At 40.3% G+C, this 57671-nt stretch carries 43 protein-coding genes (1 of these 43 running past the window's edge); 18 read left to right on the top strand and 25 right to left on the bottom strand.

The annotated features are described in order from the left end of the window. On the bottom strand, positions 1-779 hold the 5' portion of the coding sequence (locus tag FRX97_RS11225; protein WP_317129542.1) for an HlyD family secretion protein. It extends 364 nt beyond the left edge of the window; the window shows 779 of its 1143 coding nt (coding positions 1-779); its start codon is at positions 777-779; its stop codon lies off the left edge, out of view. Between the two features lie 208 nt (positions 780-987). After that, positions 988-2685, bottom strand: coding sequence for a peptidase domain-containing ABC transporter (locus FRX97_RS11220; protein WP_147015312.1), 1698 nt, complete (start codon positions 2683-2685; stop codon positions 988-990). 199 nt (positions 2686-2884) lie between these two features. Between FRX97_RS11220 and FRX97_RS11215 the strand changes: the two genes are divergently transcribed. The 5 genes from FRX97_RS11215 to FRX97_RS11195 all read left to right on the top strand — a co-directional run bounded on the left by FRX97_RS11215 (position 2885) and on the right by FRX97_RS11195 (position 8042). Beyond that, positions 2885-5284 carry a TonB-dependent receptor gene (locus FRX97_RS11215; protein WP_147015311.1) on the top strand — a complete coding sequence of 800 codons (2400 nt, stop codon included), beginning with the start codon at positions 2885-2887 and terminating at the stop codon, positions 5282-5284. A 39-nt stretch (positions 5285-5323) separates the two neighbouring features. Then, a complete protein-coding gene (locus tag FRX97_RS11210; protein WP_147015310.1) occupies positions 5324-5923 on the top strand; it encodes a YdeI/OmpD-associated family protein in 600 nt (199 codons plus the stop codon). A gap of 81 nt (positions 5924-6004) precedes the next feature. Further along, positions 6005-6709: a pirin family protein gene (locus tag FRX97_RS11205; RefSeq protein ID WP_147015309.1), complete on the top strand. Its 705-nt coding sequence runs from the start codon at positions 6005-6007 to the stop codon at positions 6707-6709. 6 nt (positions 6710-6715) lie between these two features. Beyond that, positions 6716-7345: an NAD(P)H-dependent oxidoreductase gene (locus FRX97_RS11200; protein ID WP_147015308.1), complete on the top strand. Its 630-nt coding sequence runs from the start codon at positions 6716-6718 to the stop codon at positions 7343-7345. Between the two features lie 70 nt (positions 7346-7415). Further along, on the top strand, positions 7416-8042 hold the full coding sequence (locus FRX97_RS11195; RefSeq protein ID WP_147015307.1) for a carbonic anhydrase: 627 nt from the start codon (positions 7416-7418) through the stop codon (positions 8040-8042). A 66-nt stretch (positions 8043-8108) separates the two neighbouring features. Here the strand turns inward: FRX97_RS11195 and moeB are convergent, their stop codons facing one another. The 11 genes from moeB to FRX97_RS11140 form a co-directional block, all read right to left on the bottom strand. Then, a complete protein-coding gene (gene moeB, locus FRX97_RS11190; protein ID WP_147015306.1) occupies positions 8109-9239 on the bottom strand; it encodes a molybdopterin-synthase adenylyltransferase MoeB in 1131 nt (376 codons plus the stop codon). A 41-nt stretch (positions 9240-9280) separates the two neighbouring features. Further along, complete coding sequence (locus FRX97_RS11185) at positions 9281-11548, bottom strand: TonB-dependent receptor plug domain-containing protein (RefSeq protein WP_147015305.1); 2268 nt, start codon at positions 11546-11548, stop codon at positions 9281-9283. 3 nt (positions 11549-11551) lie between these two features. Further along, positions 11552-11905 carry a heavy-metal-associated domain-containing protein gene (locus FRX97_RS11180; RefSeq protein WP_147015304.1) on the bottom strand — a complete coding sequence of 118 codons (354 nt, stop codon included), beginning with the start codon at positions 11903-11905 and terminating at the stop codon, positions 11552-11554. A 54-nt stretch (positions 11906-11959) separates the two neighbouring features. Beyond that, positions 11960-12349, bottom strand: a complete 390-nt coding sequence (locus tag FRX97_RS11175; protein WP_147015303.1) for an HYC_CC_PP family protein — start codon at positions 12347-12349, stop codon at positions 11960-11962. Between the two features lie 245 nt (positions 12350-12594). Continuing rightward, entirely contained in the window at positions 12595-13236 is a 642-nt protein-coding gene (locus FRX97_RS11170) for a LytR/AlgR family response regulator transcription factor (RefSeq protein WP_147015302.1), read from the bottom strand. Beyond that, positions 13233-14921 carry a sensor histidine kinase gene (locus FRX97_RS11165; RefSeq protein ID WP_170227121.1) on the bottom strand — a complete coding sequence of 563 codons (1689 nt, stop codon included), beginning with the start codon at positions 14919-14921 and terminating at the stop codon, positions 13233-13235. The genes FRX97_RS11170 and FRX97_RS11165 overlap by 4 nt, the downstream gene beginning before the upstream one ends. A 120-nt stretch (positions 14922-15041) precedes the next feature. Continuing rightward, the gene (locus tag FRX97_RS11160; protein WP_147015300.1) at positions 15042-15602 is read right to left on the bottom strand and encodes a TlpA family protein disulfide reductase; all 561 of its coding nucleotides are present in this window, start codon (positions 15600-15602) and stop codon (positions 15042-15044) included. Beyond that, on the bottom strand, positions 15602-16348 hold the full coding sequence (locus FRX97_RS12275) for an ABC transporter permease subunit (RefSeq protein ID WP_170227120.1): 747 nt from the start codon (positions 16346-16348) through the stop codon (positions 15602-15604). Before FRX97_RS12275 ends, FRX97_RS11160 begins: the two co-directional genes overlap by 1 nt. Further along, positions 16345-17040 carry an ABC transporter ATP-binding protein gene (locus FRX97_RS11150; RefSeq protein ID WP_147015299.1) on the bottom strand — a complete coding sequence of 232 codons (696 nt, stop codon included), beginning with the start codon at positions 17038-17040 and terminating at the stop codon, positions 16345-16347. The genes FRX97_RS12275 and FRX97_RS11150 overlap by 4 nt, the downstream gene beginning before the upstream one ends. Before the next feature lie 85 nt (positions 17041-17125). Then, positions 17126-19711 carry a DNA gyrase/topoisomerase IV subunit A gene (locus FRX97_RS11145; protein ID WP_147015298.1) on the bottom strand — a complete coding sequence of 862 codons (2586 nt, stop codon included), beginning with the start codon at positions 19709-19711 and terminating at the stop codon, positions 17126-17128. Between the two features lie 36 nt (positions 19712-19747). Further along, positions 19748-21619: a DNA topoisomerase IV subunit B gene (locus tag FRX97_RS11140; protein WP_147015297.1), complete on the bottom strand. Its 1872-nt coding sequence runs from the start codon at positions 21617-21619 to the stop codon at positions 19748-19750. 299 nt (positions 21620-21918) lie between these two features. On the opposite strand from FRX97_RS11140, the gene FRX97_RS11135 reads away from it, so the two are divergent. Then, entirely contained in the window at positions 21919-24213 is a 2295-nt protein-coding gene (locus FRX97_RS11135) for a T9SS type A sorting domain-containing protein (protein ID WP_147015296.1), read from the top strand. Between the two features lie 69 nt (positions 24214-24282). Further along, on the top strand, positions 24283-25161 hold the full coding sequence (locus FRX97_RS11130; protein ID WP_147015295.1) for a hypothetical protein: 879 nt from the start codon (positions 24283-24285) through the stop codon (positions 25159-25161). Positions 25162-25228: 67 nt separating this feature from the next. Here FRX97_RS11130 and ychF read toward each other — a convergent pair whose 3' ends face one another. The 3 genes from ychF to FRX97_RS11115 form a co-directional block, all read right to left on the bottom strand. Beyond that, positions 25229-26326, bottom strand: coding sequence for a redox-regulated ATPase YchF (gene ychF, locus FRX97_RS11125; protein ID WP_147015294.1), 1098 nt, complete (start codon positions 26324-26326; stop codon positions 25229-25231). 240 nt (positions 26327-26566) lie between these two features. Then, complete coding sequence (locus FRX97_RS11120; RefSeq protein ID WP_147015293.1) at positions 26567-27022, bottom strand: hypothetical protein; 456 nt, start codon at positions 27020-27022, stop codon at positions 26567-26569. Positions 27023-27244: 222 nt separating this feature from the next. Continuing rightward, the gene (locus tag FRX97_RS11115; protein WP_170227119.1) at positions 27245-27967 is read right to left on the bottom strand and encodes a GIN domain-containing protein; all 723 of its coding nucleotides are present in this window, start codon (positions 27965-27967) and stop codon (positions 27245-27247) included. A 66-nt stretch (positions 27968-28033) separates the two neighbouring features. On the opposite strand from FRX97_RS11115, the gene FRX97_RS11110 reads away from it, so the two are divergent. The 3 genes from FRX97_RS11110 to FRX97_RS11100 all read left to right on the top strand — a co-directional run bounded on the left by FRX97_RS11110 (position 28034) and on the right by FRX97_RS11100 (position 34962). Further along, positions 28034-28879, top strand: coding sequence for a transketolase (locus FRX97_RS11110; protein WP_191284426.1), 846 nt, complete (start codon positions 28034-28036; stop codon positions 28877-28879). Between the two features lie 21 nt (positions 28880-28900). Next, complete coding sequence (locus tag FRX97_RS11105; protein WP_147015290.1) at positions 28901-29851, top strand: transketolase family protein; 951 nt, start codon at positions 28901-28903, stop codon at positions 29849-29851. Between the two features lie 191 nt (positions 29852-30042). Further along, complete coding sequence (locus tag FRX97_RS11100) at positions 30043-34962, top strand: choice-of-anchor tandem repeat GloVer-containing protein (RefSeq protein ID WP_147015289.1); 4920 nt, start codon at positions 30043-30045, stop codon at positions 34960-34962. 75 nt (positions 34963-35037) lie between these two features. Here FRX97_RS11100 and FRX97_RS11095 read toward each other — a convergent pair whose 3' ends face one another. Continuing rightward, positions 35038-35274 carry a pinensin family lanthipeptide gene (locus tag FRX97_RS11095; RefSeq protein WP_147015288.1) on the bottom strand — a complete coding sequence of 79 codons (237 nt, stop codon included), beginning with the start codon at positions 35272-35274 and terminating at the stop codon, positions 35038-35040. A gap of 424 nt (positions 35275-35698) precedes the next feature. Between FRX97_RS11095 and FRX97_RS11090 the strand changes: the two genes are divergently transcribed. Then, positions 35699-37837, top strand: coding sequence for a SprB repeat-containing protein (locus tag FRX97_RS11090; protein ID WP_170227118.1), 2139 nt, complete (start codon positions 35699-35701; stop codon positions 37835-37837). A 4-nt stretch (positions 37838-37841) separates the two neighbouring features. Here FRX97_RS11090 and FRX97_RS11085 read toward each other — a convergent pair whose 3' ends face one another. Both FRX97_RS11085 and FRX97_RS11080 read right to left on the bottom strand, forming a co-directional pair. After that, a complete protein-coding gene (locus tag FRX97_RS11085; protein WP_147015286.1) occupies positions 37842-39158 on the bottom strand; it encodes a type II toxin-antitoxin system HipA family toxin in 1317 nt (438 codons plus the stop codon). Beyond that, positions 39152-39484 carry a helix-turn-helix transcriptional regulator gene (locus FRX97_RS11080; RefSeq protein WP_147015285.1) on the bottom strand — a complete coding sequence of 111 codons (333 nt, stop codon included), beginning with the start codon at positions 39482-39484 and terminating at the stop codon, positions 39152-39154. Before FRX97_RS11080 ends, FRX97_RS11085 begins: the two co-directional genes overlap by 7 nt. Before the next feature lie 242 nt (positions 39485-39726). Here FRX97_RS11080 and FRX97_RS11075 point away from each other — a divergent pair, with 242 nt between their 5' ends. After that, complete coding sequence (locus FRX97_RS11075; RefSeq protein ID WP_147015284.1) at positions 39727-40899, top strand: aspartate aminotransferase family protein; 1173 nt, start codon at positions 39727-39729, stop codon at positions 40897-40899. Here the strand turns inward: FRX97_RS11075 and FRX97_RS11070 are convergent. The 4 genes from FRX97_RS11070 to FRX97_RS11055 form a co-directional block, all read right to left on the bottom strand. Further along, positions 40896-41552 (bottom strand): sterol desaturase family protein, encoded by a 657-nt coding sequence (locus tag FRX97_RS11070; protein WP_147015283.1) that lies wholly within the window; start codon positions 41550-41552, stop codon positions 40896-40898. The genes FRX97_RS11075 and FRX97_RS11070 overlap by 4 nt on opposite strands. A 116-nt stretch (positions 41553-41668) precedes the next feature. Next, positions 41669-42028 (bottom strand): CoA-binding protein, encoded by a 360-nt coding sequence (locus FRX97_RS11065; RefSeq protein ID WP_147015282.1) that lies wholly within the window; start codon positions 42026-42028, stop codon positions 41669-41671. Next, entirely contained in the window at positions 42021-43397 is a 1377-nt protein-coding gene (locus FRX97_RS11060; protein WP_147015281.1) for a pyridoxal phosphate-dependent decarboxylase family protein, read from the bottom strand. Before FRX97_RS11060 ends, FRX97_RS11065 begins: the two co-directional genes overlap by 8 nt. 51 nt (positions 43398-43448) lie before the next feature. Beyond that, positions 43449-45782 carry a fibronectin type III domain-containing protein gene (locus tag FRX97_RS11055; RefSeq protein WP_147015280.1) on the bottom strand — a complete coding sequence of 778 codons (2334 nt, stop codon included), beginning with the start codon at positions 45780-45782 and terminating at the stop codon, positions 43449-43451. Positions 45783-46290: 508 nt separating this feature from the next. On the opposite strand from FRX97_RS11055, the gene FRX97_RS11050 reads away from it, so the two are divergent. The 4 genes from FRX97_RS11050 to aroA are packed head-to-tail and all read left to right on the top strand — an operon-like array spanning position 46291 to position 50489. Continuing rightward, positions 46291-47160, top strand: coding sequence for a prephenate dehydratase (locus tag FRX97_RS11050; protein ID WP_147015279.1), 870 nt, complete (start codon positions 46291-46293; stop codon positions 47158-47160). Then, on the top strand, positions 47157-48239 hold the full coding sequence (locus FRX97_RS11045) for a chorismate mutase (RefSeq protein WP_147015278.1): 1083 nt from the start codon (positions 47157-47159) through the stop codon (positions 48237-48239). Before FRX97_RS11050 ends, FRX97_RS11045 begins: the two co-directional genes overlap by 4 nt. Next, a complete protein-coding gene (aroB, locus tag FRX97_RS11040; RefSeq protein WP_170227117.1) occupies positions 48232-49230 on the top strand; it encodes a 3-dehydroquinate synthase in 999 nt (332 codons plus the stop codon). Before FRX97_RS11045 ends, aroB begins: the two co-directional genes overlap by 8 nt. Beyond that, on the top strand, positions 49215-50489 hold the full coding sequence (gene aroA / locus FRX97_RS11035; protein WP_147015276.1) for a 3-phosphoshikimate 1-carboxyvinyltransferase: 1275 nt from the start codon (positions 49215-49217) through the stop codon (positions 50487-50489). The genes aroB and aroA overlap by 16 nt, the downstream gene beginning before the upstream one ends. A 61-nt stretch (positions 50490-50550) precedes the next feature. On the opposite strand, the gene FRX97_RS11030 is transcribed toward aroA, so the two are convergent. Continuing rightward, a complete protein-coding gene (locus FRX97_RS11030; protein ID WP_147015275.1) occupies positions 50551-52134 on the bottom strand; it encodes a T9SS type A sorting domain-containing protein in 1584 nt (527 codons plus the stop codon). A gap of 169 nt (positions 52135-52303) precedes the next feature. On the opposite strand from FRX97_RS11030, the gene FRX97_RS11025 reads away from it, so the two are divergent. Continuing rightward, complete coding sequence (locus FRX97_RS11025) at positions 52304-54628, top strand: DNA topoisomerase 3 (RefSeq protein WP_147015374.1); 2325 nt, start codon at positions 52304-52306, stop codon at positions 54626-54628. A gap of 71 nt (positions 54629-54699) precedes the next feature. Here the strand turns inward: FRX97_RS11025 and FRX97_RS11020 are convergent, their stop codons facing one another. Next, entirely contained in the window at positions 54700-56754 is a 2055-nt protein-coding gene (locus FRX97_RS11020) for a M43 family zinc metalloprotease (protein WP_147015274.1), read from the bottom strand. Positions 56755-57409: 655 nt separating this feature from the next. On the opposite strand from FRX97_RS11020, the gene FRX97_RS11015 reads away from it, so the two are divergent. Then, the coding region (locus FRX97_RS11015; RefSeq protein WP_147015273.1) for an ISAon1 family transposase N-terminal region protein at positions 57410-57671 on the top strand (262 nt) is incomplete at its 3' end.

Raw genomic sequence — 57671 nt, 5'->3', positions numbered from 1 at the left:
ATCATCTCAACTGCCAATTCGTAGTTAGAAGGCATAATTCCTACTACTTCATCGCCTTCTTTAATAGTTTCTCCTATCCCCCCTTTTAATGCCCGAGTTATGTAACCAGATTGAGGGGCTGTGATGTAGTAAAACCCCTGTCTACGCTCGTAATTTTTCAGCTTGTTTTCAAGTTTTGCTATATCAACTTCCACCGCATATTGGGAGGATAATGCAGAAAATCGTTCGGACTTAGCCTTAGCTATGTACTCCTCATACTGCACCAATACACTCTGTAACTCAACCTGTGCGTTAATTAGTTCGTTTTGAGATGCTAACCACTTATTTTCAACCTCAATTAACTTGGACTTATCCTTTTGCAAGCCCATTTTTCGGCTTTCAAAATCAGTAAGCGACTTCAAACCCTGATCGTACAGTCCACGCATACGCTCAAATCTGTCAATGGCTACCTGATAATTTACACGGGCCGCCTCCAGGTCTAACGAGTCGCTCTCTAATTTTAACTGTGCTTGTCTTACCTTGTTCTTAAGCTGCTTTTCCTTTAATATAACGGTGTTTTCTAGAGCAGAAATACGGTTATCCAAAGCAATTACCTTGGATTGGTAGGATTTATAGCTTTCTTTTTTAGCGTCAATTTGCTTCTGGGTACGTTTTAATAATTCAGGATCGAAATACTCGTCTTTAATCTCCGATAAAAATATTATCGTATCACCTTTTTCAACATATTGTCCCTCCTGTATGTACCACTGCTCTATCCTACCGGCAATTACAGACTGCACCGATTGTGGTCTTTGGTTAGGCCTCAAAGTGGTAACCACCCCCTTTGAGCGAATTGTTTGGGTCCAAGGCAAAAGCAAAATGATGAATAGAAAAACAAAGGAAATTCCAAAGAACCATATGGGTCTTCTCCCTCGGTGACGATGGGCGATCCTCTTAAATGAGTTAAACTCCGAATGGTTTACCTCACAACGTTGGGATGGAGAAATATTAAGCATTTCCACCTCCTTTCTCTATCATAGAATCCACCTTACCGTGCTCCAAGGTAAGCACCTTGTTACATCTTTTGTATAAGTCCGGATCAGCCGAAACAGCAACTAAAGTCCATGGCATCTTTGGATCGCAAATACGGTCCATTACGCGAATTTTATCTTCGTAGTCTATTGCGTTAAAGGCATTCTCGAGAATAAGAAGCGTTGGCTTTGTTACTATTGCTCTTGCCAACATTAATTTTTGGGTTTGTCCACGAGACAGACTTCTACCCTCTGGACTCAGCACAGTATTATAACCTTCCTTTGTTTGACGGACAAATTTCTTCAAGCCACAAATTTCAACGGCGTTGATTACATCGTCGAGTGTGATACCGGGTCTACCTAGGCTAATATTTTCTTCTATAGTCCCCTGAAATATTTTTTCCTGTTCAAGACAATTTCCAATTTTATCTCGAAGGCTCTCAGGGTTCAAGTTCCCCATTGGAATGTCATCGTAGGCAATAAAACCACCAGTGGGTTGATACAAGCCACCCATTAAATAAAGTAGCGTACTCTTTCCGCTATCGCTTGCTCCCGTTATAAATACCCTATCCCCTTTATTAATTTTAAATGAGATTTGATCCAATACGTTCTTTGGCTGGTTGGGATAGGTGAAAGTAAGCTTATCGGTGGTTACTGCAATAGGAGTACTAAAGTCTTCAATACCTACATGGGTTCCAGTACTATCCTCCAGTTCCAAGTCGGTTACCTGGCCAATCTTTTCAAGGGAGGTTAGGATATCATAAATTACTTCTAGGTTGACAATAAGTTTTTCTACCGCGCTCATTATCAAAAGAATAACAATCTCCGCAGCTACAAACTGCCCAATATTCATTTCCTGTTCAATAACCAGGGCTCCACCTATGGCCAACAATCCGGTTGCAACAATCACCTTAAAAAGTACCATAAATGCATACTGTTGTACCAGTACTTTAAAGTGATTTTCACGCTCATCCAAATACTTTTCAGTACTGTGATCTATCCTGTGTAAAGCCAAATTACTTTTACCAGCTAGCTTAAAGGTGATGTTCGCCCTTGCCAATTCCTCTAGCCAATGGGCCACCTCGTATTTCCTCTTTGACTCCGATAGACTAGTATCAAGACCTTTTTTAGCAGTAAACCTAAAAATGGCATAAACCAATAATATTAGCGCGACACTAAAGAGGATAAAGAACGGATGGTATAGCGAAAGCAGTAATAGTCCAAAAAATACCTGTAGGGCAGCTGCAGAAAAATCAATAAGCATTTTAGACAAGCCCTTTTGAACCGACATAACATCGAAAAAACGGTTCATTAGTTCTGGGGCATACTTATCGTAAAGGGCCTCCATTTTAATATGAGGCAAGCGATAACCAAAATCGAATGCCGCGCGAGTAAAGATCTTTTGCTGCAAATTTTCCGTTATCCGCATCTGTGCAATTTGCAAAGCCCCTACTATGGCAATTCCTAAAACAACCAATACCACCAATACAATCCACGCAGTACTTACAGCACCCCCTTGGATAAAGTTGATGATGGCCTGTATACCCAAAGGCAGCGAAAGGTTTACCAACCCCGTAATCATGGCGATTAGATATACGTTTCTAATCTCCTTACGGTCAGGCTTTAACAAGCGCCAAAACCTTTGTACTGGTGTTAGTTGCTCTTTGTTTTCCATTAATTATTGGTGGAACTACTTATTTTCTGTCAGCCAAAATACTTTGCAGACGGAAAATGGCGAAATATTTAATTCTTTTTATCAGCAATTTAATTCAACCCAAATTATACTTTAGGACATAATTTCCACTTTTAGCTGACTTAAGCAAAGCTTTGTCGGAGTTATAGAACAATAATTTGTGTCGATGGTTTACTGCAATATGAAAAATACAATTCCATTTATTTTCCTACTATTTACTGCATTCTTCTCATACTCGCAAAATGGAACTATCAAAGGCACAGTAGTTAATGATCTAAACAACGAGCCCATTCCCTTTGCAAATATCCTTATTCAGGGGCTGGAAACCGGAACCACATCGGATGTTGACGGATCCTTTAGTTTTACAAAACTAAATCCAGGTACATACAACATAATCTGCTCCTATGTCGGTTTTGAGAAGTATTCGGGAAAAGAAATAATTGTACGCAACAATAAACCTACTACCCTAAGTATAAGATTAATACCTCGAGCTGAAACGCTACAGGAGGTGGAAATTTCTAGTTCCCCAATACAAAACTCAAGCGAAACCCCAGTGAGTTTACAAAGATTGGGTGCCGCAGAAATCTACCGAAACCCGGGTGGAAATAGAGATATATCAAAGGTTATCCAAATTTTACCAGGTGTCGCAACAACGGTCTCATTTAGAAATGATCTACTCGTAAGAGGAGGTGCACCCAACGAAAATCGATTTTTTATAGATGGGATAGAGGTGCCAAATATCAATCACTTTGCTACTCAAGGTTCTTCGGGAGGTCCGGTGGGCTTGTTAAACGTCAACTTCATTCGAAATGTTGATTTATATACCTCTGCTTTTCCGACTAATCGCGGAAATGCATTAAGCTCGGTTTTGGATATACGACAAATTCAGGGTAATCCAGATCGACTGGCAGGTACTTTTATGCTGGGATCTAGCGATGTGGGTATCACCCTTGATGGACCTAGTGGCAAAAATTCAAATTTTATATTGTCCGTACGCAGATCTTATTTGCAATTCTTGTTTAAAGCCCTTGCTCTCCCCTTCCTTCCCACCTATAACGATCTACAATACAAACACGATTTCAGTTTTGGAAAAAACGACAGACTTACTGTGGTAGCACTTGCAGCCGTTGATCAGTTTGCATTAAACGAATCGGTAAACGATGGATTAAATGATAGCGCCCTTGTTCAACGCAATGAATACATTCTGGGAAATTTACCGGTAAATAACCAATGGAATTACACTTTGGGAGCTAAATGGACGCGCTTTCGAGAAAATGGAAATCAATTGATTGTTGTGAGTAGGTCGCACCTAAACAATAGTGCCGAAAAATTTAGAAAAAACATATCCGTCCCGGCAAATCTAATTCTGGACTACAATAGTCAGGAAATTGAAAATAAGTTCCGCTACGAAAACAACGCTCTGTTTGGTAATTGGAAAGTTAATACCGGAGCTGGATTAGAGTTCATCCAATACCGAAATGAAACGGAGAATTTTGTAATTCGCAACCAAGATGCCTTATTAAATAGCTATCAATCTAGCCTTGGCTTTTTTAAATATGCCGGCTTTATGCAAGCTACTAGATCCTTATTAAACAATAGGCTAGATCTCTCGGTGGGATTGCGTTTAGATGCTAACAGCTACTCGAGTAAAATGTCAAATCCGTTTAACCAATTCTCGCCACGCATAGCACTGTCTTATGCCTTAAATGAGAAGATGCGCCTAAGTAGTAGCCTAGGTAGATATTTCCAGTTACCCCCTTTAACGGCTATGGGATACAAGGAAAATGGGGAAGACTTTGTGAATAAAACTAGGCTAGAATACATTAGAAATGATCAATGGGTGGTAGGCTGGTCATACACCCCTACCGATTTTTCTAAGATATCCGTAGAGGGATTTGCAAAATGGTACAAGCAATATCCTTTTTCCCTAAACGACAGTATATCGCTAGCCAATTTGGGAGCAGACTTTGGGGTAATTGGAACAGAACCGGTTGCGAGTATAAGCGAGGGAAGAAGTTATGGGCTTGAATTCTTCGCGCAACAAAGCTTAAGTTCAAGTATTTACGGTTTAATTTCCTACACCTTTGTACGAAGCGAGTTTAGAGATCCAGGGAAAGAATTCGTGGCTTCTTCTTGGGATAATAGACATATTCTAAACATTACCGCTGGGAAGAAATTCAAAAGAAATTGGGAATTGGGGATTAAATTTAGATTCCTCGGTGGGGCGCCCTATACCCCCTTTAATATTCCATTATCTATGACCAAATCGGTCTGGGATGTAACGCAGCAAGGAGTTCCAGATTGGAACAGAATTAATAGCGCACGCTTATCCAATGCCCATGGTTTAGATATTCGATTGGATAAAAAATGGTTTTTCGAGAAATGGAGCCTCAATTGCTACATCGACATAGAAAATCTATACAACAATCAGGTATTTGGACCTCCTTTTGTGGATGTAGAGCGAGATAATGCAGGGAATCCAATAGAAAACCCAAACAACACGAACCAATATCTACCAAGATTTATTGAAAACAGCTCTGGGACGGTTCTTCCCAGTATTGGAGTGATGGTGGAATGGTAATACGCAAGTGATTTGACAGCTCTTTAATATCTTGCTGGTATGGATAAAGAGACCCTAAACAAAAAAGCCTGCTTGTATTTTTCAAAAGGTGAAGAATTAAGAAAATGGTTTGAACTAAACCACGATCGGAAAGAGGGTTTCTTTTTAATCATCTACCACAAGGGTTCCAATGAAAAGTCGGTTTACTACGATGAAGCAAGAGATATAGCTCTTTGCTTTGGTTGGGTGGATGCGGTACCCAAAAAACGAGATCATCAAAGCTATTACCTATATATGGCCCCACGGAATCCAAAAAGTAATTGGAGCATGGTAAATAAGAAACGGGTGGATGAATTGTATCGTAAAAATCTGATTCACCCTTCTGGCTACAAATTAATTGAACTAGCAAAAAAAACGGGAACCTGGATAGCTTTGGACGATGTGTACAATCTGGTGATACACAAGGATCTTAAAATTGCCTTGGATAATACCCCTTCTGCAAAACAACATTTCCAAAATTTCTCGTCCTCCAAAAAAAGGCAAATTTTAGAGTGGATATACACCGCCAAACGGTCAGAGACAAGAGCAAAACGCATAGAAAGTGCAGTATCACAAGCAGAAAAAGGGCTTATCGCCAACGACTGGAAGCGTCGTAAATAAAGGTTTTCACAATTTTTAAATGTACCTACACGTAAATCATTGTTCTTTTAAACTAATTTTGCTGTACCTACATTTAATGTTATGGAATATATTTTACATCCAGCTTCCTCAAGGGGATATGCCAACCACGGTTGGTTGAAGAGTTATCACAGCTTTAGTTTTGCAAATTTCTACGATCCCAACCTAATGGGATTCGGGGCTTTGCGTGTACTAAATGATGATTGGGTGGCTCCGGCAATGGGCTTCCCTACCCACCCCCACCAAAACATGGAAATTATTACGATTCCATTAGAGGGAGAAATTAAGCATGCCGATAGCATGGGGCAATCTGAAACGCTAAAGCCTGGACAAATCCAAGTGATGTCGGCTGGAACCGGAGTTAGTCATTCGGAGTTTAATGCCAGTAGCGAACAAGCGTTATCGTTTTTACAAATCTGGATCATTCCCCAATCTACCGGAACAGAACCAAGCTATACCACCTTGAATTTGACCCCACAGCATAAGTCATGGCAAGTAATTGCATCTCCAACCGAAGAGGAAGAAGGCGCTACGATAAACCAAAATGCGTGGATTTTGAATGGAAAATTCGATGCCAACTCACAAGAAACATACAGCCTGAAAAAACCTAGCAACGGGGTATATGTTTTTGTCATTGATGGAGCAATACAAGTTGGTGATGAACATTTAGGAAAAAGAGATGCAATTGGAATAGTAAACACAGAGGAAATCAATATAAAAACAACCGCGGACAGCAGAGTATTACTATTTGAAGTCCCATTAAAATAAAACAACATGGAATTACTTAAAGATTGGAAATGGCGCTACGCCACAAAAAAATTCGACACGGAGAAGAAAATCAGCAATGAGGATCTACAAAACTTAAAAGAAGCCATACAGTTGGCACCAAGTTCTTACGGATTACAACCGTTTAAGGTATTAATCGTAGACGACCCTGAAGTCCGTGAAAAACTGAGCCCTGTTAGCTGGAACCAACCTCAAATTACAGAGGCTTCTCACCTATTTGTATTTGCTGCCAAAACCGGTATGGATAAGGATTACATTGAAAAGTTTATAGAACTCAGAGCAGATAAGCAGGGAAAAAGCAAGGAGGAATTGCAGGCGTACGGAGACTTTATTTTTAACTCTATTAAAGACAAAAGCAACGAGGAGTTAACCCATTGGAATAGCCGCCAGGTGTACATTGCACTTTCAAATCTTCTGACTGCTTGTGCCAACCAAAGAATAGATGCTTGCCCCATGGAAGGATTTGATAACAATGCGTACAACAAAATACTGGGATTAGAAGAACACGGATTACATGCTGTTGCTGTGGTAGCGGTAGGATACAGATCTTCGGAAGACAGTTACGCCGACTTAGAAAAAGTCCGCTTTCCGGAGGAAGTTTTGTTCGAAACCGTTTAATCCAACATTTAACCGCTGTTTTTAGTAAAATTCGCTGGACTTTCTATTTTTGCTTGAAACAGATACGATTATGGATTTTAATAAAATATTCGAAAAGAACGCAAACTGGGTAAAGGACAAGCTAAACCTAGACAATAGCTACTTTGAAACTATGTCTAAAGGACAAAGTCCTGAGGTGTTATACATAGGCTGTTCTGACAGTAGAGTTACTGCAGAGGAAATGATGGGAGCTGGACCTGGTGAGGTATTCGTACACAGAAACATTGCCAACATGGTGGTGAATACGGATCTTTCATCAATATCAGTAATCAACTATGCGGTTAACCACCTTAAAGTGAAGCACGTTGTTGTTTGTGGTCATTATTTCTGTGGAGGTGTTAAAGCCGCCATGTCTGATGCCGACTTAGGTCCTTTAAATCCTTGGTTGAGAAACATTAGAGATGTATACAGACTTCACAAATCTACCCTAGATGCCATAGCCGATGAAGACGCGCGCTACAACAAACTGATAGAACTTAACGTGCATGAGCAATGCATGAACCTTATGAAAAACGAAGACGTTCTTCGCGCCGTTGAAAAGGGAGCAGTAGAAGTTCACGGTTGGGTTTTCGATATTAAAAGCGGGAAGATTGTAGACCTTAAAATTGATGTTAAAGGCGCATTTAGCGACCTAAAAAACATCTACAAACTAGCCTAAGTACAAGTCTTTAAAAACAAAAAAGCCGAGCAAATGCTCGGCTTTTTTTATTGCTATGCTCTATAGTTAGAGTCCAATTTCTTTTTGGTAAGCCAATATTCCACCCTTAAGATTATACAAGTTGGTATAACCATGGTTTTGTTCTAGATAAAGAATAACATTGGCACTTCTTGCTCCACTTCTGCAGTGAATTACAACGTCTTTATCCTTGGAAATTTTATCCTTATTCATTTCCACGTCACCTACAGGAATTAATTCCGCTCCAAGGTTTGCTTCATCATATTCAAAGGGTTCACGTACGTCAATAAACTGAAAATCCTTTTTCTCGTCCTGCCACGCTTTTAATTCTTGAACAGAAATCTCTTTCATTTTAACTTCGGTTTTGGTTCCACAAAAAACTTCGTAATCATCTAATAACACTAAATCTTTACTCGGCGCAGGGAAAGGGTTATTGGGGTCCCTTTCAAAGTCGAGGTGTTCTAAAATGGTTGTTAGCGAATCGTAAATTAACAAGGTTCCTACTAATGGTTTACCCGTTTTCGTAATTATTTTTATCACCTCATTTGCTTGCATGGTGCCCAATAAGCCAGGAAGTACACCAATAACCCCCGCCTCTGCACAGGAAGGTACACTTCCCGCTAAGGGTGGCTCAGGAAATAAATCCCTGTAATTAGGTCCAAAGCTTCCGTCCTCGTATTTAAAATTAAATACAGAAACCTGCCCCTTAAATTGGGTTATGGAGGCAAAGACATTGGTTTTTCCCTCTATAACACAAGCATCATTTATCAAATACCTAGTTGCAAAATTATCAGTTCCGTCTGCCACTATATCGTATTCTCGGATAATGCTACAGGCGTTTTCTCGGGTTATGAATTCTTGGATGGCATTGATTTTAACATGAGGATTAAGTCTTTTCAATTTTTCCTCCGCCACTTTTGCCTTGCTCATTCCTTCGTCCTGAACCGAATAGAGTACCTGCCTATGTAGGTTAGTGATATCCACTGAATCGGCGTCTACAATTCCAATTTCACCTACTCCAGCCGCCACTAAATATTGAAGTAAGGGAACACCAAGTCCTCCAGCACCTACAACCAATACTTTAGCACGCTTTAAAGCCTCCTGCCCTGCCACTCCAATTTCAGGCAAAATTACCTGCCTTTGGTAGTGCTTCAATTCGGACTGAGACAGACTTTCCATAAGTTGTGGATAAAAAATGGCAGGGTGCTACCCTGCCTTTATTACTTGTTTATTCTATAACGGAAACCAAGGTAAATATTTCTACCAAAAATTGGTCCCCAAACCGATGCCGCATCCATGTTGGGCTGATTTGAAGTTCCTGATCTCGGATCTATTGCCACTGTTCCTATTGGGTTCTCCTGCTGGAAATTAAGCAGGTTTTCAGCTCCCAAATAGATGTCGATATTGTTTTTCCACACCTTTCTAATCTGCGCATTAAGGGTAAAGAAGCTAGGTGAGTAGTCTTCACCACGATCTGCGAAAGGTGCTAGGCGTTTTTCTCCCTGCCAGTTAACCGTAGCATCGAAAAACCATCTGTTTTCGGTTTCATAGGCAAGGTTTATAAACGCTCTGTGCGGTGCTAAAAACGGCTGACGAAGCAGTTCATCCCCATAGGTGGTCTGTACGTCGTACCAGCGATATGCTACACGGGCATCCAGCCTTTCAACCAATTCGTAATCGACCTGAAATTGTAGGCTATTCGCAAATGATTTACCATCTAAATTATAGATGGATACCATTCTATCATCCGTATCTCGGTCTACCACCACCTGGTTCTCAAAGTCAGTTCTGTAAAAATCTAAGGCCAATTGTAATTCCTTGCCTCTGATTTCTACATATTTGGTGTAATTAAAACCGTAATTCCAGGCTATTTCCGGATTGAGCCCATAAGGATTATTAGCTTCGGTTGCAGAAATCACAAAACTTCTTGTTGCCACCCATTGCCCTATGTTTTCCATAAACACATTGGCGGTTCTCAAACCCCTACCTCCAGAAAAACGTAGCACATTTTTTTCGTTTGGAGACCACCATCCATGAAATCTGGGGGTGATAAATGCACCATAATTATTGTGGTGATCTATGCGCAAGCCTGAAACGGTTTTAAATTTCTCACTCCAGGTTTTGTTAAGCTCAAAATAAGCTCCAGGAACTATCTCCCGTCTCAAGTACTCATTAACATTCACTGTCTCAACAATATCGTCTACTTGAATGCTTGCTCCCGTTTTTATTTGGTTGTTGGTATTCCCAATGATAGACTGATAAATGAAGTTACCATACAGGGAGTTTTGTACTCCACGATAATCTTTCACCATTGAATTTATCCGATACTTCGGTTCTATAACAGCAGTGCGGATTAGCTCTGGATATCCTGCATAAATATCCTGGGTGTGTAGCACACCAGAAAGCTGAATTCCAAGGGATTTCCATGGTAAATCGTAGGTTTTACCCGCTTTTGCAAATGCTTCGAATCGGCGGGTTTCATCGGTAAAGCTAAAGTTAGCATTGCGCTCAGGGTCAACAATTTGACCACCTTGCGTACTAATGCTTGTGTATTTACCCCCCAATTGGTATCGCCAACCGTTTGTTCCCATCAGAAAGTAGCGGTTTAAAACGATTAGGTTGTCCCCTTTTGGCATATCCAAAAAGCTATCCCCATTTCTATCATTCTCGCGCTGGTTGCTTTTTCCGTGCACCAAAATGGCAGTGGCCAATTTATCTGAAAGCGCGGTAGTCCCGTGCAGGTTTATCTCTTTTCGCCCCCCTTGGTTAAAATACATATTCACAAAAAGTGGATCGGTATCCAGTGGTTTTTGTAGCTCGTAATTGATTTGTCCAGTTACGCTTTCAAACCCGTTAACCACGGAGCCCGCCCCCTTATTAAGCTGAATGGATTCTAGCCAGGGTCCAGGAATGTATGTTAAACCCGTTACGGCATTTAAACCTCTTACAGAAGGCATGTTTTCTCTGGTAATTTGGCTATAGGGTCCGGCCAATCCAAGCATTTGAATTTGTCGAGTACCGGTTACAGCATCCGTAAAGCTAACATCCACACTGGGGCTTGTTTCAAAAGACTCAGAAAGATTACAGCAAGCAGCTTTCAGAAGTTCCTTTACTCCAATTTGTTCCACTTTAAGCGCGTCCATGCGTTTAATGCGAGTGGTTTTTTGCCTTTTAACAATTTCAACTTCTTCTAATGCCTTTCCAGCCTTTAGCCTAACGCTTAGATTATATGAAGCTTCAATGGTATCAGTTTGGAATCCTGTGTAGCTAAAAACCAGCTTGGATCCGTTTTGAGGTCTTTCAATTTCAAAGTTTCCATCGGCATCTGTTATGGTTCCCACTTGCGTGTCTAGCCATAAAACAGAAGCACCCGGTAAGGGCTGTTTTTGTTCGTCGGTTACCTTTCCCTTTATAACGTTTTGCGCCAACATTAGGGCAGGCGAAACCAGGCCGAACAAAAGCATCAGCCTTGATAAAAGTAAAACCATGACTTAGTGTTTTTGAACTTTTCCACCTCGGTAGGCGCAACATCCAGGAAGAGAACCGTAGCTTGCAGAATCTGCTTTAATTTCCTTTGTGTCGTGACCTGCTTTAGCTACTGCTTCTTGCACATCTTTTAAATCGATGTCTCTATCGTTATAAATAAGGCTCAAAACTCCAGTTTCTTTATTCCACTCGGCAAATTTAACGCCTGGAATTAGAGCTGCTTTTTCAATGCGTTTTTTACACATTCCGCATACTCCAGAAACCTCGAAGCTCGCTTTTTGATTTTTACTTGCTTTCTCTTGTGCATTTACCGTAAACGCACCTAAAAATAATATGGTGATGATTAAACTAATTCTCATTGTACTTAATATTTGGATTGAAAAATAAAACTTTATAGAAATAAAGGCTCCAAATTATCCGTACAATATTAGTTTTCTATGCAGAATGACTTTGTCCTCTGGCGGGAATTCTTTTTGTTGATAGTACTTTAGATTGGGTACTATGGAGGGGATAGAAAAAACGGGGAAAACCGACTTTACTGGTGCTACACCTTGTATTTTCCAAGAAAAGGTGTTGATAGGATTTACTGGCGTTTGTTCCAGGTCTTGATGAAAGGAAAGCGTTTTATTTTCACAACAATTCGCTCTGTATTCCAACGCCATTTTCGAGCAACAACAAGTATTGCCCTGCTCATATAGTGAAACCTCTACCAAGTTACCATGACAAAAGTGAAGGTTTACCAAAATTCCGACGGATATGGTAAACAAAACACCCATTAATGCTATGGCTAATGCCTTTTTCACAAAGCAAAATTACAAGATTTAATAGCTGGAAAAGGTTAAAAAACAAAAAAACCCGAGATATAAAACCTCGGGCCCCTTTACCTATTGAACATGGGATAAAACCACCTTACCAAAGTGATAACCTAAAAGGTTCCACAGTCCAAGTCCAACATTCCTTGACACAAAGGAAGATTTACAGCGTCCCGAAGACAAATAAATGTTGTGAAACCGCAATTTTTGTATGAGTTTAAAAATCGTACAACATCTTATATCGCATCCAAAGTTTTCGGGAGAATGAATTCGGCTATTTGAACCGTTTTATTGTCCACCTTTACCACGTGCTGTTTATTTACCGCATAACTACGGTGGACTCGGACTATATCCTTAAAATCTAATAGCTCTATCAAATTCTTGAGCGAGACTCTCAATACATATCTTTTTTCACTCGTAATGATCTCGCAATAATTGTTGTCTGACTTGATATACAATATGCTTCCTGAATGGAACCTAAATTTTTCTTTTCCTATGTGCAGTTCTCTAACTCTTTCCTTAATCTGCCCGTATATGGTAGTTAGACTTACCCTTATTTGATTGCTTATAAAGGGCTTAACAATATACCCCAAAGGCTTCAACCGAGTAACCCGATCGACTGTTTCAGCATCCGAGTGAGCCGTAATAAAAACAAAAGGAACTCCTAGTCGATTTAACTTTTCAGCCGTATTAATACCGTCCGTTCTGTGAGACATATTGATGTCTAACAGAACTAAATCCGGTATTTCAAATTCAATAGCAGATAAAACATCCTCACCACATTGGACCATTCTTATAACCGAAAAACCAATTTTTTCTACAATTCTTTTAAGATGCTCTGCAACGGCGATTTCATCTTCTGCAATTATAATTTTCATGATTTATGAGGGAATTCGAATTTTTGTTGAAATGGAAAGGGAGTGCTTAAATCTGTTGCTTTCAATCCTACCTTAAATATTTTAATTATCGTCAGTCCAAAAGACTGTTCTTGAATTTCGTCCTCTATATTTTCAATAATATCGATTGAGGTGTTTTCCGAAACATCATAATAGTTGAATAACAACTTATCCTCGTTAATTGATTTTAATTCAAAGTGAATTTTCAAAAAAGAAGTCGATCCACTATACTTAAAGGAGTTCGTAAATAGCTCACTTAGAATCATTCCCAGGGAGACTGCTTTATCGTAATTAATATTTAATTGGTCTATATCGCTAACTAATTCGACCTGTTGATTGAAATTTCTGTAGTTGGATTGAATAAGCTCCACCAATTTTTTGAAGAACAATCTCATCTCCACCTTTTCAACATTATCTTGACCATATAATAGGTGATGCGTTAAGCTTATAGTATCTATTCTCCTTATTACCTCCTTCAGCAATTCCTCATTTTTCCCTTGGAGTTTATCCAATTGAATATTGAGTAAACTACTGAGATTTTGTAGGTTGTTTTTAACTCTATGATGTACCTCCTTAATTAGAAAATCTTTATCATGTAATAACTGACTTTGTTTCCTGTATAGTTTTCGAATTCTGATAAACATTACGGAGATTACCACAATTAGAATTGCACTAAGAGAAAATCCAATAATAAGAGCTCTGGTAAAATTTTTTTCTGCCTTTAATTTCTCCGAAATAATTAGCTTTTCCCTCTGCTCTGCCTGGATTTTTGCATTCTTTATTTTTAGCTCATTCTCAGAAATTAGTCGATTTACATTTTTATTAAACTTAAGTTCATCCAGTCGTTCAGCAATCTGATTTACTCTATGCGTGGCTTCTAAAGCCTCTTTATATTTTTTTTGTACTGTGAGGATATGAATTAAAAACAATGTATATGCATGTTGTTCCTCCAGATAATCGGGGAAAACTGAAATTCTGTCCAATGTTAAAAGAGTGCGCTTTAACGCTAAATCGGTACTATCGGTGGCTACCAAGGATCGAACTATATTAATCCCCACTTGCAGGGCATCCTTTTCACGTCCGTTTTTTCGAAAAATGTCCATGGCCTGCCGCCAATTTTTTCTTTTTTCCCGCTCCGTTCCGTTCCAAAAAAAAGTATACTGATTTAGTGTTTGAGCATATTCACTGGAATTTTTATCTCCGGAGTATAATTCTAAGGCTCTTGATGCAATATCTAGTAAGCTGTCTATAGAAACACCTGTTTGATGAGAAATAGCTGCAAGTCGATCTAGGTAGTACGCTTTGTTTTCTGTCGATATTTCAGGGTCATTTAAAAGGTTTTCCAGCTCCTTAAGCTTATCCTTACCTGCATCCATTTTGTAATTCCACCTATGATATTCGGCCACACTCACTGTTGCCCAAAAAATCAAGTTTTTATGTCGGGAATTTAAAGCAAGCCGCTCCCCTGCATAATAATGTTCAATTGCCGAACTGTAATCATTCGCATACTGACTTAATTTACCAGCTTTTATATGCAAATAACCAAGAATGGAGTCATTGCAACTTATGCAACTGTGGATTGCGGAGTCCAGAAAATTTAGTGCAAAAGTGTATTCACCCCTAGCATATATACTATCACTTTTTGCTTCATACTTTCTCCAACCCATCGGGGTTTGTGATACTAACCCGTCGAATAAGAAGAAACAAATTAAAAGAGATACGAACCTAAATAGAACTAGAGGGTGTAATGACATTTATGTAACAAATCTAAATTATAAATCTAAATGTCAGTCCCCAGTAAGCAACTCGAGTAGGGCTCTCATCTTTTGGATATTATCCTCACTATATCCCACTTCATAAAAAGCTATTCTCCCCTTCTCATTTACAATGATGTTGGTAGGATATCCTGCCCTTTCATGCTTTAATAAAAATTGGTTCCAGGCGTTTACCTCACGAGGTGACAAATGGAATAATTCGTAATCGAAAAACAACCCTACCTTTTCTAGGGCCAGCAGATCACTTTTCTCATCCATAGGTGAAAAAGCTAAAAATCTGATATTTTGACTAGAAAATTCGTTTGCTAGTTCATTCAACTCAGGAATCTCTCTCAAGCAAGGTTTACACCACCCAGCCCATAGGTTAACGACCAATATTTCACCCTTCAACTCCTCGTTTAAAACGGGGTGCTCCTCCCCAACAAATTCTAGTACCCTTTCAAGGGCATTGGTAGTTTCTCGTTGCTTCAGTGCCTCAGATATTTCGGCATTAGACTTGAGTACAACTGCAAAACTGATTCCGGCAAAAATGGCCGTAAGTGCGATTATGAGGCCCGTTAATTGAATACGCATTATTTCAAATCTTTCTTGGTAAATGACAAAAACGACACCACTATAAATAGAACAAAATAAGCTATGGTTACCAGTAGAAATAGTGGTTCTTCCATGGGTATTTGATCTAAACTGGATGCTGACCCAGAGGGAAGAAAAGGCAGAAAATTAAACTCCGTACCAAACATTCTTTGGAGTGCAAAATTGATAATACTTTCCAATACAGATAAAAAGATATAAACCACAAAACCAAGGCTTACATTCCTTGTTATTATTGCGATACCGAAAATCATTGCGGTGTAAAAAAAGTATACGGCAAAGTCCCTTGCTATGTCAATAATCGGATAGTTTTCATAGGCTTTATCAATGCCTTCTACCAAACTTCCCGTTACGAAATACAAAATCACGCCAAAGAGAAAAACAGCAATGTAAATTACAAAGGAGGCCAGAAGCTTTCCCGTATACCATTGGGTGCGCGTTAGCCCATCTATTAGATTCTTTTTTACTGTACCCCTAGCAAATTCCTTCCCGATATTAACAATGATAACCACCGCAAGTAAAAGGCGTAGAAAACTCATTTGTAGCGATAGCACCCCAGTAGAATCGGGGTTTGAGGTCCCTCCTTGCACCTGAATTCCACCAAAAGTTTCGCTTACGGTTAAGGCAGAGAACAACACCATCAAACCAACATAAATGGCAAAGGTGATATAGTTTACCGGCACCTTAAATTTCACCAATTCAATGGCTAAATGTCTTCCTAATTTCATGATGTGGCAGTTAAAAAGTATTGCTCTAAATTTTCGTGTTCAGTCAATAGGTCCGACAAGGCACCTTTGTGTAAGAATTTACCTTTCTGCATGATGGCAACATGGGTACAAACCTTTTCCATTTCATTTAACAAATGACTGGCCACCAAAATGGTTTTCCCTTCCTGGGCAAGAGATATGATGAGATCGCGAATGAAAATAATCCCCTGAGGATCCATGCCATTCGTAGGCTCATCAAATATGATCAACTCAGGATTTCCGATTAATGCGCTGGCCACCATCATGCGTTGTTTCATTCCTAGCGAAAAGGTCTTTACCCTACTTCTAGCTTCATCCGCTAAACCAACGCGCTCCAATAATTCTGGAATTACACCCTGATCCACCCCTTTAATTTGACAGACTAATTTTAAGTTATCAGAAGCTGACAACTCCGGATAGTAGTTGGTGCTTTCTATTAGCGCCCCAATTTTTAATCGGGCGGCATCTATATCTTGGCTACCAAATAAAGAAATGCTTCCAGCTGTGGGTTTTAGTAATCCTAAAATCATCCCCAAAGTGGTGGTTTTACCACTTCCATTTGGTCCAAGAAGCCCAAAAATCTCCCCCTTTTCTATAGAGAAAGAAATGTCGCTTACTGCCGTTTTACGACCAAAATTCTTGGTTAAACCATTTACTTTTAAAATCTCGCTCATTGTGTAACTAAATCAAAAAAGGACAAGAATAAAATGCATGGGCATAATTTCCTTGTCCTTTATTAAATGATACTAATTCATTTTTTTAGAAAAGACTGGGCTGATCCTCGCCCTCCTTTACTTCCGTATCCCCTTCATCTTCGGGTTCCGGTGCTACATAGGTCTCTTCCGAAATCAACTCTTTAATCTTATATCCAGTCAATTTATTCCCGAGGGCCTTCATTCCTTTAACGGCGATAAATTCATGAGCTAAAACCTCTTCTTCATCCACCTTCGCTCCACTTCGCTTATCAAACTTCATGGTGAGCTTAGGTTCTTTGTCGAAAGTAAACAATGTCATTTCGCTTCCTTCCTCCTCGGAGATCACATAATTCTCCTTGTCGTTTTCCTCTAACTCAAAACGCTTGAGGTAGTAGTTCTCCCTTTTTCCGTCGTAGTAAACTACTGTGGCTACCTTGCTCGGATCAAATTTCTCAATTATGAATATTCCTTCATCAAAATGGGTAGTTAAAGTAGGTTCGTATAGTTTGTAATACCCCTTTTGGTAGACAACCAAAATCTTATCATTTCCTCTAAACTTACCTAAGCTTCTACCTCGTTCATCGTCATTCAAACGTTTTACGGTATCGTCGTACCAAATTTCTCTGGCATCCAATGTAGATCCAAGCGATTCCTTTTGTGAGATTTTAGAAATAAGGTGCTTGGTAAGGATATTACCTTTTGCCCCTCTTCCCTTGATAGCTAAATCTGCAAAATTGATTTCCAATCTTAGTTTCTTTAAATGTGGACGCGGTCTCAACAGGACATTTAAAATTTCGGCCTCACCATTTGGGTTTGCAGTAAAGTACAACACTTTCGATCCGGGAGATCCGGCGGTGAGGTCGTACTCCTTATCCCTGGTGATTGAAGTTACCGCAAAGCGTTTCATCATGCTTGGCCCTGCTTTCCCATCTTGATAAACCATGTTGTAAATGGTTCTGTCGTCGCCCTTTTTCCAAATTCCTACATGGATAATATCCTTTCCGAAAAAGGCTTTATCCTGAACCTTTGAAACCAACATGCTACCGTTTCTTCTAAAGACAATTACATCATCTATATCAGAACAGTCATCAACAAATTCAGCCTTTTTAAGCCCATAGCCCACAAAGCCTTCTTCGCGGTCTACATATAGTTTGCGGTTGGATACAACTACTCTTGTAGCTTCAATGGTATCGAATTGTCTTAACTCGGTTTTGCGCTCTCTGCCCTTTCCGTATTTCTTCTTAATATTTTGGTAGTAATCTATCGCATAATCAATAAGATGAGCGAGGTGATTTTTAACCTCCGCAATGGCATCTTCCAGTTTGTTAATAGCCTCATCGGCTTTAAAACTATCGAACTTGGAAATTCTCTTAATCTTAATCTCAGTAAGGCGTACAATATCCTCCTCGGTTACTTCCCTTAGCAGGTGCTTGGTATGTGGCTTTAGGCCTTTGTCAATTGCACTTAATACTGCTTCCCAGGTCTCGCACTCCTCAATATCGCGGTAGATTCTATTTTCAATAAAGATCTTTTCTAGACTAGAGAAATGCCATTGCTCTTGCAATTCATTTAATCGAATCTCCAACTCTAATTTCAGCAGAGCCACGGTTCCATCGGTAGCTCTTTTAAGCATTTCGCTTACCGACATAAAGTTGGGCTTCTCGTTATTCTCGATTACCGCCGCATTGGGAGCCAAGGACATTTCGCAATCGGTAAATGCGTAAAGTGCATCTATCATTTGATCTGGAGAAACGTCGTTGTGCAGGTGCACTAAAATCTCAACGTGCTCCGCCGTATTATCCTCTATTTTCTTAATCTTAATTTTCCCTTTGTCATTGGCTTTAATAATACTCTCAATTAAGCTAGAGGTATTGGTACCAAAAGGAATCTCAACTATAGATAAGGTGCGTTTGTCTTCTTTTTTAATTTTCGCTCTTACCCTAACTCGACCACCTCGTAAACCGTCGTTGTAGTTGCTTACATCGGCCATTCCTCCTGTTGGAAAGTCGGGCACTAGTGTAAAAGATTTACCCTTTAAGTACGACACCGAAGCGTCGATGAGTTCATTGAAGTTGTGAGGAAGAATTTTACAGGCCATACCCACTGCAATACCCTCTGCACCCTGAGCCAGAAGCAATGGGAATTTTACGGGTAAATTAATAGGCTCCCTATTCCTTCCATCGTATGAAAGTTGCCAATCTGTAGTTTTGGGATTAAAAACTACTTCCTTGGCAAATGGTGAAAGTCTCGCCTCAATGTACCTGGGTGCAGCGGCAGAATCTCCCGTAAGAATATTACCCCAGTTTCCCTGGCAATCGATCAGCAATTCCTTTTGCCCCAATTGAACCAAGGCATCACCAATAGAAGCGTCACCATGAGGGTGGTACTTCATGGTATGCCCAATGATGTTTGCCACCTTGTTATAACGACCATCATCTAGGTCGTCCATGGAGTGCAATATTCTGCGTTGCACGGGTTTTAATCCATCTTGCAGGGCAGGAACGGCGCGCTCCAGTATTACATACGAGGCGTAATCTAAAAACCAATCTTTATATAGTCCAGAAACCGGAATAACTTGTCCTAATGCCCCACCCTCTTTGGGTACATTATTCGACTCGTGATCTTCGTTTTGGTTTATTTCTTCTGACATCTAAGCAATCTTCTTGGGCGTTGTAAAAACTAATAATTAGGCAATATCCTTTTTAAGCTCCTCTTCGGTATCGAGCTCAACACGCAAATTTTCAATAATAAACTCCTGCCTCTCAGGAGTATTTTTCCCCATGTAAAAAGACAACAAGTCTTTAAGTGCATGTTCTTTACTGAGGTTTACCGGCTCTAAGCGCATGTCCTCGCCAATAAAACCTTTAAATTCATCAGGAGAGATTTCCCCGAGTCCTTTAAATCGAGTTATTTCGGGTTTGGGCTTTAATTCCTCAATAGCATTTACTCTTTCCTCGTCGGTGTAGCAGTATCGGGTTACTTTTTTGTTTCTTACCCTAAAAAGTGGCGTTTGTAGGATATACAGATGTCCTGCCTTTACTACTTCTGGGAAAAACTGAAGGAAGAAGGTCATCAGCAAAAGGCGGATATGCATACCATCCACATCGGCATCGGTTGCAATTACTATTCTATTGTAACGCAAGCCCTCTATACCATCTTCTATATTTAAAGCCGCCTGAATTAAGTTGAATTCCTCGTTTTCGTACACCACCTTTTTGGTTAAACCATAGCTGTTTAATGGCTTACCTTTTAGCGAGAAAACCGCCTGGGTTTTTACATCTCTCGATTTGGTGATGGATCCCGATGCAGAATCACCCTCCGTTATAAAGATGGTAGTGTTGTTTCTTAACTCCTCATCCGCTTTGGGATCGTTGAGATGTATCTTACAATCCCTTAATTTCTTGTTGTGCAGGTTCGCTTTTTTCGCACGATCTCGAGCTAATTTTCGAATTCCCGAAAGTTCTTTTCTCTCCTTTTCGGAAGCCTTGATCTTCTTTTCTAAAATTTCTGCAACATTGGTGTTTCGGTGCAAGAAATTATCCAGTTCACTTTTCAGGAAATCGGAAATAAAGGCACGCATGCTTTTTCCGCCCGGTTCTACCTCTTGCGAACCCAATTTGGTTTTGGTCTGAGATTCAAAAACGGGCTCCGTAACCTTTACCGCAACAGCTGCCACGATAGACGTTCTTATATCAACCGCCTCGTAATTTTTACCAAAATGTTCCTTAACCACCCTCGCAAAAGCCTCGCGGAAAGCCGCCTGGTGGGTCCCCCCCTGCGTAGTGTGCTGACCGTTTACAAAGGAATGATACTCTTCTCCGTAGTGGTTTCCATGGGTAATTGCTACCTCGATATCGTCTCCCTCTAGGTGAATGATGGGATATAAAGGCTCTCCGGTAAGCTTTTCCTCGAGCAGGTCTCTTAAACCATTTTCAGAATGTAAACGCTCCCCGTTAAACCAAATGCTCAGCCCGCGGTTTAGGTAACAGTAATTCATGAGCATTTCTCTCACATACTGCTCGCGGTAGTTGAAATTTTTAAATAGGCTTCCGTCTGGAATAAAGCGCACAAAAGTTCCGCTGCGCTGATTTTCAGCGGCTACAACGGGTTCGTCTTGCAGCAATTCTCCTTTTTCGAAAACTGCCTTTTTAACTTTATCCTCTCGGTAACAGGTAATTTCAAAATGATCGGATAAGGCGTTTACCGCTTTGGTACCCACCCCGTTTAATCCAACCGACTTTTTAAATGCCTTACTATCGTATTTAGCACCTGTGTTTATTTTGGAAACACAGTCAATTACTTTATTTAGCGGAATCCCCCTACCGTAATCCCTAACGGTAACCTCGTGATCTTTAACGTTGACCTCGATTTTCTTCCCGAAGCCCATCACGAATTCATCTATTGAGTTGTCCAGAACTTCTTTCAGGAGGATATAAATACCGTCATCGGCATCTTTACCATCTCCCATTTTCCCGATATACATCCCGGGCCTTAAGCGAATGTGTTCTTTCCAGTCTAAAGACCGTATACTGTCTTCGTTGTAGGTTACTTCTGCCATAAGAAAAACTTCTTCTACAAATTTAATCTACGGCGAGTCTGTTCGGAAACAACTATCCAGAAAGTTTTAAACAAGCTATCAACGAAAGATTATGTTAAGTTAGTGGAAGGGTGAGCAAACTTTTTAATGTATAAATTGGACAAAGTTCAGCTTTGATTCCATGAATAATCTTTCTTATTTGTGAATTTAGGATCCAAAATTATCGAAAAATCATTACTGAATTTAAGCCCTTATCAATTACACTTTAAGACTAAATCCTATATTTTTGTTTTTATTTGTCAACAAAATACACCAACAAATTGAAAAAATTATTACTACTTCTACCGCTGTTAATATGTGGTTACCTCTCTAAAGGTCAGGAAACCTTAATCTGTGAACCTCTTGAATATATTGATGGATTAGTTCCCACTGACATCATTGAATTTGACAATAACATATATATATCTGGGCAAGGTGGCGTATGGAGATACAACCCAGACCCATCAGCTGCCACGAACAACCTAGATTTAATTAATTCCGGTATTTCTGGCCTTGAAAAAAATCAGTTGGCTGCCACCAAAGACCTTTTTATTTGGAAGGGGAAACTACATATCCTGAAAAATTCTGGTATAGTAATGCGCCTAGAAAACGATACTTGGACTGAGGTATTTTCTGGTTATAAGTTCAATGAAGTTGCAGTGGTTAAGGACCAATTTTTTGGATTTATAACAATGAACCACCTGAATTTTACGGAGGCCTATACCGGAGAGCTGCACAAATACGATGAAAATACTGGTGAATTAGTTTCTTTGAATTTAAGAACCAAACGTTTTTTACCCACAGCTAAGCCTTTAGCAAACATAGGTAATGAAATCCTAGGTGTTGTAACTGGCGAGGGTATATACATATATGAGGATAACAAACTTACGGAGTTACCCTTTATTGAATCGGTTACCGGAATATTTGGAGTTGATGGATCAAATATTTGGATATGGAGAGACCTCTCCCCTTTCCAGTCGAAAACGGAGATTCTAAGACTAGAAGATGGTTTTTGGGAAGATGACTACTTTGGAAATAATCAAAAAGAACAAGTAGAGAAGGTATTCGAATACAACAATGGTGTGGGAGTAAATATTACCCCATACATTGATTATTCTAAACAAAGTAGCGAAACTTACATAATCGAAAAACCATTGCTCCGCAATGACTCATTGTTTATTAGACCAAGAGCAATTCCTGAATATATTGAAAGAGACTATTACACCCATAACTTGATAAATGGAATTGTATCTAGACCAGAAGGATTTTATTTAGCCTATAAGGACGTTATTAGAAGAAGAACAAACATCCGAGTTCGCAATGGAGAATTAGGTGTGGCGTTTGGATTTAGAGGTACAAAGCACTCTGTGGCAGGGGTTAGTAACAACAGGTTGTATACCATAAACCACTTTAAAGGAGACCCTGAAAAAGGTACCCTAGATGTATTCAAAATGGAAAGTGGTGTTCAGCGCTCTTACCCAAGTTTAGACTACGTTACCCACCTTACTTTTGATCAAAGCAATGTACTTATTGCCGGTGAAGTTGAGTTTTATGACTCGCTCTATACCATCAATGGGGAAGGAGACCTCGTTAACCTATTTAAATTACCAATTAGCGGTACCCAAAAATTTAGGGATTATTACTTTCCAATACACGCTGAATTAGGTGTTTTTCAATTCCCTGGGGAGTATCCATCGCCATCGAATAAAGGCATACTTATCAATGCCAAAACACAGGAAACTATTAATATTTCTATTCCAAATGAAGTTGGTCAAATTACAGATACGGAATATCATAACAACCCCGAGCTTCTTTTCTGTATATCAAATAGGGCTCCTTATACCCAAGGACAAACTACGGTTGCCAGTTACTACAACCTGATTACCCGGATGTGGGCTTTAATTGGCTTTGATGAACCCGTAGAAAATGGAAGAATTAGAGTTTTTGAGGGTCTTTCCGTAATAGATGGGCTTCTATATGCTGTCGTAAGGGAGAAAGATGCAAACAACCCAGAAGACCTGGGAATAAGAATGCTTTACAAAAGCTCTACGACATTGGGTGCTCAATTCACTTTTGAATCGATGTATCCAGAATATTTGCCGGCTAAATTTAGAGATTATGGTACAAGAAACTTGGGAGTAAATGGTGACAATTATTACCAAAACGATGGTGATATGTTGGATTGGTCTCCATTAAGTTTTCAAGGAATTCCAGAAGGCGCCCAAATTACAAGTGTAGAGGCCTCTAATAATGGTGGATTAATTATAGCTACCTACGGAAACGGAATCTATCAAACCCAATCTACCACAGGAGTTTCTGAGTTTAATATGAATGATAACTTCCTTGATGTATATCCTAACCCCGCAAGAGATATTGTAACCATTAACATCCACCCTTCCGAACTGAATTCGTCTAACCATGGCGTATACAACCTTAGTGGAAAAAAAGTAGGTGAATTATCTATCAAAGGCGATAAGGTTCAAATAAATGTTTCGGGATTAGAAAACGGGGTATATATTGGCAAAGTACTGAATAAGAAGAATAGCTTTCGTTATTTTAAAATCATCAAAAATTAAAGGGATCGGCCGGCCTTTGGTTGGGCACTTTATTTCAAGGCAAATTTTGGATTTTCCCATTTCAAATAGATGAACACGCCGCACACCAAGTTATTTTATCGTCATGTAGTGGTTGCCTTACTTTGCCTTTTCGGACAACACCTAAGTGCACAAGACCTTTTGGTAACCAGTGCACGGGACAGTCTCAATGGTAAGGTAGATCGAGTAGCACGAGATCCTTTTATCTTTTATCTGGAAAGCGATAAAGGACTGGACACCCTGTACTTTAATCGGGATCAAGTGCTCGGCATCAAATTCAATTATTACAAAAATTTAGAGGCTTTAAAATTAGACAGTACGGGGCAAAGCAACCTTAGTGATCCCATTCCCGATAAATGGTATTACAGATTCAAATTCAGTATCGACTTTGGATATTGTCGATGGTTACTAGATATTCCTTCCAGTAAATTTGGATTTGGCGAACATGTTGGTGCCATTAAGAACGGCAATAAAGTGGCAGGAGAAATTTGTATTCCAATAAAACGGAGCAATGCACTTGCAATAAATTTCGGACAGTTTAGGTCTTATGCAAAAACCACCACTGGCAATTATAGCTTTCGCCAAACCTACGAAGACGATGTAACCATAACAAGTGTGGGTGTAACCTATGTGGTTTTGGCGAAGCTTAACCAACAGCGAGAGTTTAACCTTGGACTGGGTTTGGATTATTGCTTTTTCAATAACTCAGATATCATTAAAGCCAAGACTCTTATTCCCAGATTGGATTTAAAATTTGAATTGGCGCATGGTGAAAATTTTGCACCATATATCCGGGTCTCCGGTTCTTATGCCGAAATCAATGAAGTAATGGTAAGCGAAGACGGCAATGACCAGAAAAAGGAAGAAACAGATAAAGCCTACTCACTAGGCACGGTGAGTATAGGATTGGGAATATCTATTTTCAACTAATCATTTAGACTAAAAAAAGCCTGTGTAGTTTCTACTAAACAGGCTTTTCTAATTTATTGGTATAATTCTAAACGTTAAACTTAAAGTGCATTACATCACCATCTTGAACGATGTATTCTTTTCCTTCCATTCTCATTTTACCAGCTTCTTTACAAGCCGCTTCTGAGCCCAATTCAGCAAAAGTATCATAAGCGATAACCTCTGCCTTAATAAATCCACGCTGGAAATCCGAGTGAATAACTCCTGCTGCTTCAGGAGCGGTCATTCCCTTGGTGATTGTCCAAGCTCTTACCTCTTTTACCCCAGCGGTAAAGTAAGTTTGCAGGTTTAAAAGCTCGTAAGCCGCACGAATTAAGCGATGTACTCCTGCCTCTTCTAAACCTATGTCGGATAAAAACTCCTGTCTTTCTTCGTATGAATCCAGTTCAGCAATATCTGCTTCAATTCCAGCACCTATAATTAGTACTTCAGCATTTTCTTCGGCTACTGCTTTTTTAACCGCCTCTACATGCTCATTTCCATTCACTACGGATCCTTCATCTACGTTACACACGTACATTACCGGTTTGGCGGTTAACAAAAACATTTCATCTACCAGAAGCTGTTGGTCTTCCGTTAACTCCAGTCCACGGGCATTTTTACCCTCTTCCAAATAAGATTTTAATTTCTCATAAATATCTAGTCTGGCTTTGGCATCCTTATCTCCAGTTTTAGCTGCACGCTGAACCTTAACCATGTTTTTCTCCACAGTTTCTAAATCCTTTAGCTGCAACTCAAAATCGATTACTTCTTTATCTCTAACTGGATTAACAGAACCATCTACGTGCACCACATTTCCATCGTCGAAACATCTAAGCACGTGAAGGATGGCATCACATTCGCGGATATTTCCCAAGAACTTATTTCCAAGCCCTTCTCCTTTACTTGCTCCTTTAACAAGACCAGCGATATCTACAATTTCTACTGTAGTGGGAACCACGTTTTCGGGTTTAACCAATTCGGTAAGCTTATTTAAGCGCGGATCGGGAACGGTAATTACACCAACATTAGGCTCAATGGTACAAAAGGGGAAATTTGCACTCTGAGCTTTTGCATTGCTTAAACAATTAAATAATGTGGATTTACCAACGTTGGGAAGACCAACTATACCGCACTTTAAAGCCATAACTCGAAATTTGGCGGCAAAGATAGATTAATTAGGTGATTAGTTGGTAGGCCAAGGATGAAAGGTTGAAGGATGAAGGGATTAATGGATGTTAGGATGAAAGGATGAGAGGATGAAGGGGTGAAGGATGAAGGATGAAGGATGAAGGATGAGGGGATGAAAGGTCAATGGTTAATGGTCAGTGGTTGTACAACCCTTAACCTTGAGAGTTGCTAGTTGGATTTTGTTACCGCTAAAAAACTAGCCTAAGAAACGAAAAAGCACCAAACCAAAAGCAAGCATACCATAAAGGGCGGGGCGCAAGGCCCAATGCTTTGCAAGAGATTTAAACTGAGGGGTTTCGGCTTTTTTAGAAAAATAGAAAAGTTGAATGCTAACCGCCAAACAGGGAATCCATGAACTCGCTAGAATTATCCATGTATAGGGCCATTTCATAATGTAAAAGAGAAAGCCCAAAATAGCAATCGCACTTACAAATCCAGCTCCAAAGGCCAACCAAAATAAGGTCTTCTCCTCCCCTGAAAACTTTTTACCAATGGCAAACAAGGGGAATTGATTAACTCCGTATAAAAACACACCCAGAATGACTATGTTTAGGCCGTAGGGCCAATGCATAATCCTGAAGGCAAACCCTAATAAAAGGACCATCCCTATTACGAAGGCCACCCTTTTTCTAAAATGTTCAGCTCTAATCATAAATACCGTGTGTTAACAAAGGAGCGACCTTTTATTTACTACTGATGAATCGGGTATAACTCTTCACTCCAATCCCTACTAACTAACGATGAGTTGATGAGAGGATGAAGGGATGAAGGATGAGTAGTCAATGGTTAGTAGTTAGTGGTTAGTGGTCAGTGGTTGCAAAACCTTAACCCTTAACTCCTTACTCTTAACTCTTAACTCCTAACTCTTCCCTCCTTACTCAGCAGTTTTCACCTCTAAAACAGGGTTAACGCTTCCTCCAAGTTTGGTGTTGGTTTGAAATTTACCCGTAACGGTTCTGTAATTGACAGAGCCACCAGTTTGCGCTTTGGCATTAAGATTTTCAACGTTTCCTATTAAAACTTCACCTCCTGTATTTGCCTTGGCATTAGCGTCGTTTACCTTTAATTGAAGGCCATCGAAAATGGCACCGGTAGTAGCTTCAACATTTAAATTATCCACTTCGCCCAGCACCTTTACTTGCGAGCCTTGGGCTACATCAAAATTTACGCTACCACCAAATAATTCGGCTTCAAATTGCGCTCCAGACAATACTTTTATCTGCGTATTTTTAACCTCGAAGGATTCGTTGCTATACACACCAGCACCAGCTGCTAGAGTTAATTTGTCCAAGCTAGTATAAGCCACCTCTATTTCTATATCGAAATTGGCCTCGGCCTTCATTAAGTTATTGATCTTGATTTTACAAGCTCCTCCCGAGAATTGAATCTTGATGTCTTTTTCTTCCACACCAGAAGCCTTTACCGAAATTTCGTTGGCACCACTGGGGACAAGCTTAACATCTGCCCGACCGAAAACATCTAACTGATTAAACTCCCCTTTCACGGACTTTGTCCAATCCTGGGCAGAAAGATTAGCTGCGTTAAAGCCTAACAAACAAACCAATACAGCGGTGTAAAATTTTATTGTGGAAATCATCATCTAAAGTTTGAGTCCTAAGTAAGACTATTACGTTACATTTGCCCCGAAAATTATCAAAAAATCATGGCCGATATCAACGAGTTAAAAAGAATTTGCTCGCAAGTTCGCAGAGATATTGTTAGAATGGTGCACGGCGCAGCCTCAGGACACCCAGGTGGATCCCTTGGATGCGTAGAGTATTTTGTTGCACTTTATTTCCACGTTTTAAAGCACAATCCAAACGCATTTAGCATGGAAGGAAAAAACGAAGATTTATTTTTCCTTTCCAACGGACATATTTCTCCGGTTTGGTACTCGGTATTGGCGCGTTCTGGATACTTTTCAGTTGATGAATTGGCAACTTTCAGAAAATTAAACTCAAGATTACAAGGACACCCCACTACGCACGAAGGTCTTCCAGGTGTTCGTGTAGCTAGTGGATCACTAGGACAAGGACTTAGCGTTGCTATTGGAGCTGCTTTAGGGAAAAAGCTCGATGGAGACAACAGCCTAGTGTATACGCTTCATGGAGACGGAGAACTACAGGAAGGTCAGATTTGGGAAGCAGCAATGTACGCTGCAGCGCACAAAGTGGATAACTTAATTAGTGCGGTAGATTACAACGGTCGTCAGATTGACGGAGATGTAGATCAGGTTCTTTCTTTAGGTGACTTAAAAGGAAAATTCGAAGCATTTGGTTGGACTACCCTAAAATGCAACGGGAATAATATTGAAGAATTACTTAAGTGCTTGGATGAGGCAAAATCGTTAACGGGTAAAGGAAAACCTGTTATGATTTTAATGGTAACCGAAATGGGCCAGGGTGTAGATTACATGATGGGTACCCACAAGTGGCACGGTGTTGCTCCTAACGACGAGCAGCTAGAAAAAGCTTTGGATCAACTCGAAGAAACCCTTGGTGATTACTAATCCTTCCAAAAAAACATTGAAATGAAAATTGAAGTACTAGGACATAAAGATACCCGCTCTGGATTTGGAGACGGTCTTACCGAATTAGGAAGAAAAAACCCAAACGTGGTTGCACTTTGTGCCGATTTAACGGGATCTCTTAAAATGAACGCTTTCCAGGATGAAAATCCCGATCGTTTTTTTCAAGTAGGTATTGCAGAAGCCAACATGATGGGTATTGCTGCTGGTTTAGCTACCAACGGTAAAATTCCTTTCACTGGTACCTTTGCAAACTTCTCTACCGGTAGAGTGTTCGACCAAATCCGTCAATCTATTGCTTACTCGGATAAAAACGTAAAAATATGTGCCTCTCACGCAGGATTAACGCTGGGTGAGGATGGAGCTACCCATCAAATCCTTGAAGATTTGGCAATGATGAAGGCGCTTCCGAACATGACGGTAATTAATCCTTGCGATTACAACCAAACTAAAGCGGCAACCCTGGCAATAGCTGAGCATAACGGACCGGTTTACCTACGATTTGGAAGACCTAAAATGCCCATTTTTATTCCGGAAGACACTCCTTTTGAAATAGGAAAAGCCCTTACCATCCAAAAGGGAACGGACATTTCTATTTTCGCTACAGGGCATTTAGTATGGAAAGCCATTGAAGCTGCCAAAGTGCTTGAGGCCGATGGAATTTCTTGCGAGATTATTAATATCCACACCATCAAACCGCTTGATGAAGACGCCATTTTAGAATCGGTTTCTAAAACAGGTTGTTGCATCTCTGCCGAAGAACACCAAATTGCAGGTGGACTAGGAGAAAGCATCGCCAGAGTATTGGTAAAAAGAAACCCAAAACCAATGGAGTTTGTTGGGGTAAAAGACCAGTTTGGAGAAAGTGGTAAACCCGATGAATTACTAGATAAATATGGATGTGGTGTTGCGGATGTAATTACCGCTGCAAAAAGAGCTATTAGCAGAAAGTAGTTTTAAATTCTAGCATAAAAATTAAGCCCCTCATCGTATTACGGTGAGGGGCTTTTTGTTTCTAAAAAACCAGATCAATTTAAAACCACAGCAATTTCACACCAAAAATCAGGCCTTTCACAACATTGATTAACATTTTTTTAAAAATTAGACTATTTTCGCCTGTTTTTAAAATCAACCGTCAATTTATCATGAAAATAAGGGAGTTACTATCCAAAAAAACAAGTAGTTTTCTTTTGCTACTTTGTTTACAATCCTTTTATCTAAGTAACCATGCTTTTGCGGACATCATCGAATCTAATAAGATTAAGAGTACAATAGATGGATGTCTAATTGACAAAAGCAAAACACTAGAAGAAGACAAAACCATTTGTAGCAATTCGGCAACTACGATACAGATAAATGGTTCGCAGAATTCTTATTTGTACCAACTTGTAAACAAGGCAACCAATCAAAACGAAGGTGACCCAGTGCTTGGTACGGGAGGAGCAATTACCCTACCGACTGGAGCTATTACCTCTTTAACTACTTTTTTGGTAAAGGTTTCATGTGATCCAACCTCCCAGGCTGAAGCACTGCATGATGAAATCACCATTTCGGTTGTTGAGGATACAGAAGCCCCAATTGCAAAAGCAAAAGATATTACGCTTGCTATCGATGGAAATGGGACTTTAACCATTACACCAGAGCAAATAGACAATGGAAGTACAGACAACTGTGAAATTGCCTCCATGTCGGTAAGTCCAAATACTTTCGAAGAAAACCAGCTGGGCGAAAACACAGTAACTTTAACTGTAACCGATAAGAGCGGAAATTCATCGCAGGCGAAGGCGTTTGTTTCAGTTGGTACTCATGCCTTCTATGGTATGACCTATTCGGGAGGAAATGGAAACCATGGGGTGCTTTTTAAATTCGACCCTATAGATGGTTCTTTGCACCCTCAACACAATTTTGACAACGTACAAACTGGTAGTCGTCCCTCCGGAACCCTAATTGAAGTAAATGGGAAACTGTACGGAATGACTCATTTTGGAGGAGCATTTAATAAGGGGGTTTTATTTGAGTTTGATCCATCTGATAATACGATTTCTAAAATATTTGATTTTGATGGGGCCAATTTCGGAGCAAACCCCTTCGGGTCACTTACGGAGCAAAACGGAAAGCTTTATGGATTAACGAAATGGGGCGGCGTTAATGATATGGGAGTACTCTTTGAATATGACCCATCCAATAATTCGATTTCTAAAAAAGTAGACTTTGAATATACCACTAAAGGGAGAAACCCATATGGCTCACTTACCATAGCCAATGGGAAGCTTTATGGTATGACATACGATGGTGGGGTATTTGGTCATGGCGTGCTATTCGAGTTCAACCCTGCAGATAACTCCTTTATCAAAAAAATAGACCTTGAGGCTACCAATAAAGGGAGAAACCCCTATGGATCGCTTACACTAGCCAATGAGAAACTTTATGGTATGACATATGGTGGGGGGACATCTAATCACGGCGTACTTTTCGAGTTCAACCCTACAGATAACTCCTTTACTAAAAAAATAGACTTTGATGGGTCTAATAAAGGACAAGCCGCCCATGGATCGCTTACACTAGCTAATGGGAAACTTTATGGTATGACATATGGTGGCGGGGCATCTACTTCCGGCGTACTTTTCCAGTTCAATCCAGCAGATAACTCCTTTACTAAAAAAATAGACTTTGATAACACCAATAAAGGGAGAAACCCATATGGCTCGCTAACCCTGGCCAATGGGAAACTTTATGGTATGACATCCAGTGGAGGGATATCTAATTACGGAGTGCTATTCGAGTTCAACCCTACAGATAACTCCTTTACTAAAAAAGTAGATTTTAATGGCTCCAATGGAAGATCACCCTTTGGAGATTTAACCTCTGTTATCATAGTTCCCTCCTGCTCTATCGCCGAGCAAACTGCAGAGGCAGACAAAAGCATTTGCCCCAACACTACAACTACCATTACAGTAAACGGCTCGGAAACAGGAGTAAATTACCAGCTATTTAACAAAGCAAACGACCAAAGTGTTGGAAATGCTGTTGCAGGTACTGGCCAAGCCATTACGCTTACAACCAACGAATTGTCTGAGACCACTACCTTCTACGTTAAGGCTACCAATGCCGAAGACGAAAGCTGTAAGCTAAATTTGGCTGATGAAATTAAAATTACCGTAGAAGACAAAGTAGCTCCTACCCTTAATGTTTCTATTTTAAAAGTTTACCTAAACGTAAATGGTGTGGTAGAAATCTCTGGAGAAAACTTTAGATCTTTTGCGCAGGACAATTGCTCCGATCAAAGTGCCCTTAACATCTCGGTTTCTAAAACTACTTTCAATTGCGATAACATTGGAGGAAATCCTGTAAGTGTTACTCTTACCGATGAACAGAATAACAGTAAATCCTATAATGTAACGGTAACCGTTTTAGATAACATTAAACCAAAGGTTAAGGTTAAAAACACCAATATCTATTTAGATGAAAACGGTAAGGCGATCCTTTCCACAGACCAAATAGATAATGGATCTTCAGACAACTGTAGTTTTACACTTAGTGTTACCAAATCTTCTTTTACCTGTGCTAATCTCGGTGAAAACACGGTGTATTTAACTGCCAGGGACCAAAGAAGAAACCAAAACACCAAAGGTGCTACCGTTACGGTATTAGATACCATTGCTCCTACCGTGAAAACAAATAGTATAACTCTTTTAATAACCCAAAACACGGGTAAGGCCTTTTTAGAACCATTCCACATCAATCATGGCTCATTCGATAATTGTGGGATAAAAAACCTTAGGGTTAGCAGATCTGAATTCACCTGTAGCGATATAGAACAAGGTTCTAGTGCCGAAGGAATAAAGGTATGGCTAATTGCAGAAGACGCAAGTAAAAATATCGACTCGGCTATAACAACTGTCTGGTTAGAAAATGAAAACACTTTCCAGTTTGAGTCGATTACCGCATGTAGAAGTTATACTTGGCCTAATAATAACCAGACCTATTACAGTTCAGGATGGTATGAACACGTCTACACCAACAGGTTTGGATGCGATTCTATCGGATGGCTGAACCTTACCATTAATGAAACTTACGAGGACACTATAAAGCATACCTCATGTACAGCTTACACTTGGGATGCCAATGATGAAATGTACTTTAGTTCTGGACTGTATAAGGCAACACTAACTACCGATCAAGGATGTGATTACGATGTTTATCTTGACTTAATCATACAACCTAGAACTGGAGAACAAACCGTATTTGCTTGCGATCCTTTCACTTGGGATAACGGAACAACTTACGATAAGTCGGGTACCTACACATGGGAAACTACTTCTAATAACGGGTGTGACTCTATTGCTACGCTTTTCCTAACTATGGTAAAGGCAGATACCACTTGGTTAAATGTTAGTGCTTGTGAAAGCTATAACTGGAAAAGAAATGATGCCACTTACACTGAGTCTGGAATCTACTCACTCAAGCTGACAAACAAGCACGGATGTGATTCTATTCTTATGTTGGATCTTGAAATTCTTGAGCCAACCGCTTCCAGTACACAACTGTCATCTTGTTCTGCAATTACTTGGAATAACCTAGAAATTGAGCAGTCTGGTATTTATAAAGTACTGCTTACCAATGCTAATGGGTGCGACTCTACAGCTACTCTTGCATTTACCCGTCTTGAGGAAAGTACCAAGGAAATCTTCGAAACCAGCTGTGGGAGCTACTTATGGGAAGTAGCCAACACTACCCTAGATAAATCGGGTGTATATACCCATATCCTTAAAGGCGCTAACAAAAATGGTTGCGATAGTATCCTTTCGCTTAACCTTACCATTAACCAAGCTACTTTTGGTGATACTACGCTAACCGCTTGTGGAGAGTACGTTTCCAAAGCAGGAAACACCTACACCAAATCGGGTACCTATAAGGAGTTCTTTACCAACGCTAAAGGGTGTGATAGTACGTATACCATCAACCTTACGGTAGTAACTTACAAAGATCAACATTGGTATGCTGAAGCTTGTGAGTCGTTTACCTCTAGAATGGGAAATACCTACACAGAATCGGGTACCTACATAGAACGTATCCAAACTTCAGAAGGATGTTTCTACAATCGTTACTTGCATATTACCATTAACAAATCGGTTAAAGACACCATAACTGTTACCAATTGTAACCAGTACTCTTGGGAAGGAGAAGTGTATACGCAAAGTGGAAGCTATACCAAATCTTTTAAAACAGATAAAGGCTGCGATTCCACAGTAACGCTTAACCTTACCATTTTTGAGCCTACAGCTAGCGAAATAACGGTTAGTGCTTGTAAAAAGTACGATTGGGTAATTGCCAAAAGAACCCTAAACGAATCGGGTACATATACCCACACCACTTCTAACGCTAAGGGTTGTGATAGTACCATAACCCTTAACCTAACCATTTTAGCAGAGATTAAAACTCAGCTAAACGTTAGCTCTTGTGAGCCTTATACTTGGAGTAACACTAACGAAACATACGCTAATACGGGAGTATATACCGATACCCTTACTTCTGTTAACGGTTGTGATAGTATTGTGGAACTAAACCTTACCATTAAACCACTAGAATACAACTTTGTGGAAATGGAAAATGGATTTATGGTAACAGGAAACGATATCACTGTAAACTGGTTTAACTGCCAAGATCTAACTAACCCGCTTCCTAAAGCTAACGACAGCACCTTTATTCCACAACAAGATGGCGAATACCTATTTGTTGTAACCAACGGTGCTTGTTCCGATACTTCGGATTGTTACAGTTACACCACAACATCCATTACCCAATTTAATAAGCTTGATACCGATATAAGCGTGTATCCAAACCCAGGTAATGGACTTTACACAGTGGAAATAACAGCCAACCAAAGCACCAACCTTAGCTTCAATGTATTTAACGCGGCAGGAAAATTGGTTTGGTCGGAAAACCCAAAAAGAACAAGTCAGGGATTTGTAATCGATATTCAGAATTTTGCGGACGGGGTCTACTTCCTACAAATTATGGATGGAGAACTACCATTAAATCACATCCAACTGATTAAACATTAATCAAGCAGCTTTAAGCTAATTAAAAAGCCCCCGCTCTTCACTGAGCGGGGGCTTTTTTAATTTTTTTGGAAACCTCTATAGAGGACAATCATATAATAGCATGCTTACATTATTGGTTAGGCAGGTAGCCCTTGATGGATAACAAATTTGAGCGGTTACGCACGCATCTACCTGAGACCCACATTGTACAATATTTGAATTACATCTTAGTGGATTTGTTCCTAAACCCTGATGCTGATGAGATTGAGCATCGTTGAGGGAAGTAACAAAACTTTTTACCTCTAAATCTTTAATTGAAAGTTTCTTTTTCATGGTATTATAGGATTATACTCCAATGGTAGTAAGTAAAAACCAACCCATAATTTTAAGCTTTTAGCAAAATGCAATTCCTGTTGAACCAAATAAACGGCAAAGGGCTTTAAACTGGACTTTTTCGGAAAAAAATAATAGTAATCCAAACTTCAATCCCTTCATCTACAGGGTGTTGTAAATCGCACTTGTAGATTGATTTGGTTCTTCTAACTAAATATTAGCTCGAGACCTATAATAAATAACTTCCTTTAAGGATAACTACCAATCAAAGTTTAATTAATTCAGCAGCTTTTTCTCCATGTCTTTTTCCTTTCTAATCAAAATCTGCCGTCAAATAAAGTTTATTGCACTTTCCTTAAGTATTCCGTTTACATCTTTTTATGTATGGGGTCAATCTGGCCCATGTGATTCACTTTTTATCAACATGGAAGTCACCGATGGTCCCGAATCACTAATTCTTTCCAATGTGCTATTTCAAAACGATTTTGAAAACCCCAAGCATACCAACTTTGTAAACTGTTCACCAGACTTTGCCCAAAATCTAGTATCATCTTTATATGGAGACATTTTCGACCAGCAATGGACGGTTGAAACCATACAAATAAACGGTCCAGAAAATCAGTATCAAGACCCTCAAGGGATAGGTGGAAACTACTGTTTAGGGATGCTGGGTAGAATACAAGACGATAAAATTGCCATAACCATAGATCGCAAAGATTTAGACCTGATAAACCTCCGATTAAATGTATCTGCTATCGATGTTCCACGTTGTGGAGGTCCTTTTGGAGTGGACATCCCAAAATTTAATTTTAAACTATACGACACGCCCTCTGGAATTTGGGATTTTAATAACAGAGGTAGCTTGCTCGATGAAGAGGAAGCTGAGGGAACGACACCCGGGATTACTCCTTTTATCTTTAACTGGGCGGAAATAGATCTACATTTCAACGCCGAGGATGCAAGTGCTAAGCATGTTACACTTTTAATAGACCAAATACATCAATCTGGATATGCCGCCCTCGATAATTTCCTAGTTTCTTCTTCAACAGACTCCAACAAGTTTACCAATCAACTTACTGTTTTAGAAGGTGACACGGCTTGGCTCATTGGTTCGAGTACCAAGGATGTAATTAAAAACGCTACCATAAGCAGCTCTATAGGTACGGCAAGCATAGATGCAGCAACAGGAGAATGGTATTGGGAATTTGTGGCCATTGACGGACCAGATGAATCCCAAATGGTATCGGTAAGCATAGAAAATGACTGTGAAATTGAGGAGTTTGAATTTATTCTAACCGTAAAAAATGTAGCTCCCACAGTCGCTTCAAATGAAAATATCATCTCCACCTGTGGATTAGCGAATGGTACAGGGACCTTTTTCGATCCGGGTAGAGATACGGTTACCCTTGCAAGTAACTTAGGTAACATTTCTTATGACATAGGCAAAGAAGGATCCTGGAGCTGGACTAGCAACAACCTCAACCCCAATGTTGATTCTTTACTGATTCTTTATGCTACAGATTCGGACGGAGCTTCTGATAGCCTGGTTATTCCCATTTTACATCAACATCCACCCATAATTATAAATGAAACGATTTCTGGCTCTTGCCCCAGGGTGGGTTTAGGTAGTATAAATCTTACCGTTTCAGGCGGATGCCCCCCCTACTCCTTCTTATGGAATTTTGGCGATACTACTGCCAATATCGACAGCGTAGAAATAGGAATGTATTGGGTTAAAGTCACCGATAAATACGGTAAAACAGAAAACAAAATTTTCAATGTACCGAATAACAACACCCTAGAGTTGACCAATAACGGAGATAAAATAGTCTATAAAGGTTATCTCCCACTCGCTTGTGACACCCTTATGGTAGAAGCTTCTGGTGGAAAACCACCATATACTTTAAATTGGAGTAATGGAAGTACCGAAAGTGAAATTGTAGTTTGCCCTGATAGTTCAAAATCATTCGTTGCAACAGTCACCGATAGTAAAGGGTGTACAGCAACTTCGATACAGGAGCTTTGCGTAGATGATATTCAAGTTTATGATAACGGAACCGCAGTCCCTAATCGGGTTTACCTTACCCATAAATATTTTATCAACAGAAACTTATATACCAAAACGGTTATTGTCCATCCAAGCGCGGTTTCCCACCATTTAGCACATGGTGATTTATTGGGAGCAAAAGGAAGTATGCGATGTCTTTTTAACAAAGTTGTAATTAATGAGGATGAGGTTTTGGATGACCCCTTTGAAAACGATGCCTTAATAGACCATTGTGTTGCTTTTCCTAACCCATTTAACCCGTCTTTTACTCTTAGAATTGATGCTTCGAAATCTGGAAATGCCAGCATAGAGGTGTACGATAAGCACTTCATTCTGCGCGAAAAGAAAAGCGTTGAACTTACAGCTGGAATAAGCGCTGAGTTCAATTTGGGAAGTGAACTTAGAGAAGGACGCAGTTACGTGGTAAAAATCGTTACCAAATCAGATGTGTTTTATCATCGTCTTTACAAATCTGGAGATGCTTGTCCTACAAATCAATCAAGCCTAGAGCATTAAGGATTTAGATGTTTTTAAGGATGTGTTTGTTCCTTTTTTCAATGGTTTTGCTTAATTCGGAATCTAGTTCCACCTCTTTGGCATAGGCACTCCATTGTTGTACTACTCCCTCCACTAGCTCAATAATCTCCTTTCCTTTTTTTATTGAGTTTTCATTGGCGATTTCAAGTAAATCTCCTTTGCTTATTCCTTGTCTTTTCCCTCTTACGCTTAAGGTTTGTTGGTTTACCCAGAAATTGGTTGGATTGTACGCAAAACACAAATCGTAAGCAGGAGCCAATCGCCATACTCCATCGGGTTTTAATATGAACCCAAAATTTTTGGTATGATCGTCACAATTGCTAGCCAAAACATTAAATACCATCCTGCGATACATTTGCTCGGCATCTCCGTATTTAAGTCTTAGCTGCCGCATAGTTTGGAATAATTGCTCGTAACTAAAAGACAACATATCGTTGTAATCGAAGTGCTGCAACGCACAAAAAGTCTGAACATGAAACTTATGCCCTTCGGGGTCCCTGTCAAATCGTTGGGTTAGAAAATGAGCTCTTCCATTTTCCTCCAGCAAACTACAGGGCATCATATCAATTCCACAGTCCTTAGCCATAAGGTGATAAGCATACTCCACCCTTCCCCAACCTTTGCTTGTTCCCAATTGCACCGCGCTTACTCCATCTAATTTTATCATCCAATGTTCAAAGCCCGGTGTTGGAGTCCCCTGGCCAGATTTTATAGCTCCAGTTTTGGGGTTAAAGGCAATTACGGCCTTCGGGCGCGCACCTCCGGCTGAGGTCCCTATTTTTAGGAGGTCCTTTATCATCTCCTCCTCTTCCTTGTTCACTGTTGTTTGGAATTGCTCTCGCTGATCAAGCACCTTTTTGGCTATTTCGACCAAACCTCCGAGCTCCAAATCATTTTGTTTTTCTTGCTTGGGGTGGATTACTGGTTTGAATTCAAGTGCCCCCATGGCTCGGGTTCCCATAAAGCAAAGCTGCTCAACAGGATTCATACTCCCGGGTTGGCGACCGTTTCTAACCAACCAAACATCCATTAATCTATTTCCATATCGATCGGGCAAGGCATCTGCCAACAAGCCCGGTAGCCCTTTAAAAGTATCCTCATCGGCAGATCTTGGTCTTCGCAATTCTGGAAAGCTGTGTACCACGGCACCTTGCTTTAAAGGCATTTTAATTGGGGATAAATCCCATCCCTTTTTAATAAAATCTGGATGATACTGAAAGCTCGCATAATTTTGATCGGCCAACCAGCGAACAGCTCCAACGGGCTCCCCCCACAAAGAAATTTCTGCTAAATCTACCATCCCAAATCTTCTTTACCCTCGTTGCCCTTTTCAGGTCTGGCTCTTTGTCTTTCTTGCTTTTTAAGCTTGGCATATTCTAATGGACTAATCTCCTCTTTCCACTCGAATTGGTTTAGTAATGAAAGTGCGTCTAAAGCCCTTAGAATTTGAATTAGCGACCGGGTGTTTAAGGCCTCCCCATTTTCTGCCTGACTGATGGTCCAACGGTTTAATCCAGCATCATCTGCCAATTGTTGTTGGGTTATATTTTTAGCCAGGCGGCGTTGCTTAATGTAATTCGCAATGGCCTCTATTATCTCCTTATCACTCTTATACGCTAAACTCATGATGGGTTATCCTAACATTAGTAAAGTAAATTTAATCTTTTGTTTGTAAAAACCAACAAACTCAGCATTTCACTTCTTATAATGATTGTTTTTACTAACATTAAAAATGTTAAAGCATTTTTATGATGGTTTTTTCCTACACTGGTTTTGAGTAAAAATAAAAATCAATAACCCATTAAATGTTACTCATGTTTTAGCAGCTAAAAGACTTAGTATTTTCGCGCTCCTCAGAAACTAAGGCAATGGAAAAACTATCTCAACATCTTGCACCTACTAGTCCTACTCCGCTTAACTTATCTATTTCTCGAGCCGAAGGATCGTATTTGTACAGTGCCTTTGATAGACCTTACCTAGATTTTATAAGTGGAATTGGCGTATCCAATATGGGCCATAAACACCCCGCCGTTGTTAAAGCCATAAAAGACCAGGCCGATAAACACCTCCACGTAATGGTGTATGGCGAAATGGAGCAAACCGTGCAAACCGAATTCGCCAAATTATTAACCCAACAAACTCCAAAGCACCTCAACGCCGTTTACTTTGTCAATTCTGGGACAGAAGCCAATGAGGCGGCGATAAAACTGGCGAGAAGAGTTACCGGAAAATCCGAAATAATCGCATGTAGAAAATCCTATCACGGTTGCACTACCGGCTCCCTTGCCATTTCGGGAAATGAAATGAAAAAGTACGCCTTCAGACCCTTGATGTCTGGGGTAAACTTTATTAGTTTCAATAAACTCGAGGATCTTAACCGAATAACGAAAGAAACCGCAGCAGTTTTTATAGAAACCATTCAGGGAGATGCAGGCATTAGAATTCCAGACAAAGAATGGATGAAAGCCCTTAGAAAGCGTTGTGACGAGACCTGTACCTTACTGGTTATGGACGAAATTCAGTGCGGTATGGGTAGAACTGGAAGTCTATTTGCATTTGAGCAATTCGGGATAAGCCCAGACCTACTAACCTTGGGAAAAGCGTTAGGCGGAGGTTTACCCATTGGAGCATTGCTGGCATCGGAAAAAATGCTTAACCAATTTGCCTCAAACCCGGTTTTGGGACATATCTCCACTTTTGCTGGTCACCCCTTAGCATGCGCAGCTGGATTAGCCAATTTAGAAGCCATGTTGGAGGAAAATGTAATTGCCGAAGTTGAAAACAAAGGGAAATTGCTACACCAACTTCTACAACATCCTAAAATTGTTGAGGTTAGATGGAAGGGCTTATTTTTTGGCGTTGAACTTGGTAATGCCGAGGAGGTTAAACAAGTAGTAGAAGCCTGCCTTCAACAAGGTGTTCTGGTTTATTGGTTTCTAAGCAGTCCGAACAGCTTTAGAATTGCTCCACCACTTAATATTTCTATAGAAGATTTAAAATTTGGTGCCAACGCTATAGTTAACGCCCTTAATCAGCTTTAAGACTTATTTGCTCCTACACGGGTAGATTTCCCTTCAACTTTTGGAGGCATGGTACCGAAAATAAAGTCCCAAAGGGGTGTGCTTACCCCAAAGGCCTTATCCTCGTATTTGTAGTGATGCAAATTATGGTGTTTCCACAGGTATCCAAACATATTGTTTGGCGCTCGGCGCGTATGTACTATATAATGCACAAAAAGGTATCCACCATAACCAAGGATAAATCCAGAGAAAAAATGGTAGGAAAAGTTCCCCATTGCTAAATACAGCATGTAAAATAGCAACCCTGCTACAAGCAATGCAACAGGCAAGGGCAAGGCCAATCTGTCTTTATCTTTAGGAAATTCGTGATGATAGCCATGTACCTTATACTGCCAGGCTTCCTCTTCTTTGTAATCGTGCGAATGATAGGTAAATCTATGGATTAGATATTCCATTAAGGTAAACAACAGCAGGCCACAGATAAACATACTAGCCTCCATCCAAAACGATAATCCTGAATTTAAATAACCATAACCATAAAAGATAACAGAGATGGCTGTGTAGGCAGATACCACAACAATAGAGTTTGTTCGTGTTAGTTTTTCCAATACTGGATTATCGAACATTTTCGACTCAGCTGCCTTGCTTGGGGGTGTAGTAGTTTGAGTGCTCATATCGTAGGGTATTGTACCACCAAGATAAAATAATCACCCGTAGATTTAGAAAATTAACGCTCTTGTTTTAGTTTTTTTAATGAACAATTACCAGTTGAAAGACACTATTATCATTACTAATACTGATTTGAAGCCAACATTACCAGTGTACATGCAGGCAACACCGCCACTCCTTTAGACTTTAAGCTATCCATTAATGGCGACTCGGTACCAGGATTAAAAATAACTCTATTGGGAGGATACTTTTCCATGTAGGCCGCCACTGCTTCTTGGTGTCTCGGTCCAACGTATAGGGTTACCGTATCTACTTTAAAATCGGGAAATTCTGTCATAAATGGAACTCCAGACACTTCTCCACTTTTTAAACTCACCGCATAAATAGGCTGTACCTTATTTTCCACCAACCTATTGATAGCTAAATAACTATATCGCTGAGGATTTTCACTTGCTCCTACTACTAATGTACTTTTATTCATTTTTCAATTTCTCTATTTGATCCAGTATTGCCGTTAAGTGCTCTAAGTTGGTCGCTACGTTCATGATGGATACTCGAAAGTAAAACTGGCCAGAAATTGTAGTTCCTACTATGTAGTGGGTTCCCTGCTTAATTAATCCATCTAGAAACGCCAGAGCACTTGATTTATCTACGTTTTTCAGTTTAAAACATACAATATTGGCCTCTGGCTCTTGGAACAACTCCCATGCAGATCGCTTTTTAATTTCTGCCGCGAATTGATGGGCCAAATCAACCAAGTATTCCATCATTCTTGCCATTTCTGGCTCGCCTAACCACTTTAAGTTGGCGTAGGCTTTTAAGCCCATCATCAGCTTGGTACATTCTAAGGTTCGCAAGCCACTTTGCGCATAAGGCTCAGAACTTTCCTCTGGCCATAAATAGGCTGCATCTTGCTTAAATGTTTTATAGGAATCTAGACCATTTTTAAACAAAACAGAGGTGGTAAGTGCCGGAGTAAAGCCCATTTTGTGAAAGTCGATCACCATAGAATTTGCCAATTCTGCCCCTTTTAACAAGGGTTTAAGCTTTTGCGATAACTGAAATAGCCCACCATGAGCGGCATCGACATGGAACCAAATTTTTTCTTGTTGGCAGATTTCTCCCATGGCCTGCAGGTCATCGAAAATCCCAGGTCCGGTGCTACATGCCGATCCAACAACGGCAATAATTTTTCGATTTTCCTTGCGTACCTCTGCAATTGCTTTTTGCAGGGCCTCTCCGGTTATTTTATGTTGGTCATTGGGTTTTATCTTGCACACCCCTTTTGCACCAAATCCCATAATACGAACGGCTCTATCCACACAATAATGAGCATCCTCTGAAACCAATACCGTATAATGGTCCTCCACACCTTTTTCCCAGACATCATCAAATGCTTGCCTTGCCGCTAACAATGCTGTTAGATTTCCTATTGAGCCCCCAGAGGTCATGATTCCTTCCGCATCATCCCACCCAAATGCTTTTCTCAACCTTTTAAGTACTATGCGCTCTATTGCGTTTGCGGCCTGGCCCATATCGTATACCGCCATTCCCTGGTTAAAGTAATTTGCCAAATATCCTGCCAATGCGGATGGAATACTGGGGGGAACTACCTGATGACCAGCGTATCCAGGATGATATAAATGGTTGGAATAATTGAAAATTTTGGAGAGATCAGACTGCCAGTTTTCTGAAGATTCGAAATCAGCGATTACTTTCTGAATATCGGTTTTTTTGAGCACAGGTACTTCAGATTGCTCTTGTAACTCAGTCCAATTGTTGATTTGACCATGAACACTATCAATAAACTGTTTCCAATAAGCTCTATCGTAAGCCAAAAAATTCCCCATACCCAAGAATAGCTAATAAGCGGACTAAAAGTAGAGAAGGCTTGTTAATAATTACAAGCCCGAAGATTTCTTTATGAATTTTTGCACTTGAGTGAGCCCCTCAAACTCCATAACTACCGAATAAACTCCTTCTTCTAAATTTTCGGTGTTAAGCTTTAATTTCTCAAAAGCTTGCACGCGATATTCGGCTATTTCTCTACCAGAGGGATCTCGCAAACTTAATACTAGAGGTTTTCCTTCCTTATTTTCTATCCAAAGATGGTCATCCACCGGGTTAGGATAAAAATACAAAGGCAGTAACTCTCGCTGTTCCTCAATATCGGTAAAGGGTTCTGTGTACTTTACCACCAATTTTGGAGCCCTCCTTAAATCTCGCTCAAAAGCCATGGCATTTCTATTTCCACTGCCTTCGATTAGAAAACCTATAGCATTAAGTCCGTTGATTTCCGTGAAATTTTCCTCCAGTATTTCACTTAAATCAGGACTTCGCTGGTCTGCATTTTGCAAGTAGGGATAATTCCATTCCGGAACATCCCAGAGAGCGAAAGCAGATGTTCTTTCGCGCGAGCTCAAATCAAATCCCAAGTCTTGAAAAGGGCCGGTATTGCTTGTAGAAATTCCATAAATAAGCACCTGAGCTGGACCAGATTCACTATCCTCGGAGGAACTAAATTGTATATATGCTTCATTTATTTTGGCTTGGGGACTAAGGTCCATCCCCTCAAAATATAGGCCTACAATTGTTGATGCGCTCCCCAACAATGCATCCCGAGACCCCAAGGCGAGATCATTTCCACCTACATCTACAATACCCGTTACTTTAGACTCCTCGGCATCGAAAGAACCATTTATTATTCCGGGGTCACTCTCTTTAAGCTCTATGTAGAATGGCAGCGCTAAACTCACTGCCTGCCCCTGATTGGAGTTCACGATAATTTGTAAGTTGTGTTTCCCTGGATTTAAATCGGAAAGCAATAGTGCATTAGTACTTCCGGGCAAATCGGCTTTTAAGGTATTGTTGAGAAAAACTCGCACACGGGTTAATTCTCCCCCTCCTTTAACCCCCGCTTCCCAAGAAATTTCAATGTTTTTATCGTTGCGGTATTCTCCAAAATTGGGATGAATAACATTTACAAAGGTTTCACCTTCTTTAATACGAGGTATTTCAATTTGAAAAGCTCCATCCATAGGGATTATTTGAGCTCCCTCTGGAGTTTCAAACTTGTTTTCACCGAATCGCTCAGCCACCGAGCTACCATTATTTACCCGTACTGCTCTAATTATGGCCCGATCACGCTCCACCAACACCCATTTTAACTGATTATCCATGGTGGCATCTAAGGTCCAGTGACGAGTATCGTTAGCGCTATCGAGACTGTTGGCTATGGTACCATCACCAAAATAAGTTACACCCTTGATCGGTTCCTTTAAAAATCCATCCTCAGAACCATTACCCTCAAATGGAATCATGGGTTGGGTTATTTTATTTAGACTTCCACCTCCTTCGTATGCCAAATCAAATTGAAACTGGTTAAACAATGGGGCCCATCTTATTTTGGCTTCCTCGTTATCTGATACTCCCTTAGTATGAACCCTAAAGGGTCTGTGATAAGCAGCCATTTTCCAAAATTTGGAAGAGGCATTTAAACTCAATGAATTTGCCATCCAAAGGCGTTGTTCCTCGCTAGATGACTCATTGGTATTTAGCAAGTACAGTGCCAGTTGGTTCTCCCCTACCGGCAAATAGTAGTAGGAATCTTCACTTTGCAAGCCAAAAATATCCACCAAATCCGTTGAAGCATCCTCATCTCCCAGCACAGGCACTATGGGGTATACCCTTCCATCCGAAGATGTTGCCAATTGCCAATCATCTAGCCAAGCTTCCCACTCAATTGGCAAACTAAAGCCAGTAAAATCTCCACCCAGCACCACCAAATCGGGTTTTAGTTTTGCTATAAGCGAAAAGGCCTCCTGCCGTAACTGGCGATTGCCTGTCATATTTGCCCCACATACCAAACTTAGTGGGACATCCATATTTTCTGGAGTAGTTTTAAAATAGAGTCTTTCCGACACGCCATTATCATCGACCACCACGAAAAAATAGTCGCTTCCGGCTTCTAGATTTGAAAGTTCAACGAATTGATTGAGCATGCCTTTGCTGTAGGTGAAACGCTGAGCTACTTGACTAAATGGGTAATTATTTGGATCTGTTCCGCCGTCTTGGGTTCCGTAATATACCCGGGCTGTTCCCCCAAAAACCTGCTGAAAGGCAATGGTCATGTTATTAGAGGGGTTCTTGGTCGCTACAAGACGAATACGCGAAATTTCGGCATTCGAAATCAAGGAAAAACCTAAGAATAAAATAACAAGTACAAATCGTTGCAAAGCGTTGGTATTGGTTCGACTAACTAAAATAGAGGTTGAATTTTAATTACCTATAAGTATTCGATGGATTACGCTATTTTATTTCGAATTACCCCTAAGACGTTGTTCTTGATATGTCTAGACACAGAATCCATCCATGAATCTTAGTCATTTTTAATATTTTATTTCTCTAAATCTCAATTGGTGAATATTTTTTCAATCAATTTTTGTTTTTACCATATTTTATTTCTTCATTTGCAACGTAAATAACACAGAACCATGTCACAAAGCGCTTCTTTCTTCTATTATTACTTTAATTATTCTGGATAAGAAGCTAGGTATATATTGATCAATTTTAAAAGCCTGCTTCTACCGAAGCAGGCTTTTTTTTTTACTCAACATTATGAAATCAAACACTTTCTATTTCTGGTATTACTTCTATAACACGCATCAAAGCGAATAGGGAGATATTATGCAATAATGATTTAAGGCCACTCCCATCGAGTGGCCTTTTTTATTCCAACCAACTATGAAATTAAAAATTGCAATTCAGGGAATTAAAGGAGCCTTCCACGAGGAAGCCGCGATCAGAGCATTTGGTGAAAATATAGAATGCCTTTGCTGTCAGAATTTTCCAGAAGTAATAAAGGCACTCGATGGTAATGAAGCGGATTACGCAGTGATGGCCATTGAAAACACCATTTCTGGAACCATATTAAATAACTACAACCTTATTAGAGAGGGCAATTGCGAAATGGTAGGAGAAGTGTTTGTACCAATTAAGCAGTACCTAGGTGCAATACCCGGTTCTACCTTAACCAACTTGCGAGAAGTAAGATCCCATTACATGGCATTAAACCAGTGCAGAGACTTTTTTGAGGCATTCCCCAAAATTGATCTTGTTGAAGCCAGAGACACCGCTTTTGCCCTAAAAGAAATAGCTACCCTAAATGACCCCGGCTTGGCGGCCATTGGAAGCATAAATGCCATAAAGGAATATGGTTTAGAAGTTTTAGCTAATAACATCCAATCCAACCAAAACAACATCACCCGATTTGCCATCCTGGGAAAGGAATCCGAACCGGTCTTTGGAAATAAAATCAGTTTATCGGTGATTTTGCAAGACACTCCTGGCGCCCTCGCTAATTTGCTTACGGTTGTTCATAAGCTAAAAATAAACCTTACAAAAATCGTCTCGGTCCCTATTCCCGATAGCGTTTTTCGATATCGATTTTACCTAGAAATAGTGCTGCCAAGCCCTCACATTTTTGAGAGCAGTATGCACGAAATCTCCTTTTATCTGGACGATTTAGAAATTCTTGGCAGGTACAATAGTTCACCCTGTCCAACCCCAAAATTTGAGCAAAACGATAACATTTTAACCCCTCAATTAATATGAAAAAGAGAATTATATCACCACTTATTCCCGAGCATCAACCGCTTGTAATAGCAGGCCCATGTAGCGCGGAAACCGAAGAACAAGTATTGGAAACCGCAAAGGCTTTAAAACAAGACCAAAGAGTTAATGTATTCAGGGCCGGAGTATGGAAACCTAGAACCAGACCTGGATCTTTCGAGGGTAATGGAAGTAAAGCCCTGCCCTGGTTACAACGTGTTAAAACCGAAGTAGGACTGCCCGTGGCCATCGAAGTTGCAAACGTAAAACACGTTTACGAGGCACTTAAGGCCGGAATAGATATTTTATGGATAGGAGCTAGAACCTCGGCAAACCCATTTGCCGTGCAAGAAATAGCAGAAGCACTTGCTGGAGTTGACATCCCCGTTTTGGTAAAAAACCCAGTAAACCCAGATGTAGCTCTTTGGCTAGGAGCGCTGGAAAGATTAGAGAAAAAAGGGATAAAAGACCTAGGAGCCATACACCGGGGAGTCAGTCAGTTCGAAAAATCCACCCTTAGAAATAAGCCGGCATGGCAAATGGCTATTAAATTTCGAGAGGAAGTTCCAACCATTCCCATTATTAACGATCCCAGCCATATTACCGGTAACAGGGAACTAATTGGCAGTATTGCGCAAACAGCTTTGGATCTAAACTTCGACGGGCTAATGATAGAAACCCATCCCAACCCAGATGAGGCCTGGAGCGACGCCAGTCAGCAGGTTACTCCCGAACAACTGAGTTGCATCCTAGATCAGCTTATTATACGCACCGATGAAACTCCTTACACGGTTCAAAAAAATATAGACGAACTAAGGAATTCTATCAATTACATAGACGACCAAATTCTGGAGCTATTGCAGTTCCGTATGAATGTTGCTTTAAATATTGCCCGTTTTAAAAAGGAGAACAACATGACAATTTTCCAGGCAGAGCGCTGGAATGAACTTCTTTTGAAAAACAAGGCCAAGGGAGAAAAACTAGGCTTAACCCCAACCTTTGTTTCTAAGGTTTACCGAACTATTCATCAAGAATCAATTGATAACCAAGGTAAAATTTTCAGTGATGTTATCAATGTATAATCTATCCGAAATAACGGTTTCTAAAGCCCCATTGGTAACAGAACTAAATGATCTTTTAAAAGACAAAAACACGGTAGCCTTGGTGGATGAAAATGTTGCCAAAATCTATGCTGGTCTTTTTAAAGACGTTTGGAATAAGATAATCCTGATAAGAGCAGGTGAAGGCGCTAAATCGCTGGTGTATACGGAAATTGTGATACAACAATTGCTCGAGTTAAACATAGACAGGTCATCCAATTTAATTGCTGTTGGCGGTGGGGTAACCTGCGATTTAACAGGGTTTATCGCAAGTACCATTTTCAGGGGGATAAACTTTTCTTTTATCCCCACTACCCTTCTTGCGCAAGTGGATGCGGCAATTGGCGGTAAAAATGGTGTGAATTTTAACGGGTACAAAAATGTTATTGGAACCCTTCAGCACCCCGATTTAATTCATATAAACATCAACTTTCTTAATACTCTCTCAGATATAGAGTTCACAAGCGGCATGGCGGAAGTTATAAAGCATGCTTGCATCCATTCTTTTGGGTACTTCGAATTTCTAAAGCGAAATGCAGCCGAAATAAAAGAGAAAAACCCAGAGATTTTACTGGAGATGGTTCGACAATCAGTTGAAATCAAAGCCCAAATTGTGGCAAAAGATCCCAAAGAAATTGGTGGAAGAAAAATTTTGAATTACGGACATACCTATGGGCACGCCATAGAAACCCATTTAAATATCCCACATGGTTTTGCGGTAAGTATGGGGATTATTGTAGCAAATGAACTGGCTGAAAAACAAACGGCTTTATCTGAAAAGGAACAACTAGAAATTAAAAACTTACTCAGACAATTTGGATTACCTACAGACCTCAGCTCATTAGAATTTAATGCATTAAAAAACAAAATTTCAAAAGACAAAAAGCGCATCCAATCTAAAATCGACTTTATACTGCTCGAAGAAATTGGTTCGCCAAAAATTAAAGCCATAGACCTATGCGACCTACCCTAAGCATTCCCCCCTTTAAGTACAGCGGAGAAATAATTGCACCCGCATCAAAAAGTGTTTTACAAAGAGCTATTGCCATTGCCAGCCTCCAACCACGGAAAACGATAATAACTGGATACACCCCAAGTAATGATGTAGAAGCAGCTTTGGAAATAGCTAGCAGAATTGGTGCCAGCTGGGAAATAAACGATCGTGAACTGCAAATTATCGGCACAAAAAATGTCGACCTGGAAACCATAGAGATAAACTGTGGAGAAGCAGGTTTAAGCACTCGAATGTTTGCTCCCATAGTTGCAACGCTATCTAGGCAATGCAGCATTTCCGGTGAGGGATCCCTTTTATACCGCCCCCTACCTGGTATTATCGACGCGCTGGAGCAGCTGGGAACACGAGTGAAATCCAATAATGAGAAACTACCCATTTTTACTGAAGGAAAAGCCCAAGCTCAAAATATCAGTATTGATGGTTCGCACAGCTCGCAACTGCTTACAGGATTGCTAATTGCGTTATCCCATCAACCCCTAAAAACAAAAATCTCAGTTAGCAACCTTAAAAGCATACCTTATGCTCAAATGACCTTGGATTTGCTTCAGGAGTTTGGAATCCACATCGAAAACAGGGAGTTCAAGGAATTTGTAATTCCTCCTTTTAACCCATCCCTTACGCAGGACATTCATATCCATGCAGAAGGTGATTGGAGTGGTGCTGCTTTTCATGTGGTGGGAGCCGCAATTTCGGGCAAAGTGAAATTACTGGGCTTGGATATAAACTCTTCTCAAGCTGATATGCAAATCATACATGCCATAGACAAGGCGGGGGCGCGTTGGTCCTGGAATCAGGAAGAAAAGTCAATTACCGTGGAGAAAAACCAACTCAATGCATTTGAGTTTGATGCAACCCATTGTCCAGATCTTTTCCCTCCGTTGGCCGTTTTGGCTGCAAATTGCAAAGGAACCTCTGTAATTCACGGAACACATCGTTTAACGCACAAAGAAAGTAACCGAGCATTAACCATTCAGGAGGAACTTTCTAGGTTGGACATTGCAGTTGAACTGGAAAACAACACGATGAAAATCCATGGGTTCCCTGTTCACAGTGGTTCCATTTCCTCCAGAAACGACCATAGAATAGCCATGATGGGGGCTACTTTTGCAGCCGTTTCGAAAGCTCCGATTATCATCGAAAAACCAAGTGCCGTTCAAAAATCTTACCCTTCATTTTTTAATGACATAGAACCTATGTTCAGCAACATTTCTAACTAAAAACAAAGGCCGTCTGAATACTCAGGCGGCCTTTAAATAAATCGCAACAATTAAGAAAACTCTACTGCTTTAAAAAGCTTTCGCGAACTCTAGTTCCAGCTTTATTTGTTAATTCGAGTATATACATTCCTCGGTCTAAACCGGATAAATCTATTTTAAAGTCCTTCTTGTTAACGCTACCCTCAAAAACCCTTTTACCATCGGTTGACCAAACAGCGGCGGTTTTAATAATCTGACCCGACGTAATGTTTAGCTCATTAGAAACTGGGTTTGGATATAAACCAACCTGAATATCACTTTCATAATCAGATATTTCTGTAGTTGTAGCGCAAGATTCGTCGTCCTGGATATTTCCACATTGCTTACTAGACGCTAAGAGTGGATGATCTCCATACTTAGATTCCAATAGCGCCAAAGCTTCCTCTACATTATCCTTCGCTACATTAATGTTCCTGAGGTAATTAGTAAAGGTGGTGTCCTTTCCTATGGCAATTGCAAGGGTAAATCCAATCTTTTCCCCTGGCATAAAAGACTTGCCATTTAACAAAACCAAGCTGCGTTTATCACCCTGTGGCACACCAGCATTTTCTGGGGTCCATCCTGTTCCTGAAATAGCATCTCCATCGAAGGCATATCTCGTAACTGGAGCATTAGGATCCCCGTTGAACCCGTTGCCTGATTTACGCATACACTCCCCATTATCTATGGCACTTAAAGCTTCGTGAATTGCAGTATCCAAAGCAAAAGCGCTAAATCCTTCTAAAGAAACATTTCCACTAATTCCACACCCAAAAGAGGCAACGGCAAGGGCAGGCGGGTTACTCCCCCAAGCATCTTCGTCGTCTGCATCTCCATTGTATGCATAAGCAATTCCTCTGGTAGAATCGCTTCCATATTGGTCATCATTTGCAAACCCAATATCAAAATCCATCCAAAAACCAGATTTCAGTAAATCAAACTCATGCATGCCTCGGTTGTATAGCTCCACATTTACAAAAACTACATTTTCCAGAACACTTTCCTCTTCCGTTTGAGGGGTAATAGTGAAAATCTGTAAATGCTTCTCCACACCCATCCTAAGATGGGCAGGCATTCCATTGTCGTTCTTTATTTGATAAATTATCTGATCCCCAACAATATCAGGGTAATCGCCATTTTCTGGATCGTAAATACCGTTTTTATTAAAATCTACAAATGGAGCCATATTTGCCATTTCACCAATGCTAGTATCTCCTTGTGCTGGCCAAAACTTAATAGAGAAAGGTACGGTGTAGTTGGGATCTGAATAGTTTGCCTTATGGGCTTCTATTTCCTGTGAACTCACCTTAACCAAAGACCTTGCTGCACGAAACCTATTGGTGTTCATTGTACCCTTTTCATAGGCAGCATCACCTGTTGGATAGAATGTTTCATAGATGGTTTTTCGGTCACCGTCCTGATTGTATCCCGAAAACCAAAAATTACTAGCATAGATCAGCGTGTTGCCATCGAAACTCAATCCTTTAGCCTCACTACCATCATCATAAAAAACTCCCTTCTCATTTAAAACTGGGATTCGCCAATGATTGGTGGTTAAAACCTCCTGCTGAGCGTGCAAACTCATGCCTACTAGGGCACTTGCAAAAAAAGTAAGAAACTTATTCATTTTGTAGGGTTTTTCTGGATGATGAATATATGTAATGTCAAAATAGTTTACAAATAAGCTCAGATAGTTTGTTATTTATTTCGGGGCATTGAAGAAAGTTTTGTTTTGTTATCAACAGGTCTGCGCTATCATTGGCTATATTTTTATTTTGCGATTGCTAGTGCCAGCCATGAAAGTCTGTATTGCCGAAAAACCAAGTGTAGCCAAGGAAATTGCCAAAGTAATTGGTGCCGATAGGCGCATGGATGGATATTTCGAAGGAAATGGATACCAGGTAACCTGGACTTTTGGCCACTTTTGCACCCTTCTCAACCCTGAGGAATATTTCCCCCAATGGAAACGCTGGGATATTTACCAACTTCCCATGCTCCCAAAACGCTTTGAAACCAGAGTAATGGACGATCGCGGGGTAAAAAAGCAATTTAAAATTATAGAAACCCTACTCCAAAAAGCACAATTGGTAATCAATTGCGGGGATGCCGGTCAGGAAGGAGAATTAATTCAGCGCTGGGTTATAAAACACGCGAATTACACTGGTGAGGTGCAACGTTTATGGATTTCCTCCCTTACAACCGAAGCTATTAAAGAGGGTTTCGAAAAGTTGAAACCCGCCACCGAGTTTGACAACCTTTTTTACGCAGGGTCTTCCCGTGCCATTGGGGACTGGCTTTTGGGTATGAATGCAACACGGCTTTACACACTTAAATACGGTGGATATAAGCAGTTGCTTTCCATTGGCCGCGTTCAAACACCAACGCTTGCCATGTTGGTGCAACGTCATCAGGAAATACAAAACTTTAAACCTGAGCCCTACTGGGAATTACAGACTAAATATCGCGAGGCGATATTTAACCATACCGAGGGTAAATTTCATCAAAAAGAAGAGGGAGAAAAACTTTTAAACCTGGTTAAAGGAAAAGACCTTGAGATTCAGGATATAGAGCGAAAAGATGGTAAAGAATATGCGCCCAAGCTTTTTGATCTTACAAGTTTACAAGTCCACTGTAATAATAAGTTTGGATTTACTGCAGAGCACACCCTAAAGTTGGTTCAAAAATTGTACGAAATGAAGGTGGTGACCTACCCTAGGGTAGATACGACTTTCCTTCCTAACGACATGTACCCCAAAATTCCAGGTATACTAAAAGGATTAAAACAATACGACCAATTAACTAGTCCACTACTCTCCAAGAAGATTCGCAAGCCAAGCAAGGTATTTAACGACAAAAAAGTAACCGACCACCATGCTATTATACCTACGGGGGAAGAAAAAAGTTTAGCTCCAGACCAATTTAAGGTGTACGACAGCATAGTACGCAGGTTTCTTTCCGTATTCTACCCAGATTGCAAAGTCGCAAAAACTACAGTTAGTGCTGAGGTTGAAAAGGTGGCTTTTGTAGCCAAGGGTAAGGAAATATTAGAACCCGGTTGGAGGGTAGTTTTTCAGAAAACCTCGGACGAACAGGACGAAGAAACCAACAAAGAAGACGACGGAATACTTCCCAATTTTGAAAAAGGGGAAAAAGGTCCACACGAACCTAGCTTTGTGGAGAAAATAACCAAGGCCCCAAACAATTATTCTGAAGCTACCCTGCTCAGAGCCATGGAAACGGCGGGCAAAAATGTGGAGGACGAAGAATTAAGGGAATTGATGAAAGCAAACGGCATTGGCCGACCATCCACACGTGCAAGCATCATTGAGACCCTGTTTAAGAGGAAATACGCCAAAAGAAATAAAAAGCAGGTGCTACCAACGGCCTTGGGAATTCAGCTAATTGAAACCATTCAAAACGAATTATTGAAATCGGCCGAGTTAACAGGCCATTGGGAGAAACAACTCAAGGAGATTGAAGATGGGTCTTACTCCGCCGTGGATTTTATCCACAACATGAAAGTTATGGTTCACGAATTGGTTCAAGAGGTTAAAAAAGAACGCGGAAAAATCCTCACTCCACCCCCTGAAGAAACCGAGGTAGAATCTACGTCCAAAAAAGCAGGCACCACTAAAAAGAAGGCAAAAAAAGAGCTAATTGGATTTACTTGTCCCAAGTGTAACTCGGGAAAAATCTTAAAGGGTAAAAACGCCTATGGTTGTAGCAATTTCCAAAGTGGTTGCAAAATGGTTTTACCCTTTAAATACGAGGGAAAAAAACTTACCGAAAATCAATGGTTACGGCTATTAGAAAAAGGAGAGACAACTAGCATTAAAGGTTTTGTGCATAACGGCGAAAAAACCGAAGGCAAGCTGAGGTTAACAGATCAATTTCAAATTGAACTTATAGCCTCCAAAGACAAAAAAACGGACGCCCCCATTGCGGCCATGCCTTCTTGCCCAAAATGCAAAAAGGGCACCATTATAAAGGGGAAGTCGGCCTATGGATGTTCGGAATGGAATTCAGGTTGCGATTTTAGATTCCCCTTTGATGAAATCAAAAAAAGAGCCGAAGGCAAAGCCCTTACAAGAGATCTGGTTCTATCTATTATTTCTAGCTAGGATCATCGCCTAAAAATCTGGAAGATACCAGACAGGTCAAAAACCTCCCTTTTCTAACCAATCTGCACCCCCTATCTCACATACATTTTAAGAGTAATCACACCAGTACTGGCATGTATTTGAACAAAATAAACGCCTGCATTCAAGTTGTTTAGTTCTAATTTCTCACTGTATGCTCCTGCTTGAAGCAGCCCCTTATATTCAGAAAAAATTACTCTTCCCTGCACATCCTGAATTACAACACTAACTTCGCTTGCACGTTTAAGTCGATAATCCAACGTAGCTTCTCCTTTATTGGGATTGGGGTAAACCTGTGCGGATTCAATTTCAGAAGCCAACTCCGTTACCCCAGTTGGATCGGAATTCTTATCCCCAACAAAAATGTCATCGATGTACAGATTATTTCCACCATCGGTAACATTTACAATTTTCAAAATAACGTGCTCCTCGTTTCGGTATTTCCATAGTAAAACGCCGGTTTCGTCCCATTGCGAGGAATCTGGTATAAAATAGTCTGTTGTAGTAGGAGCTGTAGCGAGCGACTCTTGGGTCTTATACATCACTTGCTCAAAAGAAGCTCCGCAATCTGTTGACAGTAAAACCAGCAGCTCATCCGAATAGGTTTCATCGGATTTCGCATAAGCATACTTTATTCTCAGCAAGGGCGTACTCGTTGCCGAAGCCAAGTTTAATGGTGGCAAAATAAGTTCGTCTGCCGACCCATAATTGGTATTGATTAGGTTGTTAATCCGCAGGGAATATCTACCGGAAAACGCGGCATTTGAATCAAGTTCCCAGGTGATTCCACCATCGTGATTAACCAATTCTAAACTCGCGGGCGGATAATTTCCAGACTCCATATCCTCGAAGAATGGTAAATCGGCACCAATTCCGGGTTCGCTTACTTTGATATAATCGGTTTGGATAATACTATCCTTATTGCCCAAAGCATCTTCGATTACTAATTTAACATCGTATTCACCAGCTTCAGTGTATGTTACTTGGGGGTTTTGCTCCGATGAGGTACTTGGGCTCCCCCCTTCAAAATACCAAGACCATGCCACCGGATTGTTTTGACTTTTCTCTATAAAATCCACACTATTTCCAACGCAAAGAGCCGTATTAACCACGGTAAAATCTGCTACTAATGGACAGCTTGTTGGCTCTTGATAATTTGGATCACAGCCAGTGGTTAGCAGGTTCTCGTATGACCAAATATATGTCCTCAAACTATCAAGGGTACCATGAATACGAGCCGCCTGTCCAGCTGTAAACATGTTCTGGCAGCTTCCCGGAGTGTAATTCATGTAATTCTCCTTCTGATCCATTACATCTGGATCGTCGTTAGAACAGGTGTTTAAGTCGATGCATTCGTAATTAGGTTCGGACTGAGGGGGTGTATCGCAAACATAATCCCCACCAGTACACGGATCGCCATCGCATCCATTCTGGAAAGTATGATAAAGCCCAAGCCAATGTCCAACCTCGTGTGTGGTAGTTCTACCTGTACTTCCCGCGGCCGTGCCCGAGCGTCCAAAAAAGTTGTTTTGTACTACAATTCCATCCTCGGCATCTGGTCCACCTGGAAAAGAGGCATATCCAGCCACAGATCCCGCAATACTTTTTACAACATAGATATTCAGGTATTTCTTATTGTCCCATGCACTAACATCCTTAAGTAAGCCTCTTTGATAGCTCTGGTGATTCGCCAAAGTTGAGTTAATCCTTATGATTCCATTTGTACAGTTTCCATTGGGGTCTATTTTGGCCAGCTTAAATTGAACCAGCGTATTAACTCCTTCCCCATAGCCTGCAGTTCCGTCCAATTTTTGAAAATCCTCGTTCAGCACATTAATTGCAGACGCAACTTGCGATTCACTGATATTACCTGCTCCACCAGTATGGAAAACATGAACTACAACTGGTATGGTTCTCAGGGTATCATGACTTTTTAACGTCGCATTACTCAATCTCTTTAAAGCAGCTTCTTGAATGGTATTTTCTATTTCAAAGGGAATTTGCTTTGCAACAACAGCATCGAAACCACAAGGCTCTGCTTGTTGTCCAATTAGCATACCCAAAAAGCAAAAATTGAGAAATGAAATTAGGAGGATGGATTTTTTCATAGTCCGACAAATCTAGCTTAAGACTTAATTACACACAAAGGAGGTGAGATCATAGTTTACTAGGATTTTGGATTTCAAAAATTCAGTACATGACAGTTGATACGGGGAGCTTGGACAAATCAATGCTCCAAAAACTATCATGCTTTAATCCACAACCTGATTTTGATAGAACGTACATAAAAAATTCTTACCCAGAGTTTTTCTATTCACACTTGGTTTACGGTACATACTATTTCTCGCATTGAGAAACCGTAAGCTTTTCGTTATCACAAATATACACATGGTTGATTGCAGCCTATCACCAGCATTAACATCAAAGAAAACTTAACCTGTCAACTTTTTTCAGGACGGGACAGACCGAACAGGCAATTAGCCAATTTGCTAATTAGCTAAAATGCTTCAGAAAAAGCCCGTCCGCTAGCGCGTTCGGGTGGCTTTTTTGCTTTCTCGAAAATCCTCAAGCTAGCGCTTCTTTCAAGTTGGACTTAGTGGAACGGATTGTTCCGCAGAGCGGAACATCCCTTGTGGGTGGGCTTCAGAAAAAGCCCGTCCGCTAGCGCGTTCGGGTGGCTTTTTTGCTTTCTCGAAAATGCTGGATCAAAACAAAAAGTTGTGGAGAAATTGAATAATCAGACCTTCGCAAAAATTCATTTTGATGTCTGATTTGAGCCTCCTTAAGTTGTTGTTACCAGAATACCTCGTTGATTATTTTGATGTCTTAAAGCATGAAAGTCATGGTGAGCAGCTACATCTCTATTTTGAAGAAAAGAATAAGGCTCCAATGGAGTATGCCAAAAATAAGCTCAGCTCAAAGGGTTTTCATCAGGAGATAACGATTCAAGACTTTCCTATTCGAGGACAGCATGCCTTTTTGCACATCAAACGGCGTAGATGGATGAATCACGACTCTGGGATGG

The sequence above is a fragment of the Luteibaculum oceani genome (assembly GCF_007995015.1).
In the GTDB taxonomy this organism is placed as follows: domain Bacteria; phylum Bacteroidota; class Bacteroidia; order Flavobacteriales_D; family Luteibaculaceae; genus Luteibaculum; species Luteibaculum oceani.
Note: the sequence above shows the minus strand (reverse complement) of the source record. Positions and strands in the feature narration are given on the sequence as shown.

Coding starts and splice junctions, on each gene's coding strand:
- FRX97_RS11060 (WP_147015281.1), bottom strand. CDS start 43,397: ATGGGGAATTTTTTGGCTTACGATAGAGCTTATTGGAAACAGTTTATT.
- FRX97_RS11220 (WP_147015312.1), bottom strand. CDS start 2,685: ATGGAAAACAAAGAGCAACTAACACCAGTACAAAGGTTTTGGCGCTTG.
- FRX97_RS11165 (WP_170227121.1), bottom strand. CDS start 14,921: ATGGGTTGGAGAAAGTATGAAGCAAAAAGTGATAGTATATATGCTAGG.
- ychF (WP_147015294.1), bottom strand. CDS start 26,326: ATGGCTTTAAAGTGCGGTATAGTTGGTCTTCCCAACGTTGGTAAATCC.
- FRX97_RS11100 (WP_147015289.1), top strand. CDS start 30,043: ATGAAAATAAGGGAGTTACTATCCAAAAAAACAAGTAGTTTTCTTTTG.
- FRX97_RS12275 (WP_170227120.1), bottom strand. CDS start 16,348: ATGAAATTAGGAAGACATTTAGCCATTGAATTGGTGAAATTTAAGGTG.
- FRX97_RS11105 (WP_147015290.1), top strand. CDS start 28,901: ATGAAAATTGAAGTACTAGGACATAAAGATACCCGCTCTGGATTTGGA.
- FRX97_RS11095 (WP_147015288.1), bottom strand. CDS start 35,274: ATGAAAAAGAAACTTTCAATTAAAGATTTAGAGGTAAAAAGTTTTGTT.
- aroB (WP_170227117.1), top strand. CDS start 48,232: ATGTATAATCTATCCGAAATAACGGTTTCTAAAGCCCCATTGGTAACA.
- FRX97_RS11205 (WP_147015309.1), top strand. CDS start 6,005: ATGGAATATATTTTACATCCAGCTTCCTCAAGGGGATATGCCAACCAC.
- FRX97_RS11150 (WP_147015299.1), bottom strand. CDS start 17,040: ATGAGCGAGATTTTAAAAGTAAATGGTTTAACCAAGAATTTTGGTCGT.
- FRX97_RS11195 (WP_147015307.1), top strand. CDS start 7,416: ATGGATTTTAATAAAATATTCGAAAAGAACGCAAACTGGGTAAAGGAC.
- FRX97_RS11030 (WP_147015275.1), bottom strand. CDS start 52,134: ATGAATAAGTTTCTTACTTTTTTTGCAAGTGCCCTAGTAGGCATGAGT.
- FRX97_RS11120 (WP_147015293.1), bottom strand. CDS start 27,022: ATGATTAGAGCTGAACATTTTAGAAAAAGGGTGGCCTTCGTAATAGGG.
- FRX97_RS11210 (WP_147015310.1), top strand. CDS start 5,324: ATGGATAAAGAGACCCTAAACAAAAAAGCCTGCTTGTATTTTTCAAAA.
- FRX97_RS11170 (WP_147015302.1), bottom strand. CDS start 13,236: ATGAAAATTATAATTGCAGAAGATGAAATCGCCGTTGCAGAGCATCTT.
- FRX97_RS11080 (WP_147015285.1), bottom strand. CDS start 39,484: ATGAGTTTAGCGTATAAGAGTGATAAGGAGATAATAGAGGCCATTGCG.
- FRX97_RS11075 (WP_147015284.1), top strand. CDS start 39,727: ATGGAAAAACTATCTCAACATCTTGCACCTACTAGTCCTACTCCGCTT.
- FRX97_RS11185 (WP_147015305.1), bottom strand. CDS start 11,548: ATGGTTTTACTTTTATCAAGGCTGATGCTTTTGTTCGGCCTGGTTTCG.
- aroA (WP_147015276.1), top strand. CDS start 49,215: ATGCGACCTACCCTAAGCATTCCCCCCTTTAAGTACAGCGGAGAAATA.
- FRX97_RS11180 (WP_147015304.1), bottom strand. CDS start 11,905: ATGAGAATTAGTTTAATCATCACCATATTATTTTTAGGTGCGTTTACG.
- FRX97_RS11065 (WP_147015282.1), bottom strand. CDS start 42,028: ATGAATAAAAGTACATTAGTAGTAGGAGCAAGTGAAAATCCTCAGCGA.
- FRX97_RS11145 (WP_147015298.1), bottom strand. CDS start 19,711: ATGTCAGAAGAAATAAACCAAAACGAAGATCACGAGTCGAATAATGTA.
- FRX97_RS11045 (WP_147015278.1), top strand. CDS start 47,157: ATGAAAAAGAGAATTATATCACCACTTATTCCCGAGCATCAACCGCTT.
- FRX97_RS11090 (WP_170227118.1), top strand. CDS start 35,699: ATGGAAGTCACCGATGGTCCCGAATCACTAATTCTTTCCAATGTGCTA.
- FRX97_RS11130 (WP_147015295.1), top strand. CDS start 24,283: ATGAACACGCCGCACACCAAGTTATTTTATCGTCATGTAGTGGTTGCC.
- FRX97_RS11215 (WP_147015311.1), top strand. CDS start 2,885: ATGAAAAATACAATTCCATTTATTTTCCTACTATTTACTGCATTCTTC.
- FRX97_RS11070 (WP_147015283.1), bottom strand. CDS start 41,552: ATGAGCACTCAAACTACTACACCCCCAAGCAAGGCAGCTGAGTCGAAA.
- moeB (WP_147015306.1), bottom strand. CDS start 9,239: ATGGAAAGTCTGTCTCAGTCCGAATTGAAGCACTACCAAAGGCAGGTA.
- FRX97_RS11160 (WP_147015300.1), bottom strand. CDS start 15,602: ATGCGTATTCAATTAACGGGCCTCATAATCGCACTTACGGCCATTTTT.
- FRX97_RS11050 (WP_147015279.1), top strand. CDS start 46,291: ATGAAATTAAAAATTGCAATTCAGGGAATTAAAGGAGCCTTCCACGAG.
- FRX97_RS11025 (WP_147015374.1), top strand. CDS start 52,304: ATGAAAGTCTGTATTGCCGAAAAACCAAGTGTAGCCAAGGAAATTGCC.
- FRX97_RS11140 (WP_147015297.1), bottom strand. CDS start 21,619: ATGGCAGAAGTAACCTACAACGAAGACAGTATACGGTCTTTAGACTGG.
- FRX97_RS11200 (WP_147015308.1), top strand. CDS start 6,716: ATGGAATTACTTAAAGATTGGAAATGGCGCTACGCCACAAAAAAATTC.
- FRX97_RS11115 (WP_170227119.1), bottom strand. CDS start 27,967: ATGATTTCCACAATAAAATTTTACACCGCTGTATTGGTTTGTTTGTTA.
- FRX97_RS11110 (WP_191284426.1), top strand. CDS start 28,034: ATGGCCGATATCAACGAGTTAAAAAGAATTTGCTCGCAAGTTCGCAGA.
- FRX97_RS11020 (WP_147015274.1), bottom strand. CDS start 56,754: ATGAAAAAATCCATCCTCCTAATTTCATTTCTCAATTTTTGCTTTTTG.
- FRX97_RS11085 (WP_147015286.1), bottom strand. CDS start 39,158: ATGGTAGATTTAGCAGAAATTTCTTTGTGGGGGGAGCCCGTTGGAGCT.